Genomic DNA, 57,671 nt, shown 5'->3' with positions numbered 1-57,671 from the left:
ACTCTAATCAGAAATGCGGACACAGCAATGTATCACGCAAAGCGAAACGGCCGAGATCAATATCGCGTCTACGCGGACGAAATGACTCACGAGGTAAATGACTTGATTGAAACCAACATGGGGCTTCATCAAGCCATTGCCAATGACGAGCTTGAAGTCTTCTTCCAACCCAAAGTCAACTTAGACTCGCAAGACATCATTGGTGCCGAAGCTCTAATACGTTGGCGTCACCCTAAACTGGGCTTATTACCGCCCGTCGATTTCCTTGAGGTTGCCGAAAAAAGTGATCTCATTATCGACATTGATAAATGGGTATTTAAGAAAGTAGCGAATCTGATTACCGAATGGCAACGCGCGGGAATGGACCTACAGGGCGTAATTTTTTCCATCAACTTCTCAGCGAGAATGTTCTATATGACCGATCTCGCAGACCAGTTACAAGTGATACTCGACGAAACAGATTGTCAGCCTCATCAACTGCTTCTGGAAATCACAGAAAGGGATATGATGCGAGATTTCGAGACCTGTTCAAGGACCATCGAGGTACTTCATTCTAAGGGTTACAAGATCGCTATCGATGATTTTGGAACGGGTTATTCTTCGTTGTCGGTGTTGAAGAATCTTTCCGCCGATTGCGTAAAATTAGATCGAAGCTTTATTGAAGATATTAACTCGTCAAAAGTAGATTATGAGATTACTTGCGCGGTTCTGAAGCTCGCGCAAATACTCGATTTCTCAGTGATTGCAGAAGGCCTTGAAACCCAGAATCATGTAACGACTCTGCGCCAGATCGGTTGCAAATACGCTCAAGGCTATTTCTTCGCGCGACCTTTACCTATTGATGATTGGGTGTCCTACTTCTTGCTTAACTCAGAACAGAGCCCAAAAGAGGCTTAGTATCCGTTATTTAAATTAAACAGTTCAGTAAGTTAAGTTCCTTCACTGATTTATGATTAAACAAGGGCTGCCTTCGAGCAGCACCAAGCGAAACATATCTTACGAGTCCCACCAGACTCTAACTTGTAGGTCAATATCCCGTCCCCTTGTAGTAAACACCGCTTACCTCAGCTCAGGGATACTGGCTTTCTTTCCATTTAAAATTGCGCGAATGCTTTCTATGAAAAAGCCCTTTAGAAGCTAACTTGATAACTCTTTTGCCGCCGCTTTGAGCTTAGTGCGCAACCACTTGTGGCTAGGTTCGTTAGTGCGACTGGGGTGCCAAATCATACACATATCGAGGTCTTCCAATTCGAATGGCAAAGGCAGAGTTTTAACGTCATATTTTTCAGAAAAGCAACGCACCGATGACATAGGTAGCACGCCAATGTAATCAGAGCCCTCAATAACAGGCAGCATCTCAACAACGCCAGCAGCTCGATAGACTATTCTGCGTTTTTCAAGGTCACTGTAGTGTTCAGAACTCAATAAGCTTCTACGTGCATGCCATCTTGAAACAACCACATGATCAAGTGATAAAAACTGTTCCATATCGATAGTGTCACCAATCGTGGGATGGTCTTTACGGCACACCACCACCAGTTCCTCTTTAGAGATCACCTCATGCTTGAGCATGGTTCTTCCTCTTGGCGTCATATCGATAATGACATCATGTCTTTGAAGCCTTAAATCAGACTCGTAATCTTCCGTAAATAGAGGATGAATTTCTAATGCGATACCAGGTGCGACTTGACTGATTAACTGCATGACTCTTGGCATCATTTCATAACTCGCAGCTGAAACACAGGCAATTGAAAACACGCGGCCAGAGGTTTTAGGGTCAAAATCTCTTGATGCGGATAAGGTAGAAGTAAAGTTTTTAAGCGCAGCAGCCATTGCTGGATAGATATCAATAGCGAATGTGGTTGGCTCTACGCCAGAAGTAGTTCGATGAAACAGTGGCTCGTCATAGATATCTCTCAACCTTGCAAGCGCTTTGCTCACAGCTGGCTGGCTTATATCCATGCGATTAGCAGCCCTAGATAAGTTCTGCTCTTCATAAATAGCGACAAATATAGGAATTAGATTGAGTTCGGTACTTTTCATACAGTTCCATATTAAAGAAGCAGGTCCCCTATAGTAGAGAACCTGCCGATTTTGTTCGATGCGAATAACTAAAGTTTGCTACTTAGTTCTATCTTTTAAGTCTGGCAAGGCTTTAGGGATTTTCAAGCGGTCGAAAATTGAACGAGAATTGCTTGAGTTTGATGTGTCATTGGTTAAGTTACGTAACCCTCTCCACAAACGAGTAAAAACGTTTTTGTCTTCTCGCCCTTGTTGGAGGGATTCACTGTCTTCTAGCCAACGTTTCTGTCCATTCAATTTACCAAGTTGCGCTTTATTCAGTTGTGCTTTATCCAGCTCTAACTGAGAGGTTTCGTTTCGTAATTGACGATAGATAAAGGTTCTTAATGCAGGCCAATTACCTTGCTTAAGTAAACGACGTAGTACCAACCAACTTGGTGTTGGGCGGTTCGCGTAATAACGTTTAACAGAAACAAAGCACGCTACACCGAACAGCAAAGCCAGACCAACGCTAATAAACACTGACATGTAAGCCTTAATGAAAGATTGGACTGTGTGTTTGGCTTCAAACACATTCCCTTTTATCACTACATTTTCAAGGCGTTGATTCTTGCTGTCCCACCACTGAAATGAAAACTCTGGCAACGTAAATTCACCGCCCTGCTGAATAACATAAACCGTCTCCTCAATTCGACTGGAACGGTAGTTACCACGATCTTGAGTATCATCTAAACGATTAGGCTGCGGGTAAGCTTGGTACTGCTGGGTCGATTCATTGTTCAACACGTCCGGAAGTAATACAGAAAGGCTGTCTTTGGCCTTGATGGTTACCGTTCGAGTAATGGCATCGCCTACTTTTAAGTTTTCACTCGAGCGTTGCCATTGTTGCTCTGTATCTACTTCTGTTGCAGAAAACCAAGGCGATTCATTATCAAGTAAACCTGAAGGCAACGAAGCTTCAAACTTAATTGGCTGCGTGTAAAGCGTACCGCCAACGTTAGAACCATCAGGAGCAGAAACTTGGACGCGAACCGGCACGGTTGGAATGACAAACTCGCCAGAAGTCATCGGATAGAGTGTTACTTCCCATCGTTGACGCGACCATGTAGTGCCATTGACCCGTTCCGTGTAGTTCGTCGCGAGTTGGTTACGTTGCTTAGCGATCACGTTAGCGATTTCGATACTGCCGATTCGAGTCCCTCCCGTTAACCAACGCGGCGTCGCCACCTCAATATTCAGAATTACCTGCTCATTAACGCTCACTTTAGTCGGCGTTATCTTATCGCCTGACTTTGGCTTTTCCCCTACCCAAGCGATAAGCTCAACGTCACCACTTTTTTGGAGATCGAAGATATCGGCAGCAGAAGCAACAAAAGGAGAAAACCAACTCAATATAAGAGTCATCGACAGTAACCACTTATGGGTTCTGAATCGCACTCTCTTTGATTGAATGGCTTCAAGAGCTAAATCATATCGACTCATTGGGTTTGCTCCTGTTTTGATGCCTGTTCCGGTTTTGACGCTTGTTCGATGGAAGGTGCAGGGTCTCGTAGCTGAATTTGGAATTTAGATTTTAAGAAGAACTTAGGGTCCGCTTCTACTCGTTTTAACCACTTATCGGCAAGCTCTTGGCTACCCAAAATTTCATTGGCATTAAGCGTTTCCTTGAGCATCAATTCCGCTACCGTTTCTTCTTCAGCGCCATCACCCGTTCGTGGCTGATCGTCTTCGAGTTCTAACGACTCTTCAGGGCCATCTGTGGTTCCGGACTGGCTTTCACTGGTTCGGTTTACCTCTTCGACAATTCCACTAAGTACAGCAAGATTGTTCTCCACATCCGTTCTTAGTTCTGGTGACAGATCCTCTTTCTCGCTTAATGATTTCAAAAGATCTCGCGCGGCAAGGTATTCACGCTGCCTGGCTAACGCGCTCGCCGCGTTGTATAAACCAAGGTCAGTTTTGGTTTGCAGGAATGCACTGTGAGCGAGCTTAAAATCACGAGCATAGTAATAAGCCGCGCCCTTTCGCATTGGGTCAGTAAAATGTTTGGCAGCTTGAAGATATTCTTTCTGATTCAACAGGCGTTGACCTTGCTGATCGGGCGTTAACCATAAGTCCCACCACCATTGAGCTGTTTTGTCCCAAGTAGTAACCGACTCCACCACAACTGGTTTCTCAGCGGTTAAGTTGACTGTTTTCGCCAAAGTGTCTGGTGAATACATGCTGCTTGTGATCATCAAACCAACGACACACCACTGCACCAACCACCCTTTTCTGAACCATAGCAACATAATGAAAGCCATTGGAATAAGCAGTCCATAGCCCATGTCTTTCCAAGGCATTGAAGATTCGCCGTTGAGCTGCATGTTTCTTTCAACCGCTCTGTTCAGTTGTTGGATATCCGAATCATCAACGGTCACTTCAATCACTCGTCCACCCGTCTTACTCGCTAAGTTACGCAGTGAATCTAGGTCGACAGGGTTATCGCTCACCACATTACTGTTTCCTGCGGCGAGAATGAGCAACTGATACGGATTGTCGTTAAAGAAACTCTCGTACGCCCTAATGGTGCTTGGGTTTACACCATCTGATACCAACAGTACAGAAGAGCCTAACTCACCAGACAGTTGCTGATTAATCAGTGGCAGTGCTTCTTCTGCTGACTTACCTGATACCGGCATGATATCGGGCGTGATAGCCGCTAGAAACGGTTCGAATACTTTGCTGTCTTGAGTAACGGGCATCGCGACGTGTGCGCTGCCGGCATAAACCACTAAGCCCGTATTACCGCCTTTCCGAGCTGCCAATAAGTCTCTAATCTTCTGCTTAGATCGTTCCAAGCGACTCGGTGGTAAGTCTTTAGCGAGCATAGATTCACTGTTATCAAGCACAACCAACATCGACGCTTTGTCTTCACCAAAAGGCGAAGCCTCACGCTGCCATGTTGGGCCAGAACAGATAATGATGGCGATAGTTACAATCACCACCAATAGCTTCAATGGCAGCTGCTTACGCCAGCCTGTTTCGCCAATCGTCAATGCATCACGTAAGTGTGCAGGTAGAATGTCTTTCCACGTTGGTTTGGTCTCTTCTCTCCAACGAACCCATAACAGGAAGAACATCGGAATAAAGGCCAACAACCACAAAGGTCGGATAAAATGAAACTGGGTGAATAACTGTTGTAGAGTGAGAGAATCAGGCATCATCCTCTCCTTTCAATTTTTTAGTTTTAGAAGCCAAAAGCGACCTTCTACGTAAAGTCGCCAGACTAAAGGCCGTCAAATACATCACAACAACAATCGCCATTAAGTAATGGTGCAGTCCCTGTTTAGGACGATAAGTGGTACTTTCATATAACTGTGGTTCTAGTTCACCGATTTGAGCGTAGGCTTTGGTAAGTTCGTCGCGGTTAAGTGCCTCAAAGGCTTCGCCACCAGACTCTTGAGCCACTCGTTTGATGGTTTCCATATCCAAAGCCACTTCACCAACGGTTTGTGGGTCACCCATGGCGATCACGTGAATACGAACGCCTTTCGCCTTCGCAACTTTGGCTGCATCAATCGGTTCAACAAAGCTTCCCGTATCATTACCGTCGGTTAGTACGATCACGACCTTCTCTTTTTCGTTGGCATCAACACTTGAATCTTGAACGGCAGCACTTTGCTTTTCGCTTTGTTCAAACACCTTAATCGCCAAGCCAATTGCATCACCTAAGTGCGTGCTTTGCCCTGCCATAGCGACATCGGTTTGATTAAGCAGTTCAAGCCACACATCTTGGTCAGCTGTAAACGGTGTTTGTACAAACGCTGCATCACCAAAAAGAATCAAACCGAGTCGGTCCCCTTTTCGGGTAGTCGCAAAATCAGCCAGCACTTCTTTGGTCGCGTCCAAACGAGATATTTTATCGCCCCGCTTAGAGGTAAAGTCTTGTTCTGCCATTGAGCCAGATAAATCGACCACTACCATCACATCACGACCTAATTGTTCGCGAACTTGCGGCTCACCAAGAATGGTTGGTTTAGCGAGCGCGCACACGACCAATGCCCAAGTAATAATGAGCGTGGTTCGTTGCCACCAGCTTGGTGTTAGCTGGCTTGCCCCTTCAGACGGCGCTTCACCAATAGCTTCAACCAATTCACTGAAAAACGGCACCTTGATGGCCATTTGCTTGGTTCGATAAGCTGGCACAGCGAAGTAGACCAACAAAGGCAGAGGTAACGCAATAAACCACAGCGGATGCGCAAATTCAAAGCTGGAAGATAAAACATCAAACATTGTCTTGCCCCTCAACCGTTACCTGTACATTCGGCTTGTGAAGTTTTAGCCACATCATCGCGGTTTGAATCACCTCTAAACGCTGTTCAAAGCTCAAACGCACATTAGGGTCAATTAGGCTTTGCATCCATAATTCCGAAACTTCATAGGCAAAGAACGCATTGCTGTTTTCACTTGTGTTAGCGCTACCAGGTAGATAAGCGTTTAGACAGTTTACATAGTCTTGTCCAAACAGCTTTGCATTACTGCTGTCTAGGTAACGAAGCACCACTTTCAGTACTTTGAAGGTTCGTTCTGTTGAATTTTTGTCTCGTGCATCCAGTACTATGAGCTCTTGAAGCGCTTCTTTGCGATAACGGTTATTCCACCATTTCTGCGCCAAACGATAAACCAGATAGATAGCGACCAATAACAGAATAACGCCAAAGATCTTCCAGCCGATCGTTTGAGGAGCCCAGCTCACACTGTCAGGAATCGCTACATCGTGCAGTTCGCGGAGGATATAGGTACTTGGAGGCGTATGTTCAACGGCCATTTAGCGCCCTCCCACTAGCTTCTGCAGCTGTGATATGTGATTGCCCGACGTGTCTAATTCTATATAAGGGAGGTTTTTCATCGCCATCAATTTAGCAAGGGACTGTTTCTGAAGTGCCGCTTTCTGAGCAAGACTTTCACTCGCGAGGTTTACCTTAAATTGACTATCCAGATTAAGTTGAAAGCGACCATCACCCACCACCCAGTTTGCGCTTGCAAGATCTTGAGGCAATGACTGTTCTAATGGGTCGGTGACCATAATGGCCAAGATATCGTTGTGTTGCTGTAACTGCTTTAGTCGATCGAGATGTTGTTCTCGGCAATCTCGCCAGTCACTAATGAATATCAAGGTTGATTGCTTGAGTCTCATTCGCTTGATCAGTTCAATCCACTGGCTAAAACCAACACCATCATTGTCACTGACACTCACCCCTAAGCTTTGATTGGCTTTTGCTAGGTGCTTGAGCTGCGCCAGTAAATCAGACTGAGAACGCTGTGCTTTGCTGTGAAATAGCTTTTGGTGTGAAGCTAAAACAAAGCCGACACGGTCGCCGTCTTTAAGCACTCGCCATCCACACAATGCCGCCACTTCGGCAGCCACAACAGATTTCATGGTATTTTGAGAAGCGAAAAACATCGAACTGCGCTGATCAACACAGATCATCACATTTCGGTCTTTCTCTTCGGTGTAACTACGAACATGCGGCTTGCCTGTTCGCATTGTCACTTTCCAATCGAGGTTGCGGATATCATCACCCAATTGATAATGACGCAGTTCCTCGAAATTCAAACCTCGACCGCGAAACAAAGAATTATGTCGTCCTGACAATACGCTGCCTGCCTTTAAATGAGGTAACAGAGAAAACGACTCCGCTTGAGCCTGTATTCGCACTAGCCTTGAATAGTCACAATACAGTCGTGGATCAAGGCCTTGCGATTCGGGAGCTTGTGTTGGCTTCGCCATAACGCCCCCTAGTTATCCGATCTCAACATTATCAAGCAGCTCTTCAACTACTCGTTGATGGTTCACACCATCAGCCAATGCGTCATAAGATAGCGAAAATCGATGGCCTAATACGGTCGGTAGCATTGCTCGCACATCGTCTAACGTGACGTGGTCACGCCCTTGTAGCCACGCATAAGCGCGTGCACATTTATCCAAGGAGATTGACGCTCGTGGGCTTGAACCTATCTCAATCCATTTCGATAAGTCTGATTCTGGATAACGCTCAGGTTTTCGTGTCGCCATTACCAAAGCCACGATGTAGTTCTCAACTAAATCGGAAACGGCAATGTCTGGAAGTTGGCGGCGCGCTTCAAGCACCAATTCAGGTTCAATATGCTGTGGAGTTACAAGTTCCGAACTCGTCTCGCTACCAAGTTCCTCACTGCGCACAAGTCGAATGATGTCACGTTCAGCTTCATCTTCTGGATAGTCGACCGTCACTTTCATGATAAAACGGTCCATTTGGGCTTCAGGTAGTGGATACGTACCTTCTTGCTCTACTGGGTTTTGAGTGGCTAGCACCATGAATAGATCTGGCAGAATATGAGTTTGACCACCCACCGTAATCGTTCCTTCCGCCATGGCTTCAAGCAGAGCCGCTTGTACCTTTGCAGGAGCACGGTTCACTTCATCGGCTAGAACAATGCTGTTGAAAATAGGCCCCGGTTGGAAATGCAGTTGAGGCTTACCCTCTAGCTCTTGATACACCTCAGTACCTGTCACATCTGATGGCAAGAGATCGGGCGTAAACTGAATTCGGCCAAAGCTTGTGTTCAATAAATTCGCCAACGACTTGACCGAGCGTGTTTTCGCTGTGCCGGGAAGCCCTTCTAGAAGCACATGGCCATTGGTCAATAATCCGATTACCAGAGCCCGAACGACGTGGCTCTGACCGATAACACTTTTCTCTGTCTGTTCAATCAGTTGGTTTATTGCTTGTTGCGCATGGTTCATAGGTCTTCCCTTAATTCAATCTGGCTGCGTACATCCTACTCACAAGCCCCATAACTATTAGTTATAAACACCATAGCCACGTCAATTCTGGTGCTTTATTTCAGCATAGCTTTCAATTGGTTAATCGCCTCAGGCGGCGCCACCTTACTCAATGATGAAACACATTGTTCAAACGCTTTAGATACACCGGGTTGTTGGTAATTTCGCGCTAAGATTTCACACTGTGCATACAGGTGTTGTGGATTGCGGCTGAATTGGTAAGCCTTGTGCAGTGATTGACTTGCCGCAAGCACATCTGATTTCTCCAAAGCCAATCCGTACACATACCAATATTGTGGGTCGGTTTGTGCCGTTTCAGCAGCTTGTTTAAGGTACTCCGTTGCTTTGTCGTAATCTTTAACACGAAGCAGAGATAATCCTGTGCTGTATGGCAATACACTCGATTTAGGCTGAGCTTCAATACCTTGCTTCAACGTCGACAACGCTTTTGCTTCGTTACCTTGCGCTCGATACAAATCCGCCAAGTTGGCGTAGCTGTTTTCGAAGTAAGGCTCAATCTCGATAGCACCTTGATAGAACTCAATCGCTTTATCGTGCTGACCTAGATCGCGGTAAACGTTGCCTAGGTTAGTTCGTCCAAATCCTCTATCGGCATTAAATTGCTGTATCTCAATGTACTCTTCCAATGCAGGCTTGATTTGATCTTTCTGCAGAGGGTTCATTTCTCCCCAATAACGTACCAATGCACCTGCGGTTTCTGAACGAATCGACAATACAGGGTCTTTCAGTAGCGGCTCTAGAATTTGCCAACGGTCAGTGAATGGGAAACCAGACGAGCCTTGCACAACGCCCAAACGGATCATTTCATCATCATGTTTCACCGCTCTTGCTAGCGAGATAAGCGTATTCTTACCCGTATTGCCACCTAAACGTTCTAAGCTCGATGCACGAATGATATTGCTTAAGCTGGAGTCCTGAGCCGAGTATGCCAACGCATCCTCTGCCCCTCTGTGCCCTATTGAGTCAGCATAAAAGGCAACGGCAAAGTGCTGCTGATTACGATACTTAGAATCTGGGAACCACTCACCGATTTGCTTATCTGCCCACTGGTCAGTTTGGTCTTCATGACAGCTAGTACACACGTTCGGCGTTTTAATATGTTGGCTAATATCAGGACGCGGGATATGCCAACTATGGTCACGTCTTGGGTCGACCTCCATGTAAGTCGTTTCTGGCATGTGACAAGTGGTACATTGTGAAGCCTCAGTATTCGCTTCATGGAAAGTGTGCTTTTCAGGCGTGTATTCAGAAGCAATGTGACATTGGCTACATACAGCTTCCTCTGCAATTTTTAATTCTGCGGTATGGGGATCGTGGCAGTTAGTACATGTGACGCCTTTTTCAGCCATCACTGATTGCAAGAAAGATCCGTAAACGTAATCTTCATCGTAGATTTGACCGTCGTTGTGGTAGAGCTCAGGAGTAATCAAACTTAGACGATACTTATCAAAGAAAGACCCGTTAACGTGGTCACCCGTTTCATTTAACTGAGTACGTCGGCTGTGGCATTGAGCACAGGTTTGAACTTGGTTGGTATGGATGATGTCTTTTGGTTGCAGGGTTGAGTTGCCCTCTTGGTAGACCCACTCTTTCACCGACTTCGACAAGTCGCGATCAAAGCCATAATGCGCCGAGACTTGAGCATCCTTCCCGCCGCTGGCTTTTGCTGACTGATCTTTGGTCAATTGAGCTTTTGCTAGCTGGGCTTGTTTAACGTGCTCGCTTGCTGGCCCATGACAGGCTTCACAACCGACATTAATCTCAGACCAAGTAGTGTTATAGGTATTACTCGCGTTGTCGTAGTTTTTCTCTAGATTCGTTGAGTGGCAATCGGCACACATGAAGTTCCAGTTTTGACCGCTGTTGGTCCAGTAGAATTCATCAGTGTTGGTGGTATCCGGGTAGAGGTTAAACCAGCGTTGACCGCCTTCGCCCTCAGTGCGAGAGTCCCAAGCGAAAGGAATCAACTGTACTCGACCGTCTTCAAACTCAACCATGTACTGTTGTAATGGTTCAAAGGCAAAGGTATAGCTGATTTTGTAATCTTTGAATTGCCCATCTGGGCCTTCGATATTGACCCAGAACTCTTCACCCTTGCGGAAAAATCGGTTGGGTTTACCGCCATGAGTGACCGTTTGATCGTTGAAATTGCCTAATACAGATTCATCTGTAGCGTGTTTCATCGCCATGTCATGATGAGAGCCTTGCCACGCTTCGACTTCTTCACTATGACAATCAACACAAGCTTCCGATCCAACATAGGTGGCTTTAGAGCCGATAGGTAAAACATCAGAGCTAGCGTGTGAAGCTACAGAACTGAGCTTTGAAGTCTCAGTGTTGCTATTAGGAGCTTGCTCGTTGGCATAGGTGCTCAAACTGAACAGCGACAACATAAGTGGAGACAAGATTACGGATAATACTGCGACTCTCTGGTGTTTCAATCCGTTCACTAGCGAGCACAACCATGCAGACATAACATTCCTTGTTTTTATACATCCTCATGCTTACTAAGGTAGACGTAAAAACGACTAAAATACAATTATTTAGTGGCAATGAGCACGATAGTTGTGATTCATATTCACGACCGGAATTTACTCATCGATATGCGCATAAAAAAAGAGCTCCTAGGAGCTCTTTCGTGTTATCAGTTTAGCTAAGGCAATAGTTTACTTATTATGGTTCTCTTGAAGTTTCTCCATAACCTGATCCAAGCTAAAGCTTGCTGCTTTTTGGCGTGGTGGGTATTCGGCAAACGTTTCTAAGAACTCGCCTACATACGCTTGCGCAGGAACGAACATATAAGCATGGTCTAACAACCAGTCATAATAGGTATTCGACGTAATATCTGCATTTTCGTATGGGTCCATACGCAGGTTAAACAGCTTAGGAAGACGTAACGTCACGAACGGTTCTGACCAAATCTGCATGGTACCCGTTGCACGTTGCTCCATGAACACCGCTTTCCATTGGTTGTAACGAAGCGCCGCTAAATCGCCATCATCGGTAAAGTAGAAGATCTCTGAACGACGGCCTTTTTCTTCTTCACCCGTTAGGTAAGGAAGGAAGTTATAACCATCTAAGTGAACCTTAAACGTTTTATCACCTGCAGTATGACCTTTAAGTAGTTTCTCTTTGATTTGGTCATCACCAGCAGCGGCAACGAAGGTTGGCATCCAGTCCATGTGGTGCATGATTTCATTGGATACTGTTCCAGGTTCAATCTTACCAGGCCAACGGACCATTGCTGGTACACGGTATGCGCCTTCCCAGTTAGTGTTTTTCTCACCACGGAACGGGGTTGTACCCGCATCTGGCCAAGAGTTCATGTGTGGGCCGTTATCCGTTGAGTAGAAAACAATCGTGTTGTCTTTGATTCCCAACTCATCCACTTGCTTCAATAGTTGCCCAACGTGTCGATCGTGCTCAACCATACCATCAGCGTAGTTACCGACACCGGTCACACCTTTACTGTCGGCTTTCACGTGCGTTCTAAAGTGCATACGTGTTGCGTTCCACCAAACGAAGAATGGCTTGTCCGCTTTCACTGCGCGATCCATGAAATCAAGTGCCGCGTTTAGTGTTTCTTCATCGACCGTTTCCATACGCTTACGCGTCAGTGGACCCGTATCTTCAATCTTGCCATCAGCGAATGACTTAATGACACCACGCGGACCGAACTTCTTACGAAACTCAGGATCGGTTGGGTAATCTTCATTCTCGGGCTCTTCTTCAGCATTCAGGTGGTAAAGGTTGCCAAAAAATTCGTCAAACCCGTGTGCTGTTGGAAGGAATTCATCTTTATCGCCAAGGTGATTTTTACCAAATTGACCTGTCATGTAACCCATAGGTTTTAGCATTTCTGCAATTGTCGCGTCTTCCGCTTGCAAGCCAATGTCCGCGCCCGGCAAACCTACTTTACTCAAACCCGTTCGTAATACACTTTGTCCCGTAATAAAGGTAGAGCGACCCGCAGTACACGATTGTTCAGCGTAATAATCGGTAAACATCATCCCTTCTTTGGCGATGCTATCAATATTAGGCGTTTTGTAACCCATTAAACCAAAGGTGTATGCGCTAACATTAGACTGTCCAATATCATCCCCCCAAATCACGAGAATATTTGGTTTTTCAGCTGCAAATGTGGTGGTGGAAGCCGCCATCATCGCCGTACCCAAAATCGCTAAACGACGTTTAACGCCATATTTCGCTGTCATAGAAACCTCTTCGTAAGTTATTTGCATCCTGCCCTACAACGTATAGTCCATTTTTTAAGCATGCGCGAGGTTCGCTAAGCTATTAATCTTTTTGTCATTTTTTATTCAGATACAGGTGCAGAAGTTATCGATAAGGTTTACGTCGACAAACATGATAAGGATCACACATGTTATCTAAGGGTTTCTGGTAACCATCAGCCTAAATTCAATTTAATCAGCAAGTTAACCATGCATCATAACGATTGGTTATAAGCACTATAAAAGGACGTAACGGAGTTTTGAGAATAACATTTGCTCATCGATGCGTTGTTCTAACGCATTAATCTTAAAAGTGAATCGGAGTCCTTATGGGTACTAAAATTAATAAACTAGCATTAGGTGTTGGCTTATTAGCAGCTTCTTCAGCGGCAGCAGCAGCAGAAAAACCAAACATTCTTGCTATCTGGGGTGATGACATTGGTGTATTCAACATCAGTGCATACAACAACGGTATGATGGGTTACGAAACACCTAACATCGACCGTATTGCTAACGAAGGCGCACTATTTACTGACCACTACGGTCAACAATCGTGTACTGCTGGTCGTGCTGCATTCCTAACAGGTCAAGAACCTTTCCGTACTGGTCTATTGACTATCGGCATGCCAGGTTCGGACCACGGTATCCCTGATTGGGCTCCAACGATCGCAGATCTTCTTAAAGAACAAGGCTACATGACAGCTCAGTTCGGTAAGAACCACATGGGTGACCAAGACAAACACCTTCCAACGAACCACGGTTTTGACCAGTTCTTCGGTAACCTGTACCACCTAAACGCAGAAGAAGAGCCAGAGACATACTACTACCCTAAAGACCCTGAGTTCCGTAAGAACTTTGGCCCTCGTGGTGTAATCAAATCGACTTCTGACGGTAAGATTGAAGATACAGGCCCTATGACGCGTAAGCGTATGGAGCATGCGGATGAAGAGTTCCTGGAAGAATCTCTAGCCTTCATGGAAAAAGCCGTGAAAGCTGACAAACCATTCTTCATCTGGCACAACACAACTCGTATGCACGTGTGGACTCGTCTACAAGAAAAATACCAAGGCGCATCTGGTATCAGCATCTACGCTGATGGCATGTTAGAGCACGATGACCAAGTGGGTATCCTTTTAGACAAGCTTGATGAGCTTAAAATCGCAGACAACACTATCGTAATCTACTCTACCGATAACGGTGCAGAAACCGTATCTTGGCCTGATGGTGGTGCTACTTACTTCCACGGTGAGAAAGGTACAACTTACGAAGGTGGCATGCGTGTTCCTCAGCTAGTTCGCTGGCCTGGTACTATCAAACCGGGAACTAAGATCAACGATATCATGGGGCACCAAGACTGGATCCCTACTCTACTCGCAGCCGCTGGTGATGATAAAGTGGTTGAGAAGCTAGCGTCTGATAAAGGTGCAACTTACAACGGTAAAAACTGGCGTGTTCACCTAGATGGTTACAACTTCCTACCTTACTTCCAAGGTAAAGAAGAAAAAGGACCTCGTGACAGCATGCTTTACTTCTCTGCTAACGCTGAGCTAAACGCAGTTCGCTGGAATGACTTCAAGATTTCGTTCGCAGTGATGGACGGTAACATCGTTGATGCGGTTCGCTTCCAACCAAACTGGCCTCAAGTTGTTCACCTACGTGCTGACCCATTCGAAAAAGCACCACACGAATCGGGCATGTACCTACGCTGGATGGCAGACAACATGTGGCTATTCGTACCAGTAGGCGGCAAAGTACAAGAGTTCATGAACACGCTACCTGATTACCCAATGCAGCAAAGCCAAGTGTTGAACCCTGGTAACTTCAACCAGAATGCTTACATGCTTCAAGGTAAACTTAAGCAACTAGAAGCGGCAGCAGCGCAAGCTAAATAATAGCTAGCTAACGCTCACAACCCTAGTAAAGCCAAACAAAGCCGTGATAACTCAAACGTTATCTCGGCTTTTTAGTACCCAATACAAAGAACATGAGGCGCGAACCGCCAACTAGCATAATTCATCCCCAACCTATCCGCTCATTTTTCAAAAATAAAACTCACACTAGTCAATGTGAACCTTAATATATGACCGTTGCGTTAAGATTTTGCAAATTTTTCCAAATCCTTATAACTTGACTTGAATTGGAGTTCTTACCATGCGATTGTAATTTAACTATCCATAAACAACTGTATGATTATGAAAACATTACAATCCATCGCGCTGCTTTCCACAATTATCGTAGTACCACACGTGTTAGCTGACGTGACAATTGAAGTTCCTTCTAGCGCAGATGCGTTAGTCGAAGTCTTAGCTGTAAATGAGGCTAAGCCTGATCTTGACGGTGGCTTTTTCTCTTCGAGCAAAACGATAACCGTTCCAGATGGCGTGAACCAAATCGTTTTCAAATATCAACTTGCTTTTAGCCAAGGTAACGACCGCGAGTTTGTCGATAGCGACACCATTATTGCTACTTTTGACGCGACAGACACCGCATTAACGTTCGACATGCCGAAGTTCCGCAACACCAACGAAGCGAAAAAAGGCCTTCAAAACTTAGATTGGAAACTGGTTGATGAAAACCAAAATGCAATCAGTGTTAAGCAAGATAAACTGATCAAAGATGGCATGCAGATTGGTCGTGAGTACCCGCAAGAAGCGAAGGAATACAACCAAAAAGGCGGCATCGCTGCACTTACACTAGGTGCTAGCGCGGGCGCAGCAGCAGCACAACCCGTAACGCTTCCAGCAAAGATTGACGGAAATGCGGCGAATACAGCTGAAGAAATGTTGTATTTCTGGTACGAAAAAGCGGATGCTGAAACGAAGCAGAAATTCAAAGACTACGTGAACAAGTAGCTCAATGGTCTTAATTTAAAAATGAAAGAAGCTGGCACACTGCCAGCTTCTTTTTTGTCTTCATCTAGATGATTTAGGCTTATATTGATTAAGCCGACTCAGTCGATAACACTTTTCCATCTACTTTTGTTGGCCATCCTAGCGCTTTGTATTCTGCGGCCAGTAAGTGCGCACAGCGGCTAGAAACTCTTGTTTTAATCCAATCACCAAGCCCCAATACTTTATATTCCAATACAGCCATTTTCATAACAATTCTATTCCGCTCTAATTCAATTTATAAATCTAGAATGAACATTATAGATGTTCTCTTGTAATGTATGTTCCTAAAAGAACACTGTGCATAATTTTTTTGAGATATCTAATAAACACTGAAATCTAGTAATCCAAACGTTCGCTCGTAGTGTTAAAGATTCATGCCTTAATTTCAGAAACAGGGTCTCGTATCATCAAATTCATCGGTGAAATATGCTCATACAAGCCCTTGACATCGGTGATAAACACCTTTCCTCTTTGTATCTTAACCAAGCCTTGCTGCTCTATCCCTTTAAGAACTTCGTTTAGCCTAGGTCTTGATATGCCAGTTATCGAACTCAATTGAATTTGTGAAATATTAATGCTGACGGTTGCCCCCGCGATATTGGTCTGGCGTGCCGCAAGTTCCAACAAGACGTAAATGGTTTTCTGCTCTTTTTCATGAATCGAGGATAAGTAAGCCTGCATCCAAATAGATTGCGCTTTGGTTCCACAGTGAAGTAGCCATTTGTAAACCATGCATTTCCGCTCTGCGAGCTCTAATACCTTGCTTGCAGGAAAAAGTACCATAGTAATAGGCTCGACTTCTTCTGCCACGGCAAAGAGGTTGTAGTCAGCATGTATAGACAAAGCCCCCATCCAATCTCCCCTTCCAATAACACCACCAGATAAGCTTTTCATGTTTTCTGTAGAAAAACAGATTCCAGCGGAGCCACTTAAAATATAAAAGACACCGGGCAAATTCTGAAACTTTTTTGTAATCTCAAAGCTGTCGACACCCGATTTAAAAACGGCAATATCAAGCAAGCTTTCTATCAAGTCCGCAGACAATTCACACGGCCATTGTATTTGTTCACTGATTGTTGGATCTAACAACAGTTTGTTCCTCCTCAGACAATCTCTGTGTCTGCTTTTATACGCTTATGCTTAAGTTAATCTCTATTTCAATACAGCGTGACACTGTATATCTACACCTCGTTTAAATGTAGTTCATTAAAGCTTAAGACAAGATGTTTTTACCCAAATAAAATCATATTTCTTAATGTCTTAAGCCACTTATCTAGCTTAAAACCCGCTTGAGAACCAAAATAAAAACGACCAACACTTGTTGGCCGTTTAAGCTTTCTAAATCGCAGAATGCCGAGAGTTCGTTCGCATTCACCTATACCCTAAACTTCGCCTTTAGCTTCATACTGAAACTTTTAACTTTTAACTTAAGCGAGATACGCCAAAACAACATCACGATATTGCTGTTTCAATGATTCTTCAATAAAGCTCGCTTCTATAGCATTTAAAGTAAATTGAGCAAGCTCTTGCTCCGTCATCTCATGAGCTAAGCTCACCGCGTTAAAGTTATCCGACATATAACCACCAAAGTATGCGGGGTCGTCCGAGTTAATCGTCACCGCTACGCCTCGTCTTAACAGCTCAACAATATTGTGGTCTTCCATCTCATCGAATACACGCAATTTAATATTAGACAGTGGGCACACGGTCAGCGGCATTTTGGTTTCAATCAATTCGGCTATCAGAGCTTCGTCGGTCATACACTGCACACCATGATCCACTCGGCTCACGCTGAGCATTTCAATCGCATCCACAATGTTTTGAGCAGGCCCTTCTTCTCCTGCATGGGCAACCGTTAAGAAGCCTGCTTGTTTTGCTTGCTGGAATACACGCTTGAACTTCTCTGGTGGGTGCCCTAATTCAGAAGAGTCTAGACCAACTCCGATGATCTTGTCTTGATGCTGCAACACCTCTGCGAACGTTTGAATGGCGCTCTCTTCAGATAAATGGCGCAGAAAACATGCGATGATTTGAGAGGTAATACCCAACTCTTTATGACTCTGTTCAAGCGCACGATGAATGCCGTTAATAACGGTGTCGAATGCAATGCCACGATCGGTATGTGTCTGAGGGTCAAAGAAAATTTCAGTATGGATAACATTGTCGGCTTTACAACGTTCTAAATACGCCCAGGTTAAATCATAGAAGTCTTGTTCAGTGCGCAATGCATCCGCACCTTGATAATAGATATCAAGAAATGACTGCAGGTCATCAAATTCGTATGCGTGTCTTAGCTGCTCTGGGGATGAATAAGGCAGATCAATGCCGTTGCGTTGAGCAAGTTGGAAAAGTAACTCAGGTTCGAGCGAACCTTCAATGTGTAAATGCAACTCTACTTTTGGGAGCCCTTGAATAAATGCGTTCATATTTCACCTACTATGGATTTTAGGTGTGCACTTACTCTGAATAATAGACAGGAGGTTTTCTTGAACGCCATTACAAAGAGTAAGAACACAATTGTGATCTAAACCCTTCGTAATCAGCACTTTGCGGGAGCTGGTAGAGACCCCCAAACCATATCATTGGGGTTATACGAAGCAAACGGTTGCCACTATACAGAGTTCAGTGTGAATTTCACTAATCAATTACTCATTAACATAGTAAAAACCGATTTATATAGCAGGAACCCGTTTAGCTCGATATCAGCGATAATCCGGTCGAATTCTCGACATCAGTAACATATCGATATATTTACCCGCTTTGAATGTACTCAGCCTTTTGGTGCCTTCTAACTGAAAACCTACTCGTTCATATAAAGCAATCGCGGAGTGGTTATCTGCATGAACCTCAAGCTCAAGACGAACTAGATTTAGCCAATTATCGGCCTGATTGACCACCTCTTGCATCAAAGCCTTTCCTATCCCCTTCCCTTGAGCTTCAGGGTGAATCGCAATACCAAGCCCAGCACAGTGCCTGTCTCTTACCTTTGTGGTCATGAATAGCGTAATGTGTCCTACGACTTTCTCTGATAATTCGGCGACCAATGTGAAATGATCAGAATGGCCAAACAGTCGCTCCACTTGGTCAGAACTAAGATAAGGCTTTTGTGAGGTATTTTCTGAAACTGAAGGGCGGCGATAAATATCAAAAATATCGTGGCTATCCGTTGCTTCTAAATGTCTAATTTGTATATCCAAAACGTTTCCTTATCATATTATTTTTGTCCATAAGCTAATTTTCATATTACGGATAGCAACGGGCACCTACAACCTTTGAAAGTGTAAGTGCCCGAAATAATTAAACAAATAGAAAGACTGAGCTTCTGCTTCAGCTTTGATTAGTATTGTTTACGCAGTGTGAATATCAGAATTTGTAGTCAACACCAACACTCGCTAATGCTTGTTCAGAGCTGTAAAAGTCAATCTTAGAGTCAATCGACCTTACACCGAGTAATGAAATAAACGACCAATCTTCATAACCCATTAAGCCACCAAACTCATAAGCTAAGAATGCACCGAATTCATTCTCTTCACGTACTTGCCCGTAAATTGGATTCGACTCATCATATTCACGATCACTTGCATCTAGGGTGACAACAAAACCATGACGACCGATTCTCTTCGCGTAGTTTAATTCAATACCATAACTATCGAAGCTGAGTGCTCCTCCTTCTGCGTCTGAGTGGAAATACACCATTGAAGGAACAAATAGACCTGCTTGGTTTGGCAAGATAAAGCGGTACCCGGCTTTGGCGTACACATAGGTTCTTTCCCTATCCAGCAGCACAGCATTTTCCGGAGATAAGCCTTGGCTACCAGATAGCTCTTCATCAACATCAGATTGCCCAAATGCGAGATCCGTTCGAAAACCAGTTCCACCGATATTAGTGAGCTGCAGTCGTCCTACATTACCTTTCACATCCGTTTCATTTCGATTAACGCCAACAGCATACGGATCCGTCCAAGCCTTGCCCGAGATAAGCGTAGGAAGAACAGAAAAATCCAATATTGTGCCTCCAGATAGCTGATGTCGATAACCAATCTCAAAAGCAATGGTACCTGTTGCAATATCCTCTCGAGTGGTACCCGCATACACTTGATGAGTCAGTGACTCACCAAAGGTATATTGAACCGTACCCAAAAAACCGAGTAGCCCTAGATTTTCGCTATCCCCCTCCTTGGTGTTAGTTGCTTGATTCGCGTCTTGCTCGGTGCTCAAGTTACTGCTGTCAGAAGATACACCCGTCAAGACACTGAAGTTACCACTGAAACCTTCCGTTGGTGCAAGGCCACTATAAGCTGGCATTGAAGAGAATGCCGAAAATACAACTGGTAAAACAAACCTCATATTCACATCCATTAATTGAATAATCACCCATTAACTATATGTATTAAATTAAGATTATAACAACTATTTAACGGAGACATTCATTCAACTGACGAATTGGGTGTCTAAAAAATAGGTTCAAAGGTGCAATAAGTTGATCTATCGCTTTTAAGCTTTCGTAGAACTTCTCGAAAATAACGGACAAAACTCAAAGGAAGACAATATGTTTAACAAATTAATCAAAACCACATCAGTGCTAGTCGCGACGCTTCTTTTTACGGCTTTTGCTCATGCTAACCACCACGAGATGAAGAAAGACATCGTTGATGTTGCGGCTGAAAACGGCTCTTTCAATACTTTAGTGGCTGCAGTAAAAGCAGCGGACTTAGTTGACACATTGAAAGGTGAAGGCCCTTTCACCGTATTAGCTCCCACTGATGAGGCATTTGCTGCGTTACCAGAAGGAACGGTCGACATGTTGTTGAAGCCAGAAAACAAAGACAAATTAGTTGCAGTGCTCACATACCATGTAATACCAGGTAAAATCATGGCAGCTGAAGTTATGAAGTTAAATAGCGCAGTGACGGTTCAAGGCGGTGCGGTAATGATAGCGATAGATGACGGCAACGTAATGATAGACAACGCCAAAGTTATTATGCCAGACGTTGAGGCTAGCAATGGTGTTATCCATGTGATTGACGCTGTGCTATTGCCTAAATAACAAATGCAATATCGGTCAAAGGTTTTAAAAGGGTGTGACAGGTCACGCCCTTTTCATCTTTTAATTAAAAAGTTAATAACTGTATCAAGCCAACCGAGGTGCCTTTATATCAACAAGAACTATATCGACAAGAACCCGAGTTACACAAACAAGCGGCCGAATATTAGAAATACCGCCATCGACACCACCTTCGTGAAGACCACCACCCAAATGCAATCACCAATACTAGAGTGCGTCGCTTTCCCGAGTAGGAACACAAACAGAATCAACCCCAACACCCAACCCACTGTCGGAATCAATGACACCAAAGCAACGACTAAAGCAATAGTAAGAAGGGATTTAAAGTCTGCGACCACGAAAGACATTTTGGAGGCGATATACATGCAGCATGCTGTTATTAATGCGTCCATCACAAACGCTAAAGCTTCAATTCCCACGTTACTTCCTTCACTCAAATTAGTTGCAGTGAATATTATCGCTAAAGTGATAATTTTTCTTTAAGAAGAGAACCAAAAGCAGGTGAAAACTGTAACAAAAATGAGATTACCGTTCGTCTGAAGGCACTACCTTCTCCATCACGTAATTGGTGAGTTTTACGCCACGCATTTCAACTTCCTGCTCATTAACGACTTTAAAACCAAGGTGTTCATAGAAAGGCCTTGCGGTAATACTTACTTCAGAGAAATACCGCGATACACCACGAACACGACCAACAGCAAGAACATGTTCCATTAGCGCTCTTCCAACGCCTTTACCATGGCATTCATGATGACAGAAGAAATGATCAATCAAGCCATTGAGTTGCAGGTCAGTATAACCAACAACGCAACCATCTAGCTCAGCCACAAAAGGTAGTAACTCGTTCATGCGCTTTTGCCAAAGCTCAGAGTCAAAACCGTTTGGAGCCCAAGCCTCTACTTGCTGCTGAGAATAATCTCGAACATTAACATTGCGAACGGTATGAAAGTAAATCTCCCACAACGCCTTAGCATCACTGGTTTGGTAATTTCGGATTCTAACCACAACGTAGTCCTTTCATGTATTTAGCGTATTGGACAGGTAAAGTATTATCCCTATGTGCTCTCTGAATGAATCGACTCTAGAACAAAGAGTTTCAACGATAAAACACAGCCAACCAGATCGTCACTATGTCTTTGTCCGTACCAATAACCTTGTGCTTTTCTCTTGCGGCAATGTTGATGTAATCCCCTTTTGATAAAGTCACAACGCGTCCATCTTCAAACTCAATCACACCTTGACCTTCAATCACCATCACCCATTCATTCTCATCTTGGTCATACCAACCCTCTTCTGGGGAACTGTGACCATGAGACAATATTCTTTCGATTCGAACACTGTCGTTCGCAAGCAGGTCATTGAATATTTCATTGGGCATCGACGAAGGAACATCAGCGTAAATATTAGACATCGGACTATCCTAATCCTTGTTGACTGTAATCTGGTGCTGCGCTTTGAAGCTTGTGGTTCTTTGACTTAATAAACAGTAGAAAGCCGAAACCTAGGCAGCAACACTCTTTTTGAAGTAAAAACGGTAATAGCCCACTAAGTTACTGCATATAAACAGCGCTTCCATCAGTACGGCTGTTGGAGAGCCAACTAAGTAGTTGTGAACCAACCAAAAACTGGTTCCGATGATCATCAACTCTCTCAATCGACGGTCATCTTTATTGAAGGCTGCAAAGGTTTGAAATACGGAAGCAAAGCAACTCAATATGCTTGTCAGCCCCGAGTAAGTCACGGCCGTTGCGACCACCGACATGGAACAGAACAAATATTTAAACTTAGACGATGTAGAAAACACGCTCGTTAAATAGCGAACAGTGGCAATCGTCATTAAGCTCGCCGCTGTCCATTGTTCGAGAAGAATAAAGTGACTCGAAATAAGCACACCAGCAAAGAACAGACAAGTGACGATTTTCTTCCTTTCCTTAAACTGAAATGACAAAAGATCGAAACAGATCGCAATCGCGACTAATACTTGAGAAAGATAAAAGGCTGACACGGTGATTCCTTCAATAATAACATTACGCCCGAGCCGTTTTGTTCAACCATGAATAGCCTAAGAAACTCTCTTGGTTAATTCAAAAATACGGCAACAGTGATTCAAAGCTTCAACAGGGCTCTAAAGTTTCAACACACCACTAATCACAGTGATAGCAGAACCGATTAACTTTATTCGCCCGTTAGCTAATAACTCTGTCGACATATAGCCACCACGACGAGACGCCTGATAAGCATTGAAACTACTTTTGTTTAGCTTTTCTGCCCAGTGCTGCGTCAATGCACAATGTGCCGAACCAGTGACAGGGTCTTCATTAACACCCACCCATGGCGCAAAGTAGCGAGAAACAAAAGCAAGTTCAGGATTTGATGGAACTGCCGTTACCACAACACCTCTACCATCCATGCGTTTCAAGGAGTCAAAGTTTGGCGACAAATCCAATAGAACGCGCTCATCAACGACTTCGATTAACTGCTTTGAATCAAACTCTCTAAATGAAACAACTTGGTTGAACTCCAAGCCAAGGTGTTCGAGCAATTCTTGATCGGGTTCCAGACTCGGCGATAAATGAGTGCTAGGAAAATCCAGCTCGATAGACGATTCACGAACCGTGGCAGATAACTCACCAGACAAAGTATCAAAAACTACCTTATCACCCGTTTTCACTAACCCTTGCTCTTTCAATACGTGGACGGTTGCCAAAGTACCATGTCCACATAGTTTCACTTCTACTTCTGGCGTGAACCATTTAAGCGTCATAGTGTTAAGCACAAGAAAAGCCGTTTCTGATACCGCCATCTCTTCCGCTATTGAAAACATTAATGCTTCATTCAAAGGCTCTTGAGAAATACAAACCCCAGCAGGATTTCCTTTAAAGGCTTGGGTTGTGAACGAATCTACTTGATATATATCTAAATCCACAATGGTTCCTAACTCTAATATTGGATAACTATTGTTGCCTACAATAAGCACAAACACCCTGTGCTACAAGTATTTAACAACAACTTTATTAATACCTTATTTAAGAAGTAAGGAATGATAAACAAAGAGTTATGAAAAGAATTGGTGGATTAAGTAGAAGGTTGAATATAGGGCAGACAAAAGATAAAACTTATCAGCCCTAATAGGAAACAAGCGTACATTTGCGTCTCATAGGCAACATATCTTGCCAAAAGCGTAGGTTACTCAGTAATGATGAATCTACTGACGTACCAGAGCAGATTTCACAATGGTCAAGCCAAGCAGTCCCAACATTACTCCTGTCACTTTATCAATATAGTAAGCAACACGTGTAAACTCTCGACGAACTTTAGGTGCCGATAAAAGGAATATGATTGCTGCATCCCAGACAAATACAACTACCGTCATCCAAACTCCCAGCCCGAGCTTGAACATAAAGCTTACATCATTATTCAATACCACAGTGAATAAGCTTAAATAGAACAAGAGATTCTTGGGGTTGAGGGCTCCTGATAAGAAACCAGTGATGAACTCCTTTAGGAAAGTCGTTTGGCTCGATGCATTTTCTGGTACCACATCTATATTGTTGTAATTACATTTCTTCGCTCTTATTGCTTGAACAGCAAGATAGACAAGAAACAATCCACCAACAATTTTCAGAGCAATCATAACGGAAACGGATGCCGCTAGAATCGACCCTACTCCAACCAAGCACAAAGCAATATAAACCGCATTCGCACTGGCAATACCGAATGCAACACCTAATGCTTTTCTTCCCTTATTTCGAACGGCACTCTTTACCACTATCACAAAGTCAGGCCCGGGACTCAACAGCGCTAGAAAGTGAGCAATCGCCACGGTAACAAAAATTCCGACTAAACCTGCATCCATAAATCAATATCCTTATTGTAAAAATTAATGCATTATTATTGCATAATTATTGGAGGCTGGGTTTTATTGGTCAAGTGTTAATGTTTAGATACGAAGAGAATCAGACAGACAACACGTTTTCATCAGTCTTGTTAGGTACGAGACTTCCTAATAATAAGCTTTTCAATATTTAGATTATCAAACCACGATTTAGCTTAGTGAGCTTTTGACCAAGGCTCAATAACTCGCTTATTTGGAGTCAGAAAATTGTTGTTCACGTGCAATGCATTAGGTTGTACTAAAATAAGAGGCCTAAATTTGAACTATGTCTCAAGAATTGGGCTACGATTTAATTAATCACAGTACGAAAGGAATCCGTCAGTGAAAACATTCTATGTTTCAATTGTTGCGTCATCATCCTTTTTAACTGGCTCTGCACTTAGCCAAACCCATGAAATTTATCTCTACAATTGGGATGAGTTTTTATCTGATCGTGTTATTACTCAGTTACGCGATACTTACGATATTTCGCTGAAACAACAGTACTTCTCTGATGAGTCAATAAGAGATGAAGTTTTGTTGAGCGAACGTCGAGGCGCTTTTGAACTAGTTATTGTAGAAAGTGTAAAACTTAAAGCGTTAGCCGAACAAAATCTATTCCACAACCTCCAAGACTTGCAACAATCCATTGCAGGAAACTTCGATTCTAGATGGGTTGATGGATGTGGAGATTACGGTATCCCTTATGCTTGGGGGACATCAGGTATCTTGTATCGAAGCGATAAAGTTGCTACTCCCGAATCTTGGAATGCCATTCTTGATCCCGACACAAAAGCCAGTGGCAAAATAAGTATGTATTACGAACCAACAGATTTAGTGAGTACTGCACTGTTGGCACATCAATTTGATCCATTCACGAACAACGAACAAGAACTGCGCGTTGCGTATAAAACCCTACAAACACAAAAGCCGCATCTTGAAAGCAACGAATACGTTATCGACTACATACACCAGCCTGAACGCCTCTTAAACATTGACCTCGCCTACGGTTATTCAGGCGATAGCTATGCACTCAATGATGCCGATCCTGGTTCGTCTTGGGAATATGTCGTGCCTCAAGAAGGAACAACTTTGTGGCTAGAGTGTATCGCAGCAATTAACAACGGAGCCTTATCTTCACAAGCCACCACAATAATGACATTCTTATCTCAACCCAATATCGCCGCTCAAAACGCGATGGATTCATGGTTTGCAACCCCGAGTACAAAAGCAAAAGAGCTAACCTCTCAAGAGTATCAAAATGACCCTGAACTTTTTCCTAGTAAAGAGATATTAGATCGCAGCTACCTATATAAACAATTAGAACCTAATAGCATTCAAATTCGTAACCGTATTGTCGACAGTCTGAGATAATTGATGCCAGTATTGAAAAAGCTGTATTTCGTACTCATACCAACACTGCTATTTGTTTTTACGATAGCGGGAATGGTCACCTATAATTTCGCATCAAACCATGCGAAACACATGTACCTCGACAAAGTACAATCTGACGTTAACACTGCGTTAGTTGCAGCTGAGTATGAACAACTCGGTTTGTCTTTGTTAGTTAAAGATATCGGGTCGTCGTTACAATTTCTTCGCTACATTCAAAACCCTGGTGATTACACCACCCTGTCTCTCCTTGAAAAACGAGTACTGCGCGTAATAAACCAGAACCACGTTAGCCAATTTGGACAACGTAATATCTACATCATAGATCCCAAGTTTAAATTAACACTGTCTACATTGAGAGCCGACCCTTTCGAAGGGTTAAAAATTCCCGATAATATTTATGAAAAAATCTTCGACATATATACTTCATTGATAAATAAGAACGAACTATCAAACGAAGGTTTTTCTTATATCTCAGTCAGTGGTGAGCTTAGGTACGCTTATGTTGCTGCAATTGATCCTTATTTACTCCCTCAGGATAAACGTGCAAATAACAGTTTAAATCGATACATATTGATTGCCGACGGGCCCTTAAAGCAACTCTCTAGCTTGTTAATCAAATACAACGATGATGACAATATGCAGCTATTGATTGAACCTTCATCAGACGTTGCCAACATCGAAAATACTCAGTTCGTCATCAAGTCCATTGAACAAACTAACGAAAGCATCAATGTACAGATGACAAGCCGTCATCTCATTGCTCAAGTTAACATTCGCGAGAAAAAGTTTAATCATGAGAAAGCCATCATCGCCAAACAGACCCTACTTGGCTGCTTAGCTACTCTCTTTATAATCATGTTAATTGTCCACCTGGTTGTGCGATACCAACTTGTGCGCCCCCTCAAAGGCTTATTGCACGAGATATCTATCGGTGGGTTAAAGCTTCGTTATTTCAAGCGGTCGTCTGGGCAAAGTGAAATTGATGGCTTAAAGAACGCGTACATTGACTCGTTGACGGAATTAAAATTCGAGGCTGAGTTTGATCAACTCACTAAGTTAGCCAACCGACGTTCGTTCATACGTCACCTTGATGTACGTTTAAAAAGTTCAATGAACTCACGTTGCTATTTGGTTTGTTGGGATATCATCGATTTCAGAAAAATCAATGATTTATACGGTGCAAAAGTAGGTGATAATGTGCTAATTAGCCTAGCTAAAGCATTGAGAGAAACGCTACAGAACCAACAATCGTCTTTGGGCTTTAGTTGTAGTGATTATTCTCTTGCAAGGCTCGGGGGAAACCAGTTTATTGCCATATTGGAAATCGATGAACATCAATCGATAAGCGAAGAGATTGAGAACATCAACAACACACTGACCGGAACCACTTTCCTTGATTACTATGGATTTAGGCTCTCGGTTGCAACAGGCGTATTGCCTGTCGATACACCAAAATTTGAAGAGATTTGGCATCGATGTATTGATGAGATGTTGATCAATGCTAAGTCTCACAGTGATGGCGAAAGTCGCGTTATTTACGGCGAAGAGTTATTACACACATTAGAGAGACATGATGTCATCGAGAAAAGGCTTTTGGAATGTTGTGAAAGTGACAATTTTGAACTCCGTTTCATGCCTATTCTCAATGCCCAAACACTTCACATCGATGGCGCAGAGTGCCTTATCCGTTGCCCTGCTTTGTTTAGTATTAATGCCGGACCCGATGAATTCATTCCTGTCGCTGAAAAAAGTAATCTAATTTCAAAACTCGACATGTGGGTGATTAGTACCGCAATCAAGAGCTATAAAGAGCTGTCAGAGGTTCACAAGTACGAAGGTACCTTATCCATCAACATTTCAGCAATGGAGTTATATAACCGCAATTTTGCAAATAACATTCGTAAAGTTCTTGAACGATATCAAGTGCCTCCGGCCAAGATTATTATCGAAATTACGGAGACCAGTTATGTCAAAAGTACAAAACTTACGGTTCAAACTATTGAAAACCTCAGAGGCTTAGGACTAAAAGTGTCCCTCGATGATTTTGGTACTGGCTACACCGCATTTAATCAACTTCTCCACTACCCTGTGGATGAGTTAAAGGTGGATAAGAGTTTTATCGATAATATCGTAAACGACAAAGCCGGCCGCAAGATGGTCGAATCAATGATTAACTTAGGCCATTCTTGTGACACTTTAGTTGTCGGTGAGGGTGTGGAATCAATAGAGCAATATCGACATCTCAAAGAGGCGAATTGCGATTTGATACAAGGTTACTTATTCAGCCAACCATTAACATACCTTCAATTTATCGAGTTTGTTCGAGACCATAATCCTCAGGAAATCTTAGACCCTCAATCCACTGTAGATTCTAGACCTGACGAAAGAATTGTTTCTCTAACTCAGAAAAAATAACCTCAATACATCGCTTCATATTTTCGAACTCGTATTGGTTTCTACTATTATCCGCAGCGCAGAGAGTTCGCCATCTCATCCATCTCATCCATCTCATCCATCTCATCCATCTCATCCATCTCATCCATCTCATCCAAGATAAGGTCCAAAGTGAACAAATCAAATCTGACGTGGCTCTTATGGTGAAAATTAAACGAACGAAGAATCTAATTGAAGCGATATCAAGTAGTCGATAGAAACGTAAAGCGACTAAATAAAAGATTGGACACGAGCGATACATTGCTCAACCTAAACGCGGCTGAACGAAGAGGAACCGAGCAAAGCGATTAATGAATGGAACTGAATGGGGATAATGAACTAAACAGCTCAGGTAAACTCAATAATGCTCTCATATGAAAGAGCGTTAACCTTGCATGGTGGTGACCAACTCCATCATGTCTTTAGAACTTATATTTCTCTTATGTCTTACTACAGCGTCAATCATCAATTCTAAATTACCTGCCGAAATATAATCACTGAGCACCTCGTTAAATTTCTCCTGTATTTCACCACTCGCATGTAAGTGATCAGGGATAAAGAACAAAAACTGACTACCACTGCTACGAAACGAAATAGCACTTTCAGGGATCTTTGCCGTAAGAGACTTAGCGGCTGAACTCACGACTAAGTCGCCATATTCAAGCCCATACTTTTGATTAATCTCGCTAAGATTTCTGATTCGCACGAAGTACAGATCGAAGTTGTTGTCTCTCGAGTAATTATTTTTTACAAATTTCATTAGCGAGACTCTATTATGAAATCCTGTAATACAATCGGTCGAACGGAGTTTTCGTTTAGCGGAAAAATCGATATAAAAAATTGCTCCCGTCATCATCAATATTAAAACAAGAAACGCGCTACTGATTTGATGAACCATGACCAATTTGTCGACCATGGAGGTGTTTTCCTCTATCACTGGGCTTTGTAGGCGAAATTTTTCATTAATAAAGCCCACTAACGTGTGATAACAAATATCGATTTTTTTCTGTAACGACTCTTTAGGAAGGACGCCTTCGTTGACTAGCTTAATTGAAGACTCTAACGCCTTAAACTTTTCAAACTCTGTTGTAAAGTAAGGTCTAAAGTTGGCTGACTTAATGAAGTTAGACGATTCAGTGCTGTTTATTAAAATATCAAAACGACTCCAAGTAATATCGTACGCTAACCATAATTCATCATAATCGATGGTGTCAGAGCGACTGACCATCAAGAAGTTGGCGTATTCTTTTACTAACTGAAAAACGAACCACGTTGCTTCATTTTGTCGACTCGAAAAACTCTTATTGATGTCGTTAATACGCGTGACACTGTAGATATTTACGGCGAGCACCACCGCCGCTAAAGATAACACGACAATTTTAATGGCAGCCAATGACAGCAGCTTTTTCATAGTAATCCCTTACAAATGAATATCTCGTATCTGCCAAATCATCTTGGCATGGAAATCCGTATTGTTGATGCTTGGATTTGAAGAAAGTGGATAGATCAACCAATAAGGACCTTTATCTCTTACTGACATAAACTCACCATTTTGTTTGATAGCGATAATCGGATGATAATCATCAAAATCTTCTTTAGGTACGGTAATTTTATAATCGTTCAATGCCACAAACGTCACTTGCGACGATATTGGTAAATCAATGGTTTCAAGAATCGTTTGTAGCGTCACACCACTATAAACCGACTTACCATCAACCCAAGGTAGCAAAGTGGTGATTTCTTTTTGAGGCATTAAAAGAAGTTGGTCCCTACTTAACTCATGTTTTTGACCTAAGTGATCGAAAACCGTTAACTCTGAAGCGGCAAAATTGGAAAACGAAAAAAGCGAGAGGGCAAACAAAAGTACAGTTCTCATTCTAAACTCCATTTAAAAAGGTCACTAAATTCAGTCTAGCCTATATTGAGCATTTGACTTGCCTCGCTATTAGCTAATTGTTCAATCACATAACTTTCATGTTAATCATATAGCTTTCACGTTAATCGTATAGCTTTCACGTTAATCGTATAGCTTTCACATTAATTGAAGACTCTCCTCTGCTTTTTCATCAATACCGTATTCAAATCCGCAGTGCGACGCTTCTTACCCTTCAAACATTCTCTGTTTAACGATGTTTATTATCAATAACATTACTTTTCGAACCCGGTAAGTAATCCAATTGACCAGGTAAATACGTATCAAGTTGTAAATTTAATAATAAATATGGCTCAACAAGTAGCGGGAATGCTCAACGCTGCATAACCTTTAATCGAACGAATCTATATTTAGAGCCTTTCCAATAGCTTTCGTTCAGGTTGTCACAGCCAAGCAACACAGTTCTTAAACCAAAAATCGCTTGTTAACTTTAGAACCAAGGGAACCAGTAATGAGTTTAAATACACACAAGTTTAACCCCATAACCGCACTTTCCGTCCTTTTAATGACGCTCGTAACGCATCCAGTTTATGCAGAAGTCGACAATGAAAAATTCGAATTGGGAAAACAAAAAGCCAAGGTATGCATGACCTGTCATGGCGAAGATGGTATCTCGACACAAGATCCCTACCCTAACCTTCGAGGTCAGAAGGTCGGTTACCTCATTTCCTCTTTGAAAGATTACCAGACCAGAGAAAGAACCAGCGGTTTGGCGATACTTATGCAGCAACAAGCCGACACGCTTTCCGATCAAGACATCCGAGATATTTCGTATTTCTACTCTCAATTAGGTCACGAAGCACAAATGGGTAACGACTCTCAACTAGGCCACGAATCTCAATAAAGATGCACAGACCAGTATTAAAGAACAACTAAACGACGATTCAAAACTTTAGGCAAGGAGCCTTGCTATGGAACAAGTGACAACGCAATACAGCATTAAGGTCGTGAAATACTTCATCATCGCGTCCTTGGTGTGGGCTATTGTTGGTATGATCATCGGCGTGATCCTCGCCGCCCAGTTGTATTGGCCAGCGAACTGGTCATTGCGAACTGTTCAATAAAAGCCTGTCATGGATGGTATTTTGGGGTTGGCAATTCATTTTGTTGCTCGCGGTCGTCTCCTTACCCGCGGGCCACACCAGTTCAAAAGAGTATGCGGAGCTTGAATGGCCAATCGACTTAATGATTGTGTTGGTTTGGGTGCTGTATGCGGTGTTGTTTTTTGGCACCCTTGCCAAGCGGAAAGTGAGCCATATCTTCGTGGCTAACTGGTTCTTTGCTGCTTTCATCATCGTTGTTGCCATGATTTTCATTGTGAACAACCTCGCGATGCCGGTCTCGGCAATGAAGTCCTACTCTGTATTTGCGGGGGCTCAAGATGCGATTGTTCAGTGGTGGTGGGGACACAATGCCGTCGGTTTCTTGCTAACAGCAGGTGTGATTGGTATGAATTACTATTTCATACCCAAGGCAGCGGATCGACCTATCTACTCCTATCGTTTATCCGTGATTCACTTCTGGGGCTTAGTCGGCTTTTACACATGGGCCGGAACGCATCATTTAGTTTACTCTTCCGTTCCTATCTGGATTCAAAACATCGGAATCGTGATGTCATTGATCCTTTGGCTCCCTTCATGGGCTGGCGCATTCAATAGCGCAATGACCCTTCTACAAAACAAAGAAAAGCTAAAGTCCGACTACATTCTTTTATTCTTTTTCTCAGCGATTCTTTACTACTGTTTGGCAACATTCGAAGGGCCCCTGCTTGCTATCCGCTGGTTCAACATGGTGGCACACAACACCGAATGGATCATCGGCCACGTACATTCCGCAGCACTAGGCTGGGTTGGAATGTCAGGGATAGCGGTCTTTTACTATTTCATTCCGCGATTATGGGGCCAAACCGATCTTTGGTCGCGACGACTGATTAAATGGCACTTCTGGCTTGCTCATGCTGGCGTCGCCATTTACGCGATAGCACTTTGGGTCGCAGGCATCGGCGAAGGATATATGTGGCTCGCTCAAAACGAAAATGGCGAACTGATTTACAGTTTTGTTGAGGCTATGGACTTCAAAGCACCATGGTTATTCATGCGCTTCTTTGGTGGCTCACTGTTTGTACTTGGGCTGTTCTTAATGGCATTCAACTTGTACAAAACGGTTCGTATGCCCGCCGTACATGACGCTAAAAACACCGTTAATGAGGGGGTTTAAATGATGAGTAAAGACTTCACACATTCAATCGTCATTTTAATTTTGACTACGGTTGTCGTTGCCTCCTTCTCTCTGTTGGTTTGGGTAGTGCCTAGCATTGTCCGTGGAGACGATATTGCCAAAGGCAGCTTAGCAATGCCGCTCACACCTCTTGAGTTAGCAGGACGAGACATTTACATCAGTGAAGGCTGTCATGTGTGTCACACACAAATGGTTCGCCCTCTAGAGCCTGAAGTGAAACGTAATGGTCGTCCGAACAAAGAAGCAGACGATATCTATGAGTTTCCCAACTTGTGGGGTTCTAAGCGTACGGGGCCTGACCTCACTAACCTAGGTAGAAAGTATTCTGACCAATGGCATGCTATTCATCTAATTGACCCTCGAAAAGTCGTACCGACATCGATCATGCCCGCCTACCCTTGGTTATTTGAACAGACTCTGTCAGGTGACGACATAAGCGACAAAATGGAGACCCTCCGCATACTCGGCGTTCCTTATACTGACCAAGAAATCGGCGATGCCAGATTACAAGTAAGAGGAAAAACCAAAGGTGAAGCTCTGATCCGCTATCTACAAAGCCTTGGTAAAGATACGTCACAGGAGGTATCACAATGAGTGCATTTTGGAATCTATGGGCGGTAATTTTAACCTTAATCTTCTTCGTTCTTATGGTGTCTGTTATCGTTAAATATTGGCGTAGCAATCACCAAGCCGATCAAGACCACACCCTTGGTACTTTTGATGGCATTGAAGAAAAAGATGCGCCACCGCCAAAACTACTCTTTGTTAGCTATGCTATTGCCTTTCTATTGTCTGCTGGCTATTTGGTGCTCTACCCCGGGCTTGGTGAATGGGAAGGGTTAGTCGATTGGAAGCAAAGTGACGACAAACTCAGCTCACCCAGCACAACGTTAAACGAGCAATTCTCTCAAACAACGGAAACCACCCTCGAAGGATTGTCTGACATACCCGAAATAGTAAACAGCGGACAAATCTTGTTCCAAACTCACTGTGCGGCCTGTCACCGAGATAATGCTCAGGGACAAAAGCACTTCCCTAACCTCATTGACCAAGAATGGCTATATGGTGGTAGTGATGAAGCGATCATTCATTCGATCGCCAAAGGGCGAAATGGCGCGATGCCGGGTTGGAGCGAGATAATGCGCCCCGATGAAGTGGCTAAGGTTTCTTACTACTTAGCTTCGCTCAACCAACGCCATACCGATGTTCCAGAGGTGAAAGTCAAAGTTGGTAAAGAGCTGTTTGCAAAATACTGTTCATCTTGTCATGCCGATGGTTCTATCGCGAATCCGGCAATTGGCGTGCCTGATCTTTCAGATGATATCTGGCTGCACGGAGGGAGTATTGAAGAGATACAGCACACTATCAACAAAGGCTTGAACAACCTGATGCCTGCGTTTGATAAACAGCTTACGGAAAACGAGATACTCGCACTGGGTGCTTACATTCGACATGCGGGCTCAGAGCAGCAGCAAAGACTCGCGAACCTAGAAGCTCAGTCTGTTGAACGGGGTGAATACCTCGCTTATGCCGGTGACTGTGTCGCGTGTCATAGTGCCGAAGGTGGCGAACCTTTTGCTGGCGGCCTGCCGTTTGTGACCCCTTTCGGCACCGTATATTCAACCAATATTACACCCCATACAACGGAAGGTATTGGTACTTACGATTTTGATGATTTCCGAGCCGCGTTAGTTGCAGGTAAAGGTAAGAATGGTTACCTGTACCCTGCAATGCCTTACACCTCTTATCAATACCTCACCGACCAAGACATGCTCGACTTGTGGGAATACATGCGGTCAATCACCGCGGTACCTCGCCGCAATGACGACAACAGCATGATGTTCCCATCGAATATACGTCTAGGCCTGCTCGGGTGGAACATTGTGTTCATGGATACCGACCCGATTGACTATCAAGTGCCTGAAGAACTTAAAGCGGAAGTCGAAAACGTTGAGAAATGGCAACAAGGGAAATATTGGGTTGCTGGTCTTGGACACTGCTCTGAGTGCCACACCCCGCGAAATATTGCTCAAGCTCTGATACCCGAACGTATTTTCCAAGGTAACTTGATTGACGGTTGGAATGCGCCCGATATCACGGCCAACGAGCTGTATGTCGATGGTTGGGATGAAGCGACACTGACCGATTTCTTACACACGGGTCACTCAGACAAAGGGACTGCTTTTGCGGGCATGGCTGACGTAGTGAAAAACAGCCTAAGTTTGATGACGCGTGAAGATATAGAGTCGATGTCTTATTACCTACTCAGCGGTGACATCAACAACACCATTGCCAGTAACGCTGTTCCGTTACAGCCTAAAGGGTTTGATGAAGACTCTTACGCGACTGACATTTACACTACGTATCGCCAGACATGTGGAGCTTGTCATGGTGACGATGGTAAAGGACGAGACCCAATTGCCCCTACGCTATTGAATAACGGCATTATCATGCACAGCGACCCATTCAACACTATTGCGGTGACTGTGCGCGGCCTACAACCCACCTATCTCGACAAAGACAGAAACTTCATGCCAATGGCAAGCTTTGAAGATGTGCTGTCGGATCAAAGGTTGGCTGAGTTGATCACCTTCGTGCGATTGCACCTTGGAGATAGAGAGGAACCCGTCACAGCGGAACACGTAAGAGAGGTAAGAGAAACACTTGAAGCAGCAGGTTACGCTGGAGGATTACACACCACACCTGAGATGTACGAAAATCGAGATAAGAACATTAACATTCGCTAGGTTCTCGACGTATTCGAGTAGCTCAGCAAGTAATAAGTAAGTTTTATATTGATTAATAAACCCAAAGGAGACCAGTGCGTCTCCTTTTCTTTTTACCATAACCCGAGTTTTCTGACACTTTGCCGCACAACACAATTGTAACTAACTGATTACACAATTAAGCAGAGCTGCACATAATGCGATCAATCTCGCAGAACAAAGATGACACCAAGTGCATAATACGCAAAATTTTCTAAAGATGTACTAAGGACAGTTATGGATACAACTACACTCATCTACGATACGTTGGAAGGCCTGTCGAGCGCAAAGCCACAGCAACACGCTCAAATCCGCCAAAATCTATATAACCAATTAGATTTATCATTTGAGAAGCAGTTGGCTTTATATTCATCAGTTCTTGGTCCAGCAAGTGCTGGTAGATTGACCGACTTGGATAGTGCAGTGATGTCTGCACGCAAGATTGTTGGCTTAGAAAACAACTAAACAACCTTCAACCTATCTCAACTTTAACGCTGCCATTGTGCAGCGTTTTTTTATGGACGCTATTTACGATAAGGACGGTTGGTTACGATAAACGCCGTTAGTTACGATAAATACGGTTAGTTGCGATAAACGCGGTTAAGTAAGATAAGTGCAGTTAGGCCTGTTTTTCAAGTTACACGCATTCTCATTTGGTTAATCTTATGTTCCATTTTTAACAGGTGTGCAACCTCAACAATGGCGCTAATGTTAGTAGCACGTTAACCACACACCGAATGGAAGAATCATGAGAGTACTTATTGAATATACACAAACAGGCAAATACCGTGACCATGCGTGGGAAGCATTAACGATTCGATCAAAAGGCGAAATTCAAGCTGTGACTCCCTCTTATGCGGCTCAACTTATCGAACAGAACCGCGCCAGCTTATCGACTACTGAAAATCAAGATATCGTCATCCAACCATAATGAGTTTAGGAACTATCCCTCCCGGTTCTTAAACTCTATCGTTTCAGTTAGCTGTAGTTCTTAACATCACGGCTAGTAAAACACAGTTCGATGACATAAAAAAAACGCTGCACGGATGCAGCGTTTTCTTGTTTCTGGCGTACCTTATTTCTAACGTAGATAGCTTTTAACACAGATAGCTTCTGACGTAGATAGCCTTTAACGCAGATGGCCACTAACGTACATAGCTTTTTACGTAGATAACTTTTTAACGTAGATAGCCTCTAACGTAGACAGCTTCTAACGTAAATCGTCTAATTATTTTGGCAGGTTCTCTAACGCTTCAACCATCGTCATTAATTTATCTACAATTCTTTCGCCATCGACTCTCAAGCCATTGTGTTCATACTCGTTAGTAATCCACGCTTTTGAGTTTGGAATGTTCGCCAGCGTTTCGCGGCTGTAATCCAGCTCTACGTACATATCGTCAGCGTAAACTGCGCATGCCATTGGAACCGTATTCTTACTCAGCTGCTCTGCGTTGTACAAAGAGCCCCAGTCCGACTTCTCGGCCAACATGTTTGCCGCTTCACGTAATGGCTTCAGCGTTTCTAGTTGGTCGAACATCCATGGGTACACCATTTCTCCGGTAAACCAGAACTCGCTACCCGATTGGTAGTTAAAGTGGGGGTACTGCTCGCGTACTCGGTGTGCAGACCAGTTAGACGCTGCACCTTGGCAGTAAATCGATTCATGCAAAATAGCGTAGATTGGGTTCGTTAGGTAGCCCTGCTCTTGCTGCATTTGATTTAAGAAGCTGTAGCTCAACTGCTTGCTTCCGTTCACTTCAACAAACGCACTCTCCAGTGTGAAATACATTGGAAGGTTTGCTTCGCCGCCACCAAGATTAATACCGATCAACTGGAACTGTTCAACTGTAAATACCTGACCGTTTGGCAGCCTCACATCATTGTTAAGCAAATAATCAGAGATTTCACGACACATAGCTTGCGCTTGTGGGAACTGAGCAAAGAAAGCTCTGTTTTTGTCTTCTACACGCTTGTAAGTCGCACGATATACATCATCAGCTTCACGCTCAATAGACGGAATGCCGCCCGTTACATAGCAGCGCTGTAGGCGTTGTGGGAACAATGACAAATAGCTCAAGGTGCAGAAGCCACCAAAGCTTTGGCCAATCGTCGACCATTGCTTAACACCGAATTGCTCGCGAATCGCTTCGGCGTCACGAACAATGTTATCCGCTCTGAAATGCGTTAAATATTCGACTTGTTGCTCTGGCGATAAGTGCGCCAAAGTTTCATGGCTGATCACCGTGCTGTTGCCTGTGCCGCGTTGGTCAAGAAGCAGAACACGATAGTTTTGCAATGCACGCTTTAGCCAGCCTGATTGACCGCTTACTCGTGGAGAAGGAAAGCCTGGCCCACCTTGAAAATAGATCAACCACGGCAGTTCTTGTGCGTCTTTTGTAACATCAACCAGTTCACGTGCGAAGACTTGGATCTGTTGTCCATCTTTGGCTTGGTAATCGAGTGGCAACTCAAAAGAGTGCTGACGATACAGGGTGGTTCCATCAATAAAGTTAGCTTGCACGCTTCATTCCTTTTTTATCTGATTCTAAAGTCATCGGTACGAATAAAAACGGCGCCCTTTGGCACCTTTAGTTAGCAAGATACGCATACTAGCTTGTAAATGAAACCGTTTGTTTAACATGAATGTGAAGGTGCTTCGTTTAATTGTTCAATTACCTCTCAACGGGTAACAACGTGTGTCAAAACAGTCAATTTAGAAGGGATTTATCTAACGAAAGATCGAAAGAATAAAGTGAAGCAAACCAAAAGCGAGAGGCAAATAAAAAGAGCTTAACGAGGTGAGGATACGTTAAGCTCTTTGGTTTTATCTGTGTTGATAAACTAACTGGGTTATTTGTCGTTAATCTATCGAGAATCTATTCGTTCTAATAAATCTATCATATTTAGCGAATCTAGCGACTACGAAGCCGTTAATTCACCTGCACCTTGAGTCGAACGTTGGCTACTTTCGACAAGGATAGCCGTCGCAGTCTCTTTCAACGCGCCCCACTCTCCATCATCAACCTCAATGCCATCGTTCCACGCTTTCTCTTGAGTTTTAAAAAGCGCTTCTGATTCAATGTGTGTTTGGTAGCCATCTGACAAACGTTCGATATCGAAATCCTGGACGGAAAGCTCGATGGTCATATTGTGGATATGTTCGACCGATGCCAGTGGCAAATCTGATAAAAACAGTTCTGGTGCAACGCAACCACGATTAAGCACATACAAAGTGCTCTTAGGGCTAGAGCCGTTATCCCAACGTGCCATGCACGCGATGCCTTTCGCTGCCAGTTTTACAAGCTCACTATACGCCAACCAACGGTTGTGGCAGTTATTTAGCTCAATTTTCAGCGTCTTCTTACCAACCATTTTTTCAATCGAATAGTCCATAATCACAGGAAGATGACAGGCTAAGCTCGCCTTGTGTAGGTCAACTTCAACGGTATTATCGCTGCGCACTTGAATGTCTACAGGGCAATCGTCTTCAAGACCCATAAAGTTGCTCGCATTGTTAAAATGACGAACTCCATCCAAACCGACCATTTGTAAATCTGCCACCATGTTCGCTATCACATCAGCTTCACCACATGTACGACGCATACCCAGAAAGGCTTTATTAACGGCCGCTACCAGTTCATTGTGAGAAACGATCATAACGATTTACCTCCATGTTGAGCGTTGATATGTGTAGTAGCTTTTTGTGAGTCAGCGAGCTCCGCTTCACTTGGTGCTTCACTTGGTAAGACTGGGAACACCCATTCGTCCTGATGAATTTCATCAAGCAATGGCGCTCCTTGGAAAAACGTCACTCGTACCCAGCGATCTGAGCGAGGATCAAACTTAGTCGCACCAAACATTGCTAGCTTACAACGCAGCAAGTGCATTGGAGGCGAATCTTGGTGAAGCACATTCATTTGAATGTCGCCCATCGCTTTGTTACCTAGCGTCCACACTCGGCGTGCAATTGCACGGTGTTGCGGCTGTTTAACAAGGAATTCCGCCAATGAAAGCTCTGGCGCAAACTGCAATAAAGCATGGTACAAACGATAAGCTTGACGGCCAATATCCAACGGCAGTTCACGCTCTTCACCCAGCTCTTCACCTCGAACACCGAGCCTTGGCTCTTCTTTGTCTTGAGAGCGATACCAGAACCAGTAGTTGTTCTCTGCTTTCGTAAAGTCGGTCGTGATCGCCCAGCGATACTTCTCTTCTAGTACAACAAGAAGATCTTGAATCTTTTTGCCGCTAGGAAGCGACAGTGTTTCGCTGCAATTCATTTGCTCTTGATGGGCGTCCACTAATTCTGGGTACAATTCCATCAAGCATGAGATAAGGATTTCTTGGGCTTCCATACTCATGTGCTTAGATTGTTCGACTAACTGTGCCCATGTATCGCACAGGCTGACAGAAGCTTCTAATGATTGTTCTGTGTTCTTCAAGTCATCAACAGCAGCTTTGTTGAGCTCTTGCTGTGTTTCATTGATGGTAACGACTTGTTCTAAATGACAAATCGCTTTTTTAACTAAGGTACGTAGTGGCTCGATCAACGCCGTATCAGTCTGACTGGACAGCACGTCCGCCAATGCCTGTTCACGGGTTGTCATCCACTGATCGACAATACTAGGGTGGTTAATCAGGTATGGCGCCATACCTAAACCAGTCGCATTACCAACACCAAGGTAACGTTGTAATCCTCGATGCAAGGTAATCGCTTGCTCACCGCCCTGTTGTTCGGCTAGGTAATGAACCCAATCTAGGCTGAACTCACGTAGCATATAAACTGCACACATTTGCGCACTAAATGACTGATTAAAATCTTCATTTTTCTCTAAGATTTTAAAGTCTGCAATGCCAAATTTGCCATTGCCATAAACGGCAGTGGTTCTTAGGATGTAGCCTACTTCAGCGAGTTCTTTTGGCGTTGGTTGAACACCTTTCGCCAAGTGACTCACGATGTGTTCAAACACACGTACACTTTTGTTTGCACGCGCTAAAACAAGTACGTTATTTGGATTACGGCCGGCTTCTTGAAGCGGTACATTCGCACGAAGTCTTTCAAGTAGGGTGACATCAACATCACCAAGAACAAGCGCAAACGTTACGTCCCACTTTTCAGCAATTACACGGTCATTTCGTTCGTCATCTGCAATTTCATCGCAAAAAACAACCAAATGATAAACATGGTTTGGCGTCGCTAGTTTATAGATAACATGACCAAAACCCTGAGCGTCTAATTGCCATTCATGTTTCGTCACTTTCCATTCTTGCTGCGCCATTTTACGAATCAGAGTTCTTACAAAGCTGATACGTGTTTGGTGCATCGCACCTAGCCTTTCCGGTGCCATGACGACCGTTGCGTCACGTAATGCTGATTCAGTGTAGGTAGAACGATGTGCATCCATTTTGCTCACCACCTTATAGTTATAGGATTTTGCTAGCCATTCAGAACCGATCGTTGCCGTCATTTGAAGCATTCGTTATTACTGTATGCTGGTTAGCTTTCACGTTATGTGGGGCAAGCGAGCTCGCCCCTTATTATTTGTCCTGACTAGATCGATTGACCTAAATACGTTGCCGTCCGGTGTATCTTCACCAGTACGGTTTTGCTGTTCCTTTCGGAATTTTTGCATCAGCCTTCTTTCGAAGGCTGATTTGTTCTTATTTAATCAGTTTCTTGTTTTACAGAGCTCTTGTCTTACAGAGCCCTTTTCTTTACAAAATCTGCTCTTTAAAAAACCTGTTCTTTAAAAACCTTGTTCTTTCGCCATCTTGATTGCGATTTGAGGCGCATTCCAAAGCGATGGCAGTAAGATTATGGACACCGGAACCGCTGTGATTACAATGAACGATTGCAGCGCAGAGATTCCGCCTGAACCTAGGGAAATCAGAATCAATGCTGTTACCCCCATCATCACACCCCAGAAAGTACGAATAATTGCGTTAGGCTCTGTCTCACCACTGACTACCACACTGATGGTGTAAGTCATCGAGTCACCGGTCGTTACGATGAAGATCGTCGTCAAGATCAAGAACAGAATAGAGATAAGCATTGGCATTGGTAATTGCTGAGTTACTGCCAGTAGCGCGCCAGGTAAATTAAAGCCTTCGAACGCTTTACTTACGCTGCCTGGGTCTGCAATTTCAAACGCTAGACCAGAACCACCAACAATGGTGAACCAGAAACATGTTACAAACGGCGCAATAAGACTGATGGTTGATACCAACTGGCGAATACTACGACCACGTGAAATACGTGCGATGAAGATTGCCATCATTGGGCCGTAACCTAAGAACCAACCCCAGAAGAATACTGTCCACCAGCTCAACCAACCTTCGTCACCACGGTATGTTGCCATTGGGATGAAGTTATCTATCATGCTGCCTACACCTTGGATGTAGCCATTGAAAATGAAGTTTGTTGGGCCGAAGATCAGGATGTAGACCATCAATGCCATGGCTAAAATTACGTTGTAACGGCTTAGCATTTGCATCCCGCGGTTAAGACCACTTAATGCAGACAATGTGTAAAGAACGATAGCGAACAAGATGATGATCAGCTGTGTCGTGAAGCCATCTGGGATACCAAACAGTTCGTTCAATGCGTAGCTCACTTGCAAGCCCAAGAAACCGATCGGACCGATGGTGCCCGCTGCTACTGCAACAATACAACATGCATCAATCAGTGCGCCGGTATGACCTTTCAGTGCTCTTTCGCCTAAAACTGGGTATAGCAAAATACGAGGCTTAAGAGGCAAGCCTTTGTCGTAGTGAAGGTGCATAACCACAATAGACGTTAAGCTACCAACGATTGCCCATGCGAGAAAACCCCAGTGCATAAACGATTGTGATAATGCGTTTACTGCGCCTTGTTGTGCGTTTTCTTGTGCGCCATACAACGGTGGAGGACTCACATAGTGTGCGATAGGCTCTGCTGCCGCCCAAAACACACCGCCACCCGCAAGTAACGTACAAAAGATGATCGCCATCCAACGGAAGCCATCCATCTCAGGCTTATCGATGCCACCTAGGATAACCTTGCCTGTTCGCCCTGCCGCTAGGCCAAGACCAATAAGAAAAGTCAGAAGAAGAAGCATTTGCCAATATGGGCCGAACACTTTTACAGACCATGCAAAGCCGGTATTTACTAGGGTAGACAGCAGCTCGCCATCAAACAAAGCAAGTGCTACAAACAGAGCAATAAAGCCGCCGCTGTACCAAAGTGCTGGGTTAGTTAGTCCTAATTTATCTGAGGCAGACTCAGACTGTGTATTTTTACTTGCTGTGTTTGCTTGACCCGCATTTACATTTGAAGATTTCACGCTATTGGTTAAATCAGACATACTCTGACTCCAGAGGTTTCTTTGCAGCCGTCATTAAAATGATGACTACAAGAGGTGTATTTAACACCTGCCCTATTGTTTTTGTGTTGGGCAGGCTAATCCATGTTTGGGTTACCGCGTTGCGAAATAGACCGTTGTTCCTTTTGTATAATTGATATTCTTTTCAATGCTGTTCAAAAAAGCGGTTACTTTTTGCTTTGAGGCTCTAAGCCGTCTTTCAAAAAGTTAAACCAGTTATCGCCTAATACTTGCCCAGTTTCAGACTCACTGAAACCGTGACGCATCAATCCGTTATAGATATTTTCCATACCAGAACTCCCACAGAACCAAGGCAGTGAATCTGGCCAGCCTGAGTTATTCGCAGAACCTTCACCGTAGTCCATAGCCTTCGACCAGCGACCATTTCGCATCCACTCAAGAACGGCTTGAGGTTGGTTTAAGCATAGGTCACTACCAATACCTAGGTGTTCTACGCCGACCATGTCAGCAGTCGTTGCAACCATTTGGCAGAAATCTTCCAACGTACATTGGCTGCCGTTTGGTAGGTGGAATGGGTATAAGCTGAATCCGATTAAGCCACCGCGTGCGGTTAGGGCTTTAATCACATCGTTTGATTTGTTTCTTAGTGCATCATGAGCAAACGTCGGGTTCGCATGGCTGATACAAATAGGACGAGAAGACAGGTCTATCGCCTCAAGTGTTGAACGTTCAGCACTATGAGACATATCGATGATCATACCTACTCGGTTCATCTCTTCGATCGCTTGCTTACCGAAGCGCGTGATACCTGTGTCGTTCTGCTCATAACAACCCGTCGCCAATAAGCTCTGGTTGTTGTAAGTCAGCTGCATGATCAAAAGACCCTGCTGACGCATCACTTCGATAAGACCAATCTCATCATCGATTGGCGAACAGTTTTGAGCACCTAGAAAAATGCCGACTTTGCCTGTCGCTTTTGCAGTTTCAACATCAGCCATTGAATGTATCGGCATAATAATGTCTGCATTCTGCTCGAATCTTAAGTTCCACTCAGCAAAACGAGATAAAGTTTCACGAGCTGTCTCGTGATAAACCGCGGTAGCGTGAACTGCTGTAATGCCGCTCGCCTTTAGTGTTTGGAAATATTCTCTGTTCCAATTGCAGTATTGCAATCCATCTATAACAATCCGTTGCTGGTACATAACCACTCCTATTGAAAGCTCAGTGTTCTAGCTCGGTTTTGAAAACACGCTCAAATAACATGTTTTCAAAAATGGGTTAAATCACTTACTGGGTGCTCAGTCTTTGAAATCTATATTTGATTGAGCTTGATTGAGTTTTGATGTTGGCCTGACTCGATGAATCAGGCCAATTCGATAGCTGGATAGTTAGGGTCTGTTTAACTAATGACTCCAACTATCCCGTTCTAATTAATACAAATCTAATTAACAGAAAGCTGCTTAGTAAGGGCGCTGGTAAGCTGTCTTAACCACGGTATAGAACTCTTTCGCGTACTGACCTTGCTCACGAGGACCGAAGCTAGACTCTTTACGACCACCAAACGGTACATGGTAATCCGTACCTGCAGTTGGTAGGTTAACCATCACACAACCTGTTTGTGCTTGTTGTTTGAACATCGCACTGCTGCGTAGGCTTTGAGTAATGATACCGCCTGTTAGGCCGAAACGTGTGTCGTTTGTTGTCGCGATAGCTTCTTCTAAGTCAGCAACTCGAATCACACTTGCCATAGGAGCAAACACTTCTTCTTGGTTCACTTCCCAATCGTTCTTAGTATTCAAGAACAAGGTTGGAGACATGTAGAAACCTTCGTGTTTCATGCTCAAGCGTTCGCCACCAAATGCTAGCTCACCGCCGCTTTGACGTGCTTTCTCAACCCAACCAAGGTTTGCTTCAAGTTGGTTTCCATCGACTACAGGGCCCATGAACACGCCCTCTTCTAGTGCATGACCGACTTTAAGCTCACTCATGCGTTTGATAAGTGCTTCAACGTATTGGTCGTGAATGCCATCCATTACCACTAGACGAGAAGATGCGGTACATTTTTGACCGGCACCCGAGAATGAACCCGCGATAGTTGCATCTACTGCAGTTTGGATATCTGCATCGTCAGCAATCACTAATGCGTTCTTACTGCCCATTTCTAGTTGGCAACGAACGAAGTTTGGCGCTGTTGCAGCTGCGACTTTACGACCCGTATCAACAGAACCAGTAAAGCTCACACCATTCACGTCTTTAGAGTTGATCAGTGCATCACCAACCTTTGAACCACTACCCAGTACAAGGTTGAACGTGCCTGCAGGCATGCCTTGGCGGTGGATAATCTCAGTTAGCGCAACTGCACTTGCTGGTGTTAGGTTTGCAGGTTTCCAGATAACGCTGTTACCGAAAGCCAATGCTGGAGCGATTTTCCAAGCTGCTGTTGCTGTTGGGAAGTTCCAAGGAGAGATGATGCCGATAACACCCACTGCTTCACGAGTCACTTCTACAGAAACGCCTGGGCGTACTGATTCTGCGTTGTCGCCAATTTGACGAAGCACTTCAGCTGCGAAGTATTGGAAGAACTGACCTGCACGGTAAATTTCACCACGACCTTCAGCAAAAGGCTTACCTTCTTCACGAGAAAGTAATGTACCTAGCTCGTCACAACGTGCAATCAGTTCATCACCAATCGCTTGAAGCACTGCTTGCTTACGTTCAATCGGTGTTTTTTCCCACTCTGGCTGAGCGTGCTTCGCCGCTGAAATCGCTTGTTGAACTTGGTCAGTGCTTGCTTGTGCAAAGTTACCGATGTTTTCAGAAATATCTGATGGGTTAATGTTCGCAACGGTGCTAACACCCGCTTGCCATTCGCCGCCAATGTAAAGTGCGTTTTCTGCTTGAACATTCTGTAATTGAGTCATCATTCTGTCCTTGTAACGGTTAGGTTGCGGTTGAGTCTGGCAACCATCTGGTTAATTAATAAACTGTTAATATTCAGGTAATTAATTGCTAAAATAAGATGTATATTTTGTTTCTAAAGTGAACCAAGTCGCTTGTATCAATAAACCACTTCAATTCAAAAGAGTTTTGATCCGCAAATAGCTTTAGTTCACAGTCTGATTATTCAGGTTGAGACGCCGATGCATAAACCACGAACTCGACCAGCATCTCTTCTCTTGCTAACCCTGCAACGACGACCGCAGCACGGTTTGGGTAAGGTGCATTGAAGTATTCTCCGTATACGCTGTTTACCGTTTTTAGATATTCACGGTCTGTCACGTAAATCAGAACTTGCAGCACTGAATCCATAGATTCGCCTGCACACTCCAACGTATGAACAAGGTTGTTAAAAGTCTGACGCGTTTGCGCTTCAATACCGCCTTCTACTACTGCGCCAGTCTCATCGATTGGAATCTGCGCTGTGTATAGAGTGCCGTTATTAACGATTGCCCACTCTAGTGGTGCTTTTGAAGCGAAAAGCTCGGTTTTTACTGGGTGTTTTTTAGTTTGTGCGTTCACGATTCCATCCAACTTTGTAACAACTATGTTTCAAGATGGTTAAATACTGCATCTTGACGGCTGATAAATCTAACGGTAAATTTTGTGCATTTGATAAATAAAATCTATCACCTTTAAAAAAGTAAGGTATAGCAAGGCCTAGAGAAGGATTCCTGTCATGAGTATTAAGCTACAACAGTTAAAACATTTTGTTTTAGTGGTCGAAGAAGGCGGATTTAGAGCGGCATCTCACCGAGCAAATCGCTCGCAAGCGGCACTTTCAACATCGATAAAAGAGCTAGAAAAAATTCTCGGCCAACCACTGTTTGAAACGGGCAACAAATCGACGCTGACACCTTTTGGCGAAATATGTTTGCCGAAAATCATTCAATTCTTGAATGTTTACAAAGCATTAGATAACGACCTTCGTGCTGCAGCAGCTGGACAACAAGGGCGAGTTCGAATAGCGAGCGTTCCTTCAGTGGCCGCAAAACTAATCCCTAGTGTTTTAGGGGCTTTTTGCGAAAAGTACCCCAATGTTGAGGTCAGCTTAATTGATGATAATGCGGCAGGTGTGGAAGCGAGATTACTCTCTGGAGAGGTGGATGTTGCCCTCGGAAATAGCTCCCATTTAGAAGAAGAGAGCATCGATTTCACCCCTTTGCTTTCAGATCCTATTGGTGTGGTCTGCCTGAAAGACAACCCTATCGCCTCCCAACGAGAGGGAATAGAGTGGCAAACTTTGTTAAAACAACCCTTCATTCGCAACGGTACTTGTACCCTACTTGACCCAACACCTGCACGAATGCTCAGCGAACAGGCTCTGTATTCGGTAGAGAACATCACTTCGTTGTTTTCGGTGTTAGAACTCGGGATAGGCGTGACCACGCTACCTAAGCTGGCTTTCCCGACCAATGAAACCCGTTTGGTTTGGATCCCATTGATTGACCCGCCCTTACAACGTCAGATCGGTATTTTCAGATTGGCTGACCGTACGATCTCGCCACAAGCACAAGCCTTTCATGACTTATGTATTCAATACCTAAGCTATGAAGAGTAATAAAGGAACATGAATGAAGGCGCTTCCTATAGGCCTATTGATACGACAAACATCTTTAGATTCCGATTATTTCTGTATTGAAACTGTGATTTCTGGGTCGATGCTCTGCGAATTCGTCCGATAATAATTCGACCCAACCTCAGCGATACCTCTATTTTTGAGTCAATTAACCCGTACTTTTCATCTGTACGTATGTTTCCTCGCCCTTATCATTGACCCTAGATCTTGTTGCATCAGCGGTTGGATGCTGAATTTTTCATCAAATTTTCATCTTGAACCCGGTGCTGGGCGTGTTGATTCGCGTTCCAATACATCAATAATGAAAATATGATAACGATATTAAAAAATATTAGCTTAATGATAAGGAGCACCATACTGCTATTTCACTACACAAACGAAACCTTCCAATATCAACAAAATCTTGGTTATACGCCGCTTCGAATACCAACCCGTCATCACATTTAGAAAAGACTCTAAGTCATTGAATATACTTACTTGATAACATTATATCTTGATATTTTTCCTCTCTAATTTTCTGGGTAAAACCTCCCTTTTCTCGCTATAAACAAAGCATTTTAAATATTCATGGATTTAATAATAGAACTATTACTTTCATAAATGAAAAACACTCATTTCAAAAATGGAATTATTGATGCCGATATTTGTCGTTTTGATCACATAATTTTAGGCGTAGTTTATATTTTGTCGAAACGATAGCGAGTTAGTTTTTAACGTTTAATTTCGTCAGGAGATATAAAGCCAGAAAGATTATTTCTTTGTTAACAAGTAAAGGTTTATTAACAAGTCAAATTGCTATTAACAAGTAAGTGCTAGTAACAAAACATATTCAAACTGTGTTTTATATTGACTTACACTGTTAAATATAAGGTTTTATTATGAGGCTTAATGGGATAAGTAGCGACATCCTTGTTGCTGCTAAAAGAGTTGTTCTCTGCCAAATAGTATTAGCCGTCGGTGTAGTTTTATATGAAGTGTTTTTTGGTAATAAAGTAGATATGGAGTCTTCAGCTTTGGGTGTCGTAATCGCGATGTTACCACCGCTGTTTGGTTTTATATATGCAAGCCTTAAGGTGCACAAGAATCCTAATTATAGTTTACGTGACTTAATGCAAATGAGTCGTGTCGTGAAAATAACCTATACGTTCTTAATGTTTATCCTGGCATTCCAGTTTTTCAAATTGGATAACCCAGTAATATTATACGCGTACATTTTCACAATGATTGGGTACTTCTTAACACCATTTATTACTGCCTCTACAAGATCGGAGTACGTGTAGTATGGATCAAGTCACTACCGCTCACGAATACATAGAGCATCACTTAACCTTCTTAACTACAGGTGATGGTTTCTGGGCGTTCAACATTGACTCAATGTTGGTATCTTGGATCACGGGTTTACTGTTTATTGGAGCTTTTCGATATGTAGTGACCAAGGGCACTAGCGGTGTTCCAGGTCGTTTTCAATGTTTTATCGAGCTTATCTTTGATTTCGTTAACAACCTAGTCAAAGAGATTTTTCAAGCGGAGGATAAATTAATAGGGCCACTGGCATTAACCACTTTTGTTTGGGTGTTGTTAATGAATGCAGTCGACCTATTGCCTATAGATTTAATACCAGGGTTAACTCGTGTAATGGGTTTAGAGCACTTTAGAGACCTACCGACAGCGGATGTAAATATCCCAATGTCGATGGCACTCGGTGTGTTTATTTTATTGTTAACTTATACGTTCAAAAATAAAGGTTTGAAAGGCTTTATCAAAGAGCTAACTACTCAGCCATTTGATAACCCTATTTTATATCCTGTTAACTTTGTTCTTGAATTAATAACATTAATTTCAAAACCAATATCGCTAGGCTTACGATTATTCGGAAATATGTATGCAGGCGAGATGATATTCATCCTTATCGCACTAATGCCTTGGTGGATGCAATGGGCACTAAGTGTTCCATGGGCCTTATTCCACATATTAATCGTATTCTTACAAGCATTTATATTTATGGTACTGACCGTTGTTTACTTAGCAATGGCAACAGAAGAACACCACTAATTAATAACTAAAAAATTAACTAACACATTATTTATCGGAGATACAAATGGATATCGTAAGCGCAGTTTTATATGTAGCAGGTGCATTACTGATCGGTTTAGGTGCAGCAGGTGCAGCATCTGGTATTGGTAACTTAGCAGGTAAATACCTTGAAGGTGTTGCTCGTCAACCAGACCTTACTCCAATGCTTCGTACTCAATTCTTCATCATGATGGGCCTTGTTGATGCTGTACCGATGATCGGTGTTGGTATCGGTCTATACATCATCTTTGCCGTTGCTTAATTGAAAGCTTTGAAAAAATCGATTTGTAAATAATCAAGATTTAGTGAGGAAGGTATGAATTTAAATGCCAGCATGTTTGGTCAAGCAATCTCATTCGTGATTTTTGTTTGGCTATGCATGAAATATGTATGGCCCCCTCTCACCGCGATGTTAGACGAGCGCCAAAAAGAAATCGCTGATGGTTTACGCCACTCAGAGAATGCAGCGAAAGAGCTAGAACTAGCAAAATCAAATGGCGCACAACTCGTCGCAGATGCGAAAAAGAATGTGACCGAACTGATTGAGCAAGGCAAGAAACGCCGCAACGAAATCATCACCTTAGCTCACCAAGAAGGCGAGCAAGAAAAGGCACGCATCTTAGAACAAGGTAGAGCTGAGCTAGAAGGCGAACGTCAAAAGTTACGCCGTGAACTTCAGGCGGATATGGCAGACGCTGTTATTCAAAGTGCACAGAAATTGATCAGCAAGAACCTAGATTCTGAAACGAACCGAGCGTTAGTTGATCAAATGATAAGCGAACTCTAAACGGAGGCAATATGTCAGATTACACCAATATTGCTCATCCCTACGCTAAAGCATCGTTCGACTTTGCTTTGGGTGAAAACAAGTTACAAGAGTGGCACTCAATGTTGTCCATTCTTGTGACGGTAGCGGAAGAAGAAACGATCGCTAAGCAGATTTCATCAGCAGAAGGTGTTCATACACAGCAATCTGAAGAACTGGTCAATCTCATCATTCACGTTTGCCAAGGACTCGTTGATGACCACGTCATTAATCTCATTAAAGTCTTGGCTGAGAATGGCCGTCTTGCCGTGATCAGAGACTTGTTTAACTTGTTCAGCGACCTAAAGGACGAACATGAACGTGTAATCCCTGTCACTGTCACCAGTTCAGAATTGCTTACACAAGATCAAGTTACATCACTCACTGCTGCACTTGAAAAGAAATTAGAGCGTCAGGTTGAAATGGAACAGGTTATTGATGACTCGCTGGTTGGCGGGATCGTAATCAAGGCGGGTGAAACCGTCATCGATGGTTCTTTGAACACATCAATTAGCCGATTAGCTCATCAACTTCACGCGAGATAGGTAACAATTATGCAATTAAATTCAAACGAAATCAGCGACCTGATTAAAGATCGCATCTCGAAGTTTAATGTGAGCACCGAAGCTCGTAACGAAGGCACCATAGTCTCGGTTCGTGATGGCATCATTACTATTAATGGCCTTGCGGATGTCATGCAGGGTGAGATGATCGAGCTTCCAGGTGGCAAATACGCTCTTGCTCTTAACCTTGACACGCACTCAGTCGGTGCCGTAGTTATGGGCCCCTACACTGACCTATCTGAGGGTATGAAAGTGAAAGGGACAGGTCGTATCTTGGAAGTACCAGTCGGCAACGGACTTCTTGGCCGTGTAGTTAACACACTAGGTGAGCCAATCGATGGCAAAGGCCCAGTGAGTTGCGACCGACTCGACCCTGTAGAAGTAATTGCACCCGGTGTAATCGAGCGTAAGTCCGTCGATCAACCAATTCAAACTGGTTATAAAGCCGTTGATACCATGGTGCCTATCGGTCGTGGTCAACGTGAACTTATCATCGGTGACCGTCAGACGGGTAAAACAGCGCTAGCTATCGATGCGATCATCAATCAAAAAGATTCTGGCATCAAATGTGTGTACGTGGCGATTGGCCAGAAAGCCTCTACTATCGCAAACGTTGTTCGTAAACTCGAAGACCACGATGCGCTTAAAAATACCATCGTTGTTGTAGCATCAGCATCAGAATCAGCCGCGCTTCAATACCTAGCACCTTATGCGGGTTGCACCATGGGCGAATACTTCCGTGACCGCGGTGAAGATGCACTGATCATCTATGATGACCTATCAAAACAAGCCGTCGCTTACCGTCAAATCTCATTGCTACTTAAACGCCCACCGGGTCGTGAAGCCTTCCCTGGCGACGTATTCTACCTCCACTCACGCCTACTAGAACGTGCGGCACGAGTAAATGCGGAATACGTTGAGAAGTTCACAAATGGTGAAGTGAAAGGCCAAACAGGTTCACTGACAGCACTTCCTATCATTGAAACTCAAGCGGGTGACGTATCTGCGTTTGTACCAACCAACGTAATCTCAATTACTGATGGTCAGGTTTTCCTACAAACCCAACTATTCAACTCAGGTCTACGTCCTGCTGTTGACCCAGGTATCTCGGTATCTCGTGTGGGTGGCGCGGCTCAGTGCAAGATCATCAAGAAACTGTCTGGTGGTATCCGTACATCATTAGCTCAATACCGCGAATTAGCCGCATTTGCTCAGTTCTCTTCTGACCTAGACGACATGACGCGCAAGCAGCTTGATCATGGTGAGCGTGTAACCGAACTGATGAAACAAAAGCAATACTCTCCAATGTCTGTCGCTGAGCAAGCAACGGTTATCTACGCAGCAGAAAAAGGCTATTTGGCTGACGTAGAGTTGAACAAGATTGCGCGTTTTGAAGAAGAATTGATTGCTTACGCGAAAGGTCAAAACCCAGAGTTGTTCGACACCATCAACGCTAATGGTGACTACAACGATGAAATTGATGGCGCTCTTGCAAAGCTTCTCGGTGACTTTGTAGCGTTGAAAGCTTGGTAAACGCTCCGGTTTGTTGGCTGGAAATCAAAACAAATTAGGAGCAGATAATGGCAAATACTAAAGAAATTCGCACCAAGATAGGCAGTGTTAGTAACACTCAGAAAATCACCAGTGCAATGGAGATGGTTGCGGCAAGTAAGATGCGTAAAGTTCAAGACAATATGACGCTAACACGTCCATATGCCGAGAACATGCGTAAAGTTATCTCTCATGTCGCATCAGGGTCGCTGGAATACCAGCACCCCTACCTTCAACAGCGTGAACCAAAACGCGTTGCTTACATCATTATTTCGTCCGATCGAGGCTTATGTGGTGGCTTGAACTCGAACTTGTTCAAGAAAGTGTTAGAAGAGATGGAGATGTGGCGTACCAAAGGCGTTGAAGTAGAAACGACCTTAATTGGTTCAAAAGCTATCTCATTTTTCCAACGCAGCGGCAATGTTATCGCGCAAACGTCAGGCCTTGGTGACGCGCCTAAATTAGAAGACATTTTAGGTACGGTTAACGCGATGCTAGGGCATTACGACGACGAAAAAATCGACAGTTTGTATCTCGTGTATAACCAGTTCATCAACACCATGGTTCAAGAACCAACGACCTTGCAGTTGCTGCCCCACCCTTCAGATTCTGAGGCCGATGGAGGCGCGAAAAAAGCACGTCGTTGGGACTACATCTATGAACAAGCACCACGAGACATCCTCTCTGAGCTGTTACATCGATACATTGAATCGCAAGTGTATCAGGGCATCGTAGAGAGCATTGCCTGTGAGCAAGCAGCCCGAATGGTGGCCATGAAAGCGGCGACCGATAACGCAGGCCAACTCATCGATGATTTGCAGTTGGTATACAACAAAGCGCGACAGGCTGCCATTACCCAAGAGCTGAGTGAAATAGTCTCAGGTGCTCAAGCTGTCTAAGGGCAGACAAGAGTGGGTTAAGAATAGAATTTGAGGATTTAGAGATGAGTGTTGGAAAAATAGTTAAAGTTATCGGCGCGGTGGTAGACGTCGAGTTCAGCGGCGGCAACAGCCCACGCGTTTATGATGCATTGAAAGTGACGAGCGAGGAAGCAAGCTCTCTCGTATTGGAAGTTCAGCAACAACTGGGTGGCAGTATCGTTCGTTGTATTGCAATGGGTACGTCAGATGGCTTGCGCCGCGGCCTAACTGTTGAAAACACAGGTTCTCCAATCACGGTTCCGGTGGGCGAAGAAACCTTAGGCCGTATCATGAACGTTCTTGGTCAGCCTATCGATGAATGTGGTGAAATCGGTCAAAAAGAAAGCTACGAAATTCACCGTGAAGCACCCTCTTATGAAGAACAAGCAAACAGCACTGAACTTCTTGAGACCGGCGTTAAAGTTATCGACCTTATCTGTCCGTTCGCAAAAGGCGGTAAAATTGGTCTGTTCGGTGGTGCTGGCGTAGGTAAAACCGTCAACATGATGGAGCTTATCAACAACATCGCAAAAGCCCACTCAGGTCTCTCTGTATTTACCGGTGTTGGTGAGCGTACTCGTGAAGGTAACGACTTCTACTACGAGATGAAAGAAGCCGGTGTACTAGACAAAGTGGCCATGGTTTATGGCCAAATGAACGAGCCACCGGGAAACCGTCTACGTGTTGCACTTACAGGCCTGACTATGGCTGAGCGCTTCCGTGATGAAGGTCGTGACGTACTGTTGTTCATTGATAACATTTACCGTTACACGCTTGCAGGGACTGAGGTGTCAGCACTGTTAGGTCGTATGCCTTCAGCAGTAGGTTACCAACCAACACTCGCTGAAGAGATGGGTGTGCTTCAAGAGCGTATCACTTCGACTAGACAAGGCTCTATCACGTCTATCCAAGCGGTATACGTACCTGCGGATGACTTGACCGATCCATCACCAGCAACAACCTTTGCTCACTTAGATGCGACCGTTGTACTGTCTCGTAACATCGCGGCATTGGGCCTCTACCCTGCAATCGACCCATTGGATTCAACCTCTCGCCAATTGGACCCGCTTGTGGTTGGTCAAGAGCACTACGACATTGCACAAAAAGTACAAACAACGCTGCAACGTTACAAAGAGCTAAAAGACATCATCGCGATTCTTGGTATGGATGAGCTGTCTACTGAAGACAAACAGACCGTATCTCGCGCTCGTAAGATTGAACGTTTCTTAACTCAGCCTTACCACGTAGCCGAAGTGTTTACCGGTCAGAAAGGTGTATTTGTACCGCTAAGCGAAACACTAAGAGGCTTTAAAGGCCTGTTAGGTGGCGAATATGACGATATCCCAGAGCAAGCATTCTTGTACTGTGGTTCTATCGACGAAGTGCTTAACAAAGCAAAATCACTCTAAGAGGCAGGTGCACCATGGCTATCGGAATTACAGATAATACATTTCAACTTAATATTGTAAGTGCGGAAGGTACGCTGTTTTCAGGTCCAGCGTATGCCCTAGCCGTTTCTGGCGCTGATGGTGAGCTGGGGATCCGCCCCGGTCACTCCCCGCTTCTCAGTAAAATAAAGCCAGGCGTGACAGTGTTTGTCACAGATCCTAAATCAGAGGGGCAAGTGCTTTATGTTTCTGGCGGGATGCTTGAAGTCCAGCCCGATGTGGTCACGGTGTTAGCCGATACTGCCTTGCACGGCCAAGATATTGACCGCGCTCGCGCAGAAGAAGCGAAATATGCAGCTCTAGAGAATATCAATAAGGGCAATGTAGACATCAACTTTGCACAAGCTCAGCTTGAACTAGCAAAAGCCGTTGCTCAGCTTCGCGCATCAGAACTGACGTCTTCTCGCACTCGCCACTGAGAATAGAACTTAGACGTTTGATGCTTGATGTTTGATGCTTGATGCTTGATGTGTAAATAGTCTACCCACTTAAAAACTGTTTAAGTGGGTAGACTACATCCGATGTTATTGAATCAATCCCTTCCCTGCCGACTCCTTATTTACTCGCCTTATCCACCAGCATCTTCACATTACTTCTCAGCAAAACGCGCTTGGTGCGGATCAAGTTCATGACCAAGAGGTTGTGTGAGTGAATGATATAACTCTGGCTTGCGACCACGAATCCAGCGTCTACCCGTACACATATCTAACTCTTCTGCTTTTAGCTCTGCAATCACCATATCGTTATCAACACTATCAGTCTCAGCAATGATTTCACCATAAGGGCTGAGGATCATCGCATTGCCTGTTCTTACTTCATCCATATCAACGCCAACACCATTACTAAACACCACAAACATACCGTTGTCGTGCGCTCTTGCAGGCAGCCAACGCATTAACCACTCTCGGCCATTATTGCCCTGCATTTCAGCTCGAATCGCCTCTGGATTTTCATCTCGGTTAAACCATAACTCAGGGTCAATTCGCTTCATCGCGTTAGGGCTTCGTGAATGACAACCGCCCGTTTGGTGTGGCGCAATCAATATATCTGCACCTTTCAAAGCTGTAATCCTTACATTTTCGACCAAGTTGTTATCCCAACAAATCAAGATACCAACTTTGCAACCATGCGGCGTATCGAACACCGTGTATTGGTCTCCACTGCTCATGTGAGAGCTAACAAAGGTGTGCAGTTTTCGATGTTTCTGAACTTCTCCATTTGGCATCGCAAATACGTAGGTGTTGTATAACTCGCCATCAGTATCTTGCTCTATCAAGCCCGCGCCAACGCTCATGCCAAATTGTGTTGCCAGCGAAATGAGTTTTTGAGTCGATTCACCATTTGGTACGGGTTCCGCTAGTACTTCAATATCACCCCGCGACAAAGCAGACACATGCCAATAACCGGTAATGCACATCTCAGGAAAACTGATGATCTCCACGCCACTCTCCGAAGCTTGTCGAACATATTGATCTATCACAGATAGGTTGTACGCCTTGTCACCCGTATGGTGGTTGAATTGAACCGATGCTACTTTGATGTCTTTCTTCATGATTCGTCCTCGAATTTCGCTTAATCTGATTTGGTATGAACTCAGTATAAAAAATCGATTCAATTCCATATAATGAAAAATATTCTTAGTTCAATGAGCATTTGGAATGGAATTTGATTTACTGAAGGCATTCTGTCAGTTGGCTAAATCGGGCAATTACCGTTTGGCGTCAGAGCAGCTCTACATCACTCAATCTGCACTCACTAAAAAGATTCAACGACTTGAATCCAATATTGGGGCATCTCTGTTTTCTCGTGGTAGGAATGGAGCAGAGCTAACGCACGCAGGCAAAACATTACTGGCAGAAGCCCAACGTTTGGTTCATTCAATGCAAGCGTTTGAGCAGCTGTCAGGCTCGGTGGTGAACGGAACTCAGGGGCATTTAAACATTGGCTTTGGCGTGTCTACTTATCATGAAGCACCCAAGCTTATTGCCGCTTATAAACAACGATACTCAGACGTTCATATCACCTTAAATGACACACCTTCCAAGCAACAGACGGATGAACTGTCAAACCATGAACTCGATATCAGCTTCAATCGGATACCAGAATCATCGGATTTGGAAAGCCTAACACTGTTCAATGATTCGCTAGTGGTCGCGATACACAAAGATCTTCTCAAGCAAGCGCCAAGTAAAAATCACGTCGTCTCTAAGTTATCGAAATGGCCTTATCTAAAGCTGGCCCAACATCGCGGCCCTGGATTAGACAGACAGATTCAACAATATTGTCTTGCCAATAAAATCGACTTATCAAAGACGCAAGAAGCCGATGATATTCTGACCCTGCTTGCCTTGGTTTCTGCCAATATCGGTTTCACCATTGTACCCAGCAGTGCGCAGTTCATTAGTAATACCGATGTGGAATTCATTGCGTTAGAAGGTGAATACGCCACTTGGCCAGTCGGCCTGATATGGAATAGAAATAGCGAAAATACACTCCGTGATCGATTTGTAGAGTTTGTTGTCGAACAGAGATAACAACAAAGAAAAAATGAGATAAAAAGTCAGTGAATAAGTCAGGCTTAATGGCACAAAAAAGGCTCACTAGATAGTGTAATGCCGTTCGGATAAGCATTACTGCTTGAACCTAAACGGATATTTGGCTGGAACAAAGAGGACTGAACGTGGAAACGTTCGGTCCTTTCTTTTATCTGGAAGAATGAAGTGACTCAGACTTTCT

At 43.8% G+C, this 57,671-nt stretch carries 52 protein-coding genes, 1 pseudogene and 1 riboswitch (1 of these 54 running past the window's edge); of the genes and pseudogenes, 23 read left to right on the top strand and 30 right to left on the bottom strand.

Translation table 11 applies throughout. The annotated features are described in order from the left end of the window. Positions 1-897, top strand: partial view of an EAL domain-containing protein gene (locus L3V35_RS00265; RefSeq protein ID WP_017094544.1) — the 3' portion only. It extends 1,578 nt beyond the left edge of the window; 897 of the gene's 2,475 nt are visible here — the last part of the coding sequence; its start codon lies off the left edge, out of view; the stop codon is at positions 895-897. Between the two features lie 240 nt (positions 898-1,137). On the opposite strand, the gene L3V35_RS00260 is transcribed toward L3V35_RS00265, so the two are convergent. The 9 genes from L3V35_RS00260 to L3V35_RS00220 all read right to left on the bottom strand — a co-directional run bounded on the left by L3V35_RS00260 (position 1,138) and on the right by L3V35_RS00220 (position 13,065). Further along, the gene (locus L3V35_RS00260) at positions 1,138-2,043 is read right to left on the bottom strand and encodes a LysR family transcriptional regulator (RefSeq protein ID WP_171330147.1); all 906 of its coding nucleotides are present in this window, start codon (positions 2,041-2,043) and stop codon (positions 1,138-1,140) included. Between the two features lie 78 nt (positions 2,044-2,121). Next, the gene (locus tag L3V35_RS00255; RefSeq protein WP_237298065.1) at positions 2,122-3,504 is read right to left on the bottom strand and encodes a BatD family protein; all 1,383 of its coding nucleotides are present in this window, start codon (positions 3,502-3,504) and stop codon (positions 2,122-2,124) included. Further along, positions 3,501-5,225 (bottom strand): VWA domain-containing protein, encoded by a 1,725-nt coding sequence (locus tag L3V35_RS00250; protein WP_237298064.1) that lies wholly within the window; start codon positions 5,223-5,225, stop codon positions 3,501-3,503. Before L3V35_RS00250 ends, L3V35_RS00255 begins: the two co-directional genes overlap by 4 nt. Then, entirely contained in the window at positions 5,218-6,297 is a 1,080-nt protein-coding gene (locus tag L3V35_RS00245) for a VWA domain-containing protein (protein WP_017082356.1), read from the bottom strand. Before L3V35_RS00245 ends, L3V35_RS00250 begins: the two co-directional genes overlap by 8 nt. Further along, complete coding sequence (locus tag L3V35_RS00240; RefSeq protein WP_237298063.1) at positions 6,290-6,832, bottom strand: DUF4381 domain-containing protein; 543 nt, start codon at positions 6,830-6,832, stop codon at positions 6,290-6,292. The genes L3V35_RS00245 and L3V35_RS00240 overlap by 8 nt, the downstream gene beginning before the upstream one ends. After that, positions 6,833-7,795: a DUF58 domain-containing protein gene (locus L3V35_RS00235; protein WP_237298062.1), complete on the bottom strand. Its 963-nt coding sequence runs from the start codon at positions 7,793-7,795 to the stop codon at positions 6,833-6,835. It abuts the gene before it with no gap. Between the two features lie 12 nt (positions 7,796-7,807). Further along, positions 7,808-8,791, bottom strand: a complete 984-nt coding sequence (locus L3V35_RS00230; protein WP_237298061.1) for a MoxR family ATPase — start codon at positions 8,789-8,791, stop codon at positions 7,808-7,810. Positions 8,792-8,886: 95 nt separating this feature from the next. Next, on the bottom strand, positions 8,887-11,325 hold the full coding sequence (locus tag L3V35_RS00225) for a tetratricopeptide repeat protein (protein WP_237298060.1): 2,439 nt from the start codon (positions 11,323-11,325) through the stop codon (positions 8,887-8,889). Positions 11,326-11,517: 192 nt separating this feature from the next. Then, complete coding sequence (locus tag L3V35_RS00220; RefSeq protein WP_237298059.1) at positions 11,518-13,065, bottom strand: arylsulfatase; 1,548 nt, start codon at positions 13,063-13,065, stop codon at positions 11,518-11,520. A 347-nt stretch (positions 13,066-13,412) separates the two neighbouring features. Here L3V35_RS00220 and L3V35_RS00215 point away from each other — a divergent pair, with 347 nt between their 5' ends. Beyond that, positions 13,413-14,975: an arylsulfatase gene (locus tag L3V35_RS00215; protein ID WP_171307870.1), complete on the top strand. Its 1,563-nt coding sequence runs from the start codon at positions 13,413-13,415 to the stop codon at positions 14,973-14,975. A gap of 300 nt (positions 14,976-15,275) precedes the next feature. After that, positions 15,276-15,935, top strand: a complete 660-nt coding sequence (locus L3V35_RS00210; protein ID WP_237298058.1) for a DUF2057 family protein — start codon at positions 15,276-15,278, stop codon at positions 15,933-15,935. Between the two features lie 88 nt (positions 15,936-16,023). On the opposite strand, the gene L3V35_RS00205 is transcribed toward L3V35_RS00210, so the two are convergent. The 5 genes from L3V35_RS00205 to L3V35_RS00185 form a co-directional block, all read right to left on the bottom strand. After that, positions 16,024-16,182, bottom strand: coding sequence for a hypothetical protein (locus tag L3V35_RS00205; protein ID WP_017070406.1), 159 nt, complete (start codon positions 16,180-16,182; stop codon positions 16,024-16,026). A 164-nt stretch (positions 16,183-16,346) separates the two neighbouring features. Then, a complete protein-coding gene (locus tag L3V35_RS00200; RefSeq protein ID WP_004730467.1) occupies positions 16,347-17,063 on the bottom strand; it encodes a Crp/Fnr family transcriptional regulator in 717 nt (238 codons plus the stop codon). A 338-nt stretch (positions 17,064-17,401) separates the two neighbouring features. Further along, positions 17,402-18,400 (bottom strand): adenosine deaminase, encoded by a 999-nt coding sequence (locus L3V35_RS00195; protein WP_054546972.1) that lies wholly within the window; start codon positions 18,398-18,400, stop codon positions 17,402-17,404. 90 nt (positions 18,401-18,490) lie between these two features. Next, positions 18,491-18,590, bottom strand: a riboswitch (purine riboswitch). Positions 18,591-18,676: 86 nt separating this feature from the next. Continuing rightward, on the bottom strand, positions 18,677-19,171 hold the full coding sequence (locus L3V35_RS00190; protein ID WP_114635433.1) for a GNAT family N-acetyltransferase: 495 nt from the start codon (positions 19,169-19,171) through the stop codon (positions 18,677-18,679). 166 nt (positions 19,172-19,337) lie between these two features. After that, positions 19,338-20,321: a DUF2860 family protein gene (locus tag L3V35_RS00185; protein ID WP_237298057.1), complete on the bottom strand. Its 984-nt coding sequence runs from the start codon at positions 20,319-20,321 to the stop codon at positions 19,338-19,340. A 202-nt stretch (positions 20,322-20,523) separates the two neighbouring features. Here L3V35_RS00185 and L3V35_RS00180 point away from each other — a divergent pair, with 202 nt between their 5' ends. After that, the gene (locus L3V35_RS00180) at positions 20,524-21,021 is read left to right on the top strand and encodes a fasciclin domain-containing protein (RefSeq protein WP_054546975.1); all 498 of its coding nucleotides are present in this window, start codon (positions 20,524-20,526) and stop codon (positions 21,019-21,021) included. A gap of 140 nt (positions 21,022-21,161) precedes the next feature. On the opposite strand, the gene L3V35_RS00175 is transcribed toward L3V35_RS00180, so the two are convergent. The 6 genes from L3V35_RS00175 to L3V35_RS00150 all read right to left on the bottom strand — a co-directional run bounded on the left by L3V35_RS00175 (position 21,162) and on the right by L3V35_RS00150 (position 24,895). Further along, complete coding sequence (locus L3V35_RS00175) at positions 21,162-21,458, bottom strand: hypothetical protein (RefSeq protein WP_237298056.1); 297 nt, start codon at positions 21,456-21,458, stop codon at positions 21,162-21,164. Between the two features lie 106 nt (positions 21,459-21,564). Continuing rightward, entirely contained in the window at positions 21,565-22,044 is a 480-nt protein-coding gene (locus L3V35_RS00170) for a GNAT family N-acetyltransferase (protein ID WP_237298055.1), read from the bottom strand. A 91-nt stretch (positions 22,045-22,135) separates the two neighbouring features. Next, the gene (locus tag L3V35_RS00165; RefSeq protein ID WP_017073987.1) at positions 22,136-22,450 is read right to left on the bottom strand and encodes a cupin domain-containing protein; all 315 of its coding nucleotides are present in this window, start codon (positions 22,448-22,450) and stop codon (positions 22,136-22,138) included. A 90-nt stretch (positions 22,451-22,540) separates the two neighbouring features. Then, on the bottom strand, positions 22,541-23,044 hold the full coding sequence (locus L3V35_RS00160) for a YgjV family protein (RefSeq protein ID WP_017073988.1): 504 nt from the start codon (positions 23,042-23,044) through the stop codon (positions 22,541-22,543). Between the two features lie 120 nt (positions 23,045-23,164). Beyond that, complete coding sequence (locus L3V35_RS00155; protein WP_237298054.1) at positions 23,165-23,965, bottom strand: PhzF family phenazine biosynthesis protein; 801 nt, start codon at positions 23,963-23,965, stop codon at positions 23,165-23,167. Positions 23,966-24,244: 279 nt separating this feature from the next. Then, positions 24,245-24,895, bottom strand: coding sequence for a LysE family transporter (locus L3V35_RS00150; RefSeq protein ID WP_017073990.1), 651 nt, complete (start codon positions 24,893-24,895; stop codon positions 24,245-24,247). Between the two features lie 360 nt (positions 24,896-25,255). On the opposite strand from L3V35_RS00150, the gene L3V35_RS00145 reads away from it, so the two are divergent. Further along, positions 25,256-26,287: an extracellular solute-binding protein gene (locus L3V35_RS00145; protein ID WP_171314516.1), complete on the top strand. Its 1,032-nt coding sequence runs from the start codon at positions 25,256-25,258 to the stop codon at positions 26,285-26,287. A gap of 3 nt (positions 26,288-26,290) precedes the next feature. Beyond that, positions 26,291-28,723 (top strand): bifunctional diguanylate cyclase/phosphodiesterase, encoded by a 2,433-nt coding sequence (locus tag L3V35_RS00140; protein WP_237298053.1) that lies wholly within the window; start codon positions 26,291-26,293, stop codon positions 28,721-28,723. A 403-nt stretch (positions 28,724-29,126) separates the two neighbouring features. Here L3V35_RS00140 and L3V35_RS00135 read toward each other — a convergent pair whose 3' ends face one another. Continuing rightward, positions 29,127-30,152 (bottom strand): diguanylate cyclase, encoded by a 1,026-nt coding sequence (locus L3V35_RS00135; RefSeq protein WP_237298052.1) that lies wholly within the window; start codon positions 30,150-30,152, stop codon positions 29,127-29,129. A gap of 9 nt (positions 30,153-30,161) precedes the next feature. Next, positions 30,162-30,617 (bottom strand): hypothetical protein, encoded by a 456-nt coding sequence (locus L3V35_RS00130; RefSeq protein WP_065206011.1) that lies wholly within the window; start codon positions 30,615-30,617, stop codon positions 30,162-30,164. 508 nt (positions 30,618-31,125) lie between these two features. Between L3V35_RS00130 and L3V35_RS00125 the strand changes: the two genes are divergently transcribed. The 6 genes and pseudogenes from L3V35_RS00125 to L3V35_RS00100 all read left to right on the top strand — a co-directional run bounded on the left by L3V35_RS00125 (position 31,126) and on the right by L3V35_RS00100 (position 36,608). Further along, positions 31,126-31,518 (top strand): cytochrome c, encoded by a 393-nt coding sequence (locus L3V35_RS00125; RefSeq protein ID WP_237298051.1) that lies wholly within the window; start codon positions 31,126-31,128, stop codon positions 31,516-31,518. Between the two features lie 67 nt (positions 31,519-31,585). Next, a pseudogene (locus L3V35_RS00120) lies at positions 31,586-32,891 on the top strand (cbb3-type cytochrome c oxidase subunit I). Continuing rightward, positions 32,892-33,506, top strand: coding sequence for a cbb3-type cytochrome c oxidase subunit II (locus L3V35_RS00115; RefSeq protein WP_017098968.1), 615 nt, complete (start codon positions 32,892-32,894; stop codon positions 33,504-33,506). Next, positions 33,503-35,659, top strand: coding sequence for a c-type cytochrome (locus L3V35_RS00110; RefSeq protein ID WP_237298050.1), 2,157 nt, complete (start codon positions 33,503-33,505; stop codon positions 35,657-35,659). The genes L3V35_RS00115 and L3V35_RS00110 overlap by 4 nt, the downstream gene beginning before the upstream one ends. A gap of 255 nt (positions 35,660-35,914) precedes the next feature. Next, positions 35,915-36,142: a PAS factor family protein gene (locus L3V35_RS00105; protein WP_048613371.1), complete on the top strand. Its 228-nt coding sequence runs from the start codon at positions 35,915-35,917 to the stop codon at positions 36,140-36,142. Between the two features lie 283 nt (positions 36,143-36,425). Further along, entirely contained in the window at positions 36,426-36,608 is a 183-nt protein-coding gene (locus tag L3V35_RS00100) for a hypothetical protein (RefSeq protein WP_004730424.1), read from the top strand. Positions 36,609-36,905: 297 nt separating this feature from the next. Here L3V35_RS00100 and L3V35_RS00095 read toward each other — a convergent pair whose 3' ends face one another. The 7 genes from L3V35_RS00095 to L3V35_RS00065 all read right to left on the bottom strand — a co-directional run bounded on the left by L3V35_RS00095 (position 36,906) and on the right by L3V35_RS00065 (position 46,518). Further along, positions 36,906-38,198, bottom strand: a complete 1,293-nt coding sequence (locus L3V35_RS00095; protein WP_171314522.1) for an alpha/beta fold hydrolase — start codon at positions 38,196-38,198, stop codon at positions 36,906-36,908. Between the two features lie 398 nt (positions 38,199-38,596). Continuing rightward, entirely contained in the window at positions 38,597-39,334 is a 738-nt protein-coding gene (locus L3V35_RS00090) for a DUF3726 domain-containing protein (RefSeq protein WP_065206005.1), read from the bottom strand. Next, on the bottom strand, positions 39,331-41,145 hold the full coding sequence (locus L3V35_RS00085; RefSeq protein WP_237298049.1) for a hypothetical protein: 1,815 nt from the start codon (positions 41,143-41,145) through the stop codon (positions 39,331-39,333). The genes L3V35_RS00090 and L3V35_RS00085 overlap by 4 nt, the downstream gene beginning before the upstream one ends. Positions 41,146-41,424: 279 nt before the next feature. Then, complete coding sequence (locus L3V35_RS00080) at positions 41,425-43,020, bottom strand: BCCT family transporter (protein ID WP_237298048.1); 1,596 nt, start codon at positions 43,018-43,020, stop codon at positions 41,425-41,427. Positions 43,021-43,205: 185 nt separating this feature from the next. Then, on the bottom strand, positions 43,206-44,201 hold the full coding sequence (locus L3V35_RS00075) for a membrane dipeptidase (protein WP_145565451.1): 996 nt from the start codon (positions 44,199-44,201) through the stop codon (positions 43,206-43,208). A 258-nt stretch (positions 44,202-44,459) separates the two neighbouring features. Beyond that, the gene (locus L3V35_RS00070; protein ID WP_029224918.1) at positions 44,460-45,920 is read right to left on the bottom strand and encodes an aldehyde dehydrogenase family protein; all 1,461 of its coding nucleotides are present in this window, start codon (positions 45,918-45,920) and stop codon (positions 44,460-44,462) included. A gap of 199 nt (positions 45,921-46,119) precedes the next feature. Beyond that, positions 46,120-46,518, bottom strand: coding sequence for a RidA family protein (locus tag L3V35_RS00065; protein ID WP_004730412.1), 399 nt, complete (start codon positions 46,516-46,518; stop codon positions 46,120-46,122). 157 nt (positions 46,519-46,675) lie between these two features. On the opposite strand from L3V35_RS00065, the gene L3V35_RS00060 reads away from it, so the two are divergent. The 10 genes from L3V35_RS00060 (at position 46,676) to L3V35_RS00015 (ending at position 55,354) form a co-directional block, all read left to right on the top strand. Further along, positions 46,676-47,557, top strand: coding sequence for a LysR family transcriptional regulator (locus tag L3V35_RS00060; protein ID WP_004730410.1), 882 nt, complete (start codon positions 46,676-46,678; stop codon positions 47,555-47,557). 896 nt (positions 47,558-48,453) lie between these two features. Then, entirely contained in the window at positions 48,454-48,855 is a 402-nt protein-coding gene (locus L3V35_RS00055; protein WP_004730409.1) for a hypothetical protein, read from the top strand. Position 48,856: 1 nt separating this feature from the next. After that, on the top strand, positions 48,857-49,627 hold the full coding sequence (atpB, locus tag L3V35_RS00050; RefSeq protein ID WP_237298047.1) for a F0F1 ATP synthase subunit A: 771 nt from the start codon (positions 48,857-48,859) through the stop codon (positions 49,625-49,627). 46 nt (positions 49,628-49,673) lie between these two features. Then, positions 49,674-49,910 (top strand): F0F1 ATP synthase subunit C, encoded by a 237-nt coding sequence (atpE, locus tag L3V35_RS00045; RefSeq protein ID WP_004730405.1) that lies wholly within the window; start codon positions 49,674-49,676, stop codon positions 49,908-49,910. Positions 49,911-49,964: 54 nt separating this feature from the next. Further along, complete coding sequence (locus tag L3V35_RS00040) at positions 49,965-50,435, top strand: F0F1 ATP synthase subunit B (RefSeq protein WP_004730401.1); 471 nt, start codon at positions 49,965-49,967, stop codon at positions 50,433-50,435. An 11-nt stretch (positions 50,436-50,446) separates the two neighbouring features. Next, complete coding sequence (locus tag L3V35_RS00035; protein WP_004730398.1) at positions 50,447-50,998, top strand: F0F1 ATP synthase subunit delta; 552 nt, start codon at positions 50,447-50,449, stop codon at positions 50,996-50,998. Positions 50,999-51,007: 9 nt separating this feature from the next. Beyond that, on the top strand, positions 51,008-52,549 hold the full coding sequence (gene atpA, locus L3V35_RS00030) for a F0F1 ATP synthase subunit alpha (RefSeq protein ID WP_009844932.1): 1,542 nt from the start codon (positions 51,008-51,010) through the stop codon (positions 52,547-52,549). 47 nt (positions 52,550-52,596) lie between these two features. Next, entirely contained in the window at positions 52,597-53,466 is an 870-nt protein-coding gene (atpG, locus tag L3V35_RS00025; RefSeq protein WP_012600781.1) for a F0F1 ATP synthase subunit gamma, read from the top strand. Between the two features lie 44 nt (positions 53,467-53,510). Continuing rightward, entirely contained in the window at positions 53,511-54,896 is a 1,386-nt protein-coding gene (gene atpD, locus L3V35_RS00020) for a F0F1 ATP synthase subunit beta (protein WP_004730394.1), read from the top strand. Between the two features lie 14 nt (positions 54,897-54,910). Then, entirely contained in the window at positions 54,911-55,354 is a 444-nt protein-coding gene (locus L3V35_RS00015; RefSeq protein WP_004730391.1) for a F0F1 ATP synthase subunit epsilon, read from the top strand. Positions 55,355-55,524: 170 nt separating this feature from the next. Here L3V35_RS00015 and L3V35_RS00010 read toward each other — a convergent pair whose 3' ends face one another. Next, positions 55,525-56,487 carry a nitrilase family protein gene (locus L3V35_RS00010; protein WP_237298046.1) on the bottom strand — a complete coding sequence of 321 codons (963 nt, stop codon included), beginning with the start codon at positions 56,485-56,487 and terminating at the stop codon, positions 55,525-55,527. A gap of 106 nt (positions 56,488-56,593) precedes the next feature. On the opposite strand from L3V35_RS00010, the gene L3V35_RS00005 reads away from it, so the two are divergent. Beyond that, positions 56,594-57,469 carry a LysR family transcriptional regulator gene (locus L3V35_RS00005; RefSeq protein WP_237298045.1) on the top strand — a complete coding sequence of 292 codons (876 nt, stop codon included), beginning with the start codon at positions 56,594-56,596 and terminating at the stop codon, positions 57,467-57,469. Positions 57,470-57,671 lie beyond the last annotated feature (202 nt).

This window comes from Vibrio sp. L5-1 (assembly GCF_021728315.1).
In the GTDB taxonomy this organism is placed as follows: Bacteria; Pseudomonadota; Gammaproteobacteria; order Enterobacterales; family Vibrionaceae; genus Vibrio; species Vibrio splendidus_K.
Note: the sequence above shows the minus strand (reverse complement) of the source record. Positions and strands in the feature narration are given on the sequence as shown.

Excerpts from the sequence above, each read along its gene's own strand:
- L3V35_RS00260 (WP_171330147.1), bottom strand. The coding sequence starts at position 2,043 with ATGAAAAGTACCGAACTCAATCTAATTCCTATATTTGTCGCTATTTAT.
- L3V35_RS00255 (WP_237298065.1), bottom strand. The coding sequence starts at position 3,504 with ATGAGTCGATATGATTTAGCTCTTGAAGCCATTCAATCAAAGAGAGTG.
- L3V35_RS00250 (WP_237298064.1), bottom strand. The coding sequence starts at position 5,225 with ATGCCTGATTCTCTCACTCTACAACAGTTATTCACCCAGTTTCATTTT.
- L3V35_RS00245 (WP_017082356.1), bottom strand. The coding sequence starts at position 6,297 with ATGTTTGATGTTTTATCTTCCAGCTTTGAATTTGCGCATCCGCTGTGG.
- L3V35_RS00240 (WP_237298063.1), bottom strand. The coding sequence starts at position 6,832 with ATGGCCGTTGAACATACGCCTCCAAGTACCTATATCCTCCGCGAACTG.
- L3V35_RS00235 (WP_237298062.1), bottom strand. The coding sequence starts at position 7,795 with ATGGCGAAGCCAACACAAGCTCCCGAATCGCAAGGCCTTGATCCACGA.
- L3V35_RS00230 (WP_237298061.1), bottom strand. The coding sequence starts at position 8,791 with ATGAACCATGCGCAACAAGCAATAAACCAACTGATTGAACAGACAGAG.
- L3V35_RS00225 (WP_237298060.1), bottom strand. The coding sequence starts at position 11,325 with ATGTCTGCATGGTTGTGCTCGCTAGTGAACGGATTGAAACACCAGAGA.
- L3V35_RS00220 (WP_237298059.1), bottom strand. The coding sequence starts at position 13,065 with ATGACAGCGAAATATGGCGTTAAACGTCGTTTAGCGATTTTGGGTACG.
- L3V35_RS00215 (WP_171307870.1), top strand. The coding sequence starts at position 13,413 with ATGGGTACTAAAATTAATAAACTAGCATTAGGTGTTGGCTTATTAGCA.
- L3V35_RS00210 (WP_237298058.1), top strand. The coding sequence starts at position 15,276 with ATGAAAACATTACAATCCATCGCGCTGCTTTCCACAATTATCGTAGTA.
- L3V35_RS00205 (WP_017070406.1), bottom strand. The coding sequence starts at position 16,182 with ATGAAAATGGCTGTATTGGAATATAAAGTATTGGGGCTTGGTGATTGG.
- L3V35_RS00195 (WP_054546972.1), bottom strand. The coding sequence starts at position 18,400 with ATGAACGCATTTATTCAAGGGCTCCCAAAAGTAGAGTTGCATTTACAC.
- L3V35_RS00185 (WP_237298057.1), bottom strand. The coding sequence starts at position 20,321 with ATGAGGTTTGTTTTACCAGTTGTATTTTCGGCATTCTCTTCAATGCCA.
- L3V35_RS00180 (WP_054546975.1), top strand. The coding sequence starts at position 20,524 with ATGTTTAACAAATTAATCAAAACCACATCAGTGCTAGTCGCGACGCTT.
- L3V35_RS00165 (WP_017073987.1), bottom strand. The coding sequence starts at position 22,450 with ATGTCTAATATTTACGCTGATGTTCCTTCGTCGATGCCCAATGAAATA.
- L3V35_RS00150 (WP_017073990.1), bottom strand. The coding sequence starts at position 24,895 with ATGGATGCAGGTTTAGTCGGAATTTTTGTTACCGTGGCGATTGCTCAC.
- L3V35_RS00140 (WP_237298053.1), top strand. The coding sequence starts at position 26,291 with ATGCCAGTATTGAAAAAGCTGTATTTCGTACTCATACCAACACTGCTA.
- L3V35_RS00135 (WP_237298052.1), bottom strand. The coding sequence starts at position 30,152 with ATGAAAAAGCTGCTGTCATTGGCTGCCATTAAAATTGTCGTGTTATCT.
- L3V35_RS00130 (WP_065206011.1), bottom strand. The coding sequence starts at position 30,617 with ATGAGAACTGTACTTTTGTTTGCCCTCTCGCTTTTTTCGTTTTCCAAT.
- L3V35_RS00125 (WP_237298051.1), top strand. The coding sequence starts at position 31,126 with ATGAGTTTAAATACACACAAGTTTAACCCCATAACCGCACTTTCCGTC.
- L3V35_RS00115 (WP_017098968.1), top strand. The coding sequence starts at position 32,892 with ATGATGAGTAAAGACTTCACACATTCAATCGTCATTTTAATTTTGACT.
- L3V35_RS00110 (WP_237298050.1), top strand. The coding sequence starts at position 33,503 with ATGAGTGCATTTTGGAATCTATGGGCGGTAATTTTAACCTTAATCTTC.
- L3V35_RS00105 (WP_048613371.1), top strand. The coding sequence starts at position 35,915 with ATGGATACAACTACACTCATCTACGATACGTTGGAAGGCCTGTCGAGC.
- L3V35_RS00100 (WP_004730424.1), top strand. The coding sequence starts at position 36,426 with ATGAGAGTACTTATTGAATATACACAAACAGGCAAATACCGTGACCAT.
- L3V35_RS00090 (WP_065206005.1), bottom strand. The coding sequence starts at position 39,334 with ATGATCGTTTCTCACAATGAACTGGTAGCGGCCGTTAATAAAGCCTTT.
- L3V35_RS00085 (WP_237298049.1), bottom strand. The coding sequence starts at position 41,145 with ATGACGGCAACGATCGGTTCTGAATGGCTAGCAAAATCCTATAACTAT.
- L3V35_RS00080 (WP_237298048.1), bottom strand. The coding sequence starts at position 43,020 with ATGTCTGATTTAACCAATAGCGTGAAATCTTCAAATGTAAATGCGGGT.
- L3V35_RS00075 (WP_145565451.1), bottom strand. The coding sequence starts at position 44,201 with ATGTACCAGCAACGGATTGTTATAGATGGATTGCAATACTGCAATTGG.
- L3V35_RS00070 (WP_029224918.1), bottom strand. The coding sequence starts at position 45,920 with ATGACTCAATTACAGAATGTTCAAGCAGAAAACGCACTTTACATTGGC.
- L3V35_RS00060 (WP_004730410.1), top strand. The coding sequence starts at position 46,676 with ATGAGTATTAAGCTACAACAGTTAAAACATTTTGTTTTAGTGGTCGAA.
- L3V35_RS00055 (WP_004730409.1), top strand. The coding sequence starts at position 48,454 with ATGAGGCTTAATGGGATAAGTAGCGACATCCTTGTTGCTGCTAAAAGA.
- atpB (WP_237298047.1), top strand. The coding sequence starts at position 48,857 with ATGGATCAAGTCACTACCGCTCACGAATACATAGAGCATCACTTAACC.
- atpE (WP_004730405.1), top strand. The coding sequence starts at position 49,674 with ATGGATATCGTAAGCGCAGTTTTATATGTAGCAGGTGCATTACTGATC.
- L3V35_RS00040 (WP_004730401.1), top strand. The coding sequence starts at position 49,965 with ATGAATTTAAATGCCAGCATGTTTGGTCAAGCAATCTCATTCGTGATT.
- L3V35_RS00035 (WP_004730398.1), top strand. The coding sequence starts at position 50,447 with ATGTCAGATTACACCAATATTGCTCATCCCTACGCTAAAGCATCGTTC.
- atpA (WP_009844932.1), top strand. The coding sequence starts at position 51,008 with ATGCAATTAAATTCAAACGAAATCAGCGACCTGATTAAAGATCGCATC.
- atpG (WP_012600781.1), top strand. The coding sequence starts at position 52,597 with ATGGCAAATACTAAAGAAATTCGCACCAAGATAGGCAGTGTTAGTAAC.
- atpD (WP_004730394.1), top strand. The coding sequence starts at position 53,511 with ATGAGTGTTGGAAAAATAGTTAAAGTTATCGGCGCGGTGGTAGACGTC.
- L3V35_RS00015 (WP_004730391.1), top strand. The coding sequence starts at position 54,911 with ATGGCTATCGGAATTACAGATAATACATTTCAACTTAATATTGTAAGT.
- L3V35_RS00010 (WP_237298046.1), bottom strand. The coding sequence starts at position 56,487 with ATGAAGAAAGACATCAAAGTAGCATCGGTTCAATTCAACCACCATACG.
- L3V35_RS00005 (WP_237298045.1), top strand. The coding sequence starts at position 56,594 with ATGGAATTTGATTTACTGAAGGCATTCTGTCAGTTGGCTAAATCGGGC.